Origin of the sequence: Microbacterium sp. Mcb102, from assembly GCF_024519805.1 — a bacterium.
Taxonomy (GTDB): Bacteria; Actinomycetota; Actinomycetes; order Actinomycetales; family Microbacteriaceae; genus Microbacterium.
Window position 1 is genome coordinate 988471 of sequence record NZ_JALJRG010000001.1, and the last position, 56151, is coordinate 1044621.

Below are 56151 nucleotides of genomic sequence, written 5' to 3' on the forward strand. Positions count from 1 at the left end.
TACAAGGCGATCCCCCGCGCGATCATGTGGAGCGCGCTCGGCGTCGGAGTCCTGTACGTGTTCGCGGCGTATACGCAGATCACGGTGTTGGGCGACGACCTCGCCACCTCGGCCAGCCCGCTGGAGAGCATGTCGGCTCTCATCGGCATGCCGGCCTGGTTCGCCGCCGCCCTCACGATCGGTGTCTCGGCCTCGTTCTTCGCGGTCGTCGTCGCTCCGCTCAACGTGATCGGGCGCATCGTGTACGTCATGGGCAAGGAGGGCGTGGTCGCCGAGCGGTTCGGTCGCACCCACGAGCAGCACCTGACCCCGCACCGCGTGCTGATCATCGCCGGCGCGGCCGCGATCACGGTCGACATCGTGCTGCTGCTCTCGGGAGCGGCGACCGGCGACATCCTCGTCTGGGTGAACACCTGGGGCACCTACGGCTACATGGTCGCCTATGCCCTCGTCGCGATCGCCTGCGTCGTCTACACGCAGCGGGCGAAGATGCGCAACGGCCTCGTGAAGGTGTGCGCGACCATCGCGGTCGTCACCATGGCGTACGTGTTCTTCGCGAACGTCTGGCCGGTGCCGGCGTTCCCGTACAACGTGATCCCGTACATCTTCCTGGCCACCGTCGCTCTCGCGCTGACCCGGTACCTCTACCTGTCGCGTCGTCGACCCGACGTGATCGCCCGCATCGGCAACACCGAGACGAGCGCCATGGAGGGCGTCGGCTGACGCCGTCCTCCCCCACTGATGAGAAGAGTCCCTTCTACCGAAGGGGCTCTTCTCTCCATTTCAACCGCTCGATCCCGCGTCTGAACGAGAAAAGCCCCCTCCGTGGAGGGGGCTTTTCTCGTTGGCTCCCCGGCTTGGACTCGAACCAAGAACCTGCCGGTTAACAGCCGGCTGCTCTGCCAATTGAGCTACCGAGGAATGTGCCCGCTCAGCGGGCAACTAGACAAGCTTAGCAAACTCCGGAGCGACTTCAGGACACCGGGGCGCCCTTCGCGGATGCCGGGCGTGTCGTGCTCAGCGGCGAGAATCCGACTCCGCATTCGGGACCCAGAGCAGGTCACGTCCGACGCCCCGGGCGACCACGTGACCGGCGCGCAGCATGAGCGTTTCGGCGTTGAGCTCGCGGATGAAGTCCGCATCGTTGGTGACGAGCAGCGCGGCCATCCCCTGCTCCTTGCGGCGTCGGGTGATGGCGTCGAACACCACCGGTCGCACCTCGAGATCGAGGTTCGCGAGGATCTCGTCGGCGATCAGCACCTTCGGCTCCAGGACGAACGATCGTGCGATCGCGACACGCTGGCGCATCCCGGCGCTGAGCTCGTACGGGAACTTGGCCGCCGTGCCGAGCGGAAGGTGCAACTCGTCCAGGAGCGTCGCCACGCGGATCGAGAGCGCCTTGGTGTTGACCTTGCGCTCGCGGACGAGGATCGGCTCGGCGATGACCTCGTTGACGGTCAGCCGCGGCGGCAGGTCGGCACCCGCCCCCTGCGGCACGAAGCCGGTGCGGTAGGTGAGGATTCTGTGCTTGCGTCCCGGCCGGCGCACGTCGACGCCGCACACCTGCGCGCTCCCCCCGACGACCTTCACCGAAGGGTCGGTGGAACCCGCGAGAGCGGCGACCAGAGTGGATTTTCCGGAACCCGTGGGGCCGGCGACGCAGATCAGTCCCCCGGGAGCGAGAGAGAAGGTGACGCCGTCAACGGCGCGGGTCGGCATCCCGTGGCCGATCCGGTCGATCACGAGATCCGAGCAATCGATCGCGTTCGTGGATTCTGGCCTGCGGGACATGTGTCCATCCTGCCTTCTTCGCGGTGCAGGGCGGGGTTACGACTCGGCAAAGCGCTGACGCTCGGCATCGATGTCGCGCAGGCGCATCCGCAACGCACGGCCCCCATCGGAATCCGCCGGCACCCGCTGCACGGCGCCGAGAAGCTCCTGCTTGTCGCGCTCGAGCTGGCGCAGGACGAGTCGTCGGGCGAGGTCGGCCACGGTGGCGACGGCGCGCTCCTCATCCCGCGCGGGGAAAGGCGTCATCAGCAGCTCACCCGCCAGCGAGCGATAGGGCTCGCGGACGCTGTTGACGGCCTCCGTCACCCAGCCGGCCCTGGTGCGGTCGGGCGCCGCCGCCACGGCTTCGCGCACGGCGTCGAGACCCGGGGTGCGGAACGGCATGCCCAGCGCCCGATTCAGGAGGGCCTGATCGACCTGATGCCCGTACTGCAGGGCACCCATCAGCGCGTCCCGTTCGACCGCGACATCGGGGCTGCGCGGAAGACTGGCGAGTGTGACCGGCGCCACGACCGATGCCCCGGTCGCGGGATCGACCTGCGGAGCCTCGCGACGCGAGTGCTGCGGCGTGGAACCGCCACGCGCCGCGCGCTCGACCTCGCTACGCACCTCGGTGGGATCCATCCCGAGTCGCCGTGCCAGGACACGCTCGTAACCCGGGCGAAGGAGCTGGTCGCGGATCTCGGCCACGATCGGCGCCGCAGCCCTCAGAGCGCCCACGCGCCCCTCGACGGTGGAGAGATCGAAACCGCCCAGCTTGCGGTCGATCGCGAACTCGAACATCGGCTGCTTGGTGTCCATCAGCCCGCGAACGGCCGCATCGCCACGCTGGAGGCGCAGATCGCACGGATCGAGCCCGTCCGGGGCGACCGCCACGAAGGTCTGCGCGTTGAAACGATCGTCCTCCGTGAAGGCTCGCAGCGCCGCCTTCTGGCCGGCCTCGTCGCCGTCGAATGTGAAGACGACCTCGCCGGAGGCGTTGTCATCACCCATCACACGCCGCAGCACCTTGATGTGGTCGGTGCCGAATGCCGTGCCACACGTCGCGATGGCCGTGGTGAGACCGGCGAGGTGACAGGCCATCACATCGGTGTACCCCTCGACCACGACGACACGGCGGGGGTCTCCACGTGCGATGTCGCGCTTGGCGAGGTCCAGGCCGTAGAGGACCTGCGCCTTCTTGTAGATCGGGGTCTCCGGGGTGTTCAGGTACTTCGGGCCGTTGTCGTCGTCGAAGAGCTTGCGCGCGCCGAAGCCGATCGTCTGACCCGAGACGTCGCGGATCGGCCACACCAGGCGCCCGCGGAACCGGTCGTAGACGCCGCGCTGCCCGGTGGAGACCAGTCCGGCGTTGCTGAGCTCTTCGCGCGTGAAGCCCTGTGCGGTGAGTGCCTTGAGCATGCCGTCCCAGCCGCGCGGCGCGAAGCCGACGCCGAAATGCGCCGCGGCTCCGGCGTCGAAGCCGCGCTCCCCGAGGAAGCGGCGGCCGGCCTCGGCATCCGGCGTGAGCAACTGTGCGCGGAAGAACTCCGCGGCCGCGGTGTTCGCCGCGTAGAGACGGCTGCGGCCGCTCGTCTCCGGTGCCGCTCCCCCGTCCTCATAGTGCAGCGTGTACCCGATGCGGCCGGCGAGACGCTCGACCGCCTCGGTGAAGCTGACGTGGTCCATCTCGCGCAGGAACGAGTAGACGTCGCCCGACTCGCCGCAGCCGAAGCAGTGGTAGTAGCCCACCTGCTGGCGCACATGGAAGCTCGGGCTCTTCTCGTCGTGGAAGGGGCACAGTCCCTTGAGCGAACCCACGCCCGCCGACTTCAGCGCGACACGCTCACCGACGATGTCGGCGATGTTCGTGCGCGCCTTGACCTCGTCGACGTCGGCCTGCCGGATCCGCGGCATCAGCGCGCCCCTTCGGCGATGGGCCGCCTCTCGGCGTGCGCCCGAGCCCCGGGTCGGGCGTGACGAGGAGTCCAGATGCCCACCTCGGCCGGATCGATCTCTCCCACGAGCCGGTTGTGCCAGTCGATCGCGCTCTGGTCGGTGAGGCTCGCGATCTGATCCACGACGACCCTGGCGCGCTCGGCATCGTTCTCCGCCGCGATGAAGTCGGCAGCGAACGCGGGCTCGAGCACGTCGGATCCGGCGGACCACAGGGCGTCTGTCGACCAGAGCGCCTCGGCGAGCCGCGTCAGAACGCGCCGCTGTTCCTTGTACACGCCCTTGCGAGCCTCGATCGTGACGATGGCCTGACCCATGATGCCCTTGAGCACCGCGATCTCGACCTCGATCACCCGCGGGACGACGACATGGGCGTTGTAGCGAACCAGAGCCGTGCTTCCGTACGCCTCTTTGGTGGCGGCGACCGCGGCTTTGGCGAAGCGGCCGATCAGGTCGCTCGTCAGGTTCTTGAGCCGGGCGAGCGCCTGCCGTGAGCGGTCGAACGACGCGAGCCACATCGGCTGGGACGAGAGGCGGTACAGCGCATCCGCCAGCTCGTCGCGAGTGAAGTCGTATCCCACCCACTGCTGGATGCGTCCGAGCAGCGCATCGTGCGCACGCGGATCGGCCAGCTGCGCGACGTCGACGTATCCGTTGACGATCGCGTCCTCGAAGTCGTGCACCGAGTATGCGATGTCGTCGGAGAGATCCATGATCTCGGCCTCGATGCACCGCAGGCGTCCGGGGGCTCCCTCGCGCATCCACCGGAACACAGCCTCGTCCTCGGGGTACACGCCGAACTTGAGCCGCCCACCGGGATCCGGCACCGGACTGTCGACCGTCCACGGGTACTTGCACGTCGCGTCGAGGCTGGCGCGCGTCAGGTTCAGTCCGACCGAGCGGTCATCGTCGTCGAGCACCTTGGCCTCGAGCCGCGAGAGGATGCGCAGCGACTGGGCGTTGCCCTCGAAGCCGCCGATCGGCTCCGCCCATTCGTTGAGCGCCCGCTCGCCGTTGTGTCCGAACGGCGGGTGGCCCAGGTCGTGGCTCAGGCAGGCGGTGTCGACCACATCGGCTGAGACGCCGAGGGCGACCGCGAGCTCCCGCCCGACCTGCGCCACCTCGAGCGAGTGTGTCAGGCGGTTGCGGGCGAAGTCGGCCGTGCTGGCCGGGCTCAGCACCTGTGTCTTCGCGGCGAGCCGACGCAGAGCTGCGGAATGCAGCACGCGTGCGCGATCGCGCGCGAAGTCGTTGCGCTCGGATCGATGGGTCTCCGCGAAGAAGCGCTCGGCGTCGCGCGCGTCGTAACCGTCGGCGCGCAGGCCGACCTGAGGATCAACCGCCACTGTTCTCGATCTCCGCTCCACGCATCATCTCCGATGCCGACGAGGCGAGCTCCCGCGACTCCAGCCACTTGTCCGGCAGTGCCGTCCGCTTCGGGTGCCCGGAGCGTCCGCGCTGCCCCTCGGCATCCGCACCGGGATACGGAGCGGTGTGATCGAGTCGCCCGAGGAAGTCGTCGATCTCCGCGAGGCTGGATGCGGTGGCGAGACCGGTGCGGATGTCACCGCCGACCGGGTATCCCTTGAAATACCAGGAGACGTGCTTGCGGATGTCACGGCACCCGCGATCTTCGTCTTCGAAGAACTCGACCAGCAGCTCGGCATGCCGACGGAAGGCGTTCGCGACGAACCCGAGCGTGGCGTCGACCGTCTTGCCTTCGCCACCGAAGGCGGTGGCGAGCTCACCGAACAGCCACGGGCGTCCGAGGCAGCCGCGTCCGACCACGACACCGTCGCAGTCGGTCTGCGCCATCATGCGCACGGCATCATCGGCGGACCAGATGTCGCCGTTGCCCAGCACGGGGATGCTCGTGACGGCCTGCTTCAGCTCGCCGATCGCATTCCAGTCGGCGTGCCCGGAGTAGAACTCGCCCGCGGTGCGCGCGTGCAGGGCCACGGCGGCTGCACCGGCATCCTCCGCCGCGCGCCCGGCGTCGAGGAACGTCAGGTGATCCTTGTCGATTCCCTTGCGCATCTTCACCGTGAGCGGCACGTCACCCGCCGCCTTGACCGCCTGGTCGACGATGTCGGCGAACAGCTTCGACTTCCACGGCAGCGCTGCTCCCCCGCCGCGGCGGGTGACCTTCGGCACCGGGCATCCGAAGTTGAGATCGATGTGGTCGGCATGGTCTTCCGCGACGATGATGCGCACGGCCTCGGCGATCGTCTTCGGGTCGACACCGTAGAGCTGAATGGACCGCGGCGTCTCGGACTCGTGATGCCGGATCAGCCGCATGGTCGTCTCGTTGCGCTCGACCAGCGCGCGCGAGGTGATCATCTCGCTCACGTAGAGCCCGGCGCCGTACTCGCGGCACAGGCGCCGGAAGGCGGTGTTGGTGATACCCGCCATGGGTGCGAGGACGACCGGCACGTCGAGGTCGATCGGGCCGATGCGAAGGGGGCGGGCGGGGGCGGTGGCGAGAGTCATGTCCTGTCCATTCTCCCAGACGCGGAGCCCGGGGGGATGCGGCGACCTAAGCTGTGAATATGACCGATTCCGCGCTCCGTTCGATCCCGTTCACCGATGCCAAGGGCGAGGAGAAGACGCTCGACGATCTCGGCGCCGACGTGGTGCTGGTGGTCAACGTGGCGTCCAAGTGCGGACTCACCCCCCAGTACGAGCAGCTCGAGGAACTGCAGCGCCTGTACGGGGACCGCGGCTTCACGGTCGTCGGCTTCCCGTGCAACCAGTTCTTCGGCCAGGAGCCGGGCTCCGTCGACGACATCCTCGAGTTCTGCTCTACGACCTACGGCGTCACCTTCCCCGTCAACGACAAGGTCAAGGTGAACGGCAAGAACGCGTCGGAGCTCTACAAGGCTCTCAAGGAGACCCCGGACGAGGGCGGCAAGGCCGGCCGCGTCGAGTGGAACTTCGAGAAGTTCCTCGTGCTACCCGACGGCGACGTCCTGCGCTTCCGTCCGAAGCAGAAGCCGGACGCCCCCGAGATCGTCAGCGCGATCGAAGCAGCACTGACCCGCTAAGTCACGTCGGATCGAGCGCGGGGTCGGTGCGGTTCACCTCCGCGTAAGCCGCGCGCTTCCCTGATCTGCGGGCGAACACGGGGCTCGTTCATCTCCTCGTCAGCCCGACGCCATCTGGCCTCCCTAGTCTCACCGCGGCGAACATCGCCCGAAGACGAAGGAGACCACGCATGCCCGACCGTCTGCCGATCAGCCGGCGCACCGTCCTCACCGCCGGAGCGCTCGGCGCTCTCGGAACCGCCCTGCCGCTCGGTACCGCCTCCGCAGCCGCGGCCTCGGACATCGCCCCGGCGGGCGCCGGAGCCGGCCGCGGTCTGCGTTTCCGCGCCGACGGGACCTTCAAGGTGGTGCAGTTCAACGACACGCAAGACGATGAACTCACCGACCGCCGCACGGTCGAACTGATGGAGAAGGTGCTCGATCAGGAGAAGCCCGACTTCGTCGTCATCAACGGCGATGTGATCACCGGCGGCTGCGAGACCCGGCTCGCCGTGAAGCAGGCGATCAACAACGTCGTCACGCCCATGGAGGCCCGGCGGATTCCGTGGGCGGTCACCTACGGCAACCATGACGAGGACTCGCTGCCGCAGTCGGGCGTGGACGAGGCGGGAATGCTGAAGATCTACCGCTCGTACGAGTACAACGTGAACGCCGAGAGCACACGGGGCGTGACCGGTACCAGCAACACGATCGTGTCGATCGGCTCGGCCGCCCGGAAGAACCGCGAGGCGTTCGCCCTGTGGTTGATGGACTCGGGGCGCTACGCCCCCGGCACGATCGACGGCCAGGACTTCGCCGGGTACCCGACCTGGGACTGGCTGCGGATGGACCAGGTGGCCTGGTACCGCGAGCAGTCGCAGCGTCTCGAACAGCGGCGGGGGCGCAAGGTACCGGGGCTGATGTTCCTGCACATCGCGCTGTGGGAGCACCGCTTCATGTGGTGGGGCGGCGTGGACACCCGCACGGAGGCCGATGCCGCGCGCGGCAAGGCCCGGCACGCCATCGTCGGTGAGCGCAACGAAGACGAGTGCCCCGGTCCGTTCAACTCCGGGATGTTCAATGCCATCCTCGAGCGCGGCGATGTGAAGGGCGTGTTCGTCGGCCATGACCACATCAACGACTACGTGGGCGACTACTACGGCGTCATGCTGGGCTACGCCCCCGGCACCGGGTTCGGCGCCTACGGTCTCGACGGCGCTGAGCGCAACCGTATGCGCGGTGGTCGGGTCTTCGAGCTCAAGGAAGCCGGTGACGAGGTGACGATCGCGACGCGTGTCGTCTATGCGCGCGAGCTCGGCATCGATCTGACGGCGAACGACCAGCCCATGGAGCCGCTGCCGCTCGGCCCGCGCCAGCAGCGGATCTGACGCATACACAGGGCGACGCCGGGGACCCGTTCGGGTCCCCGGCGTCGTGTTGTCCGGCGGGTCTCAGGCCTCGACGGGTTCGTCCCGCTTGGCCCACAGGTCGCGGATCACGTTCTCGAACGCGGCCGGCGGCTGTGCGCCACTGATGCCGTACTGGCCGTCGACGACGAAGAACGGAACGCCCTGGATGCCGTAGGCCCGTGCCTGCGCCTGATCCTGACGCACGGCCGGGAGGTACTGCTCGCTCTCGAGCGCTGTGCGGGCGCGGTCGGCGTCGAGCCCCACCTCGGCCGCGAGGGCGACGAGGTCGTCGATACGCCCGACGTGCTTGCCCTCGGTGAAGTAGGCGGACATGAGCCGCTCCTCCATCTCGTGCTGCAGCCCTTCGGCCTTCGCGAAGTGCAGCAGCTCGTGCGCCTTCACGGTGTTGGTGTGCTGCAGGATGTCGAAACGGTACTCGAGCCCCGCGTTCGCGGCAACACCGGTCACGTTCGACAGCATCTGCTCGACCTGCTCCCGCGGCATGCCCTTGTGCCCGGCGAGGAAGTCGATCTCGTCGCCGTCGAAGTCGACCGGGGTGTCGGGCGACAGCTCGAACGAGTGGAAGGTGATGTTGACCTGCGGCGCGTCCTCGTCGGCAGCGACCGCTTCGAGACCCTTCTCGAGGTTGCGCTTGCCGATGTAGCACCAGGGGCAGGCGATGTCGGACCAGATGTCGATGGAGATGGGTTCAGTCACACTTTCATCCAACCGCATGCGCCTCCGAGCTATTCCGAGGCGGCGGGCGCGAGATCGATAGGATTCTCGGATGCTCACCGCCGCCGATCCGCTTCCCTTCCGGCCCGAGCGGGTCCTGATCGCCGGTGTCACGGGCTCCGGCAAGACGACTCTCGCGCGCCGCGTCGCCGGAGTGTGGGGGCTGCGCCACGTCGAGATCGACGGCCTGTTCCACGGGCCGGACTGGACTCCGCGGCCCGAGTTCCTCGACGACGTCCGCTCCTTCGCGTCCGAGGACCGCTGGGTCACCGAGTGGCAGCACACGAGCAAGGGCACCGACGAGATCATCACGCCGCGTGCCGACCTCGCGATCTGGCTGGACTACCCGTACCGCGTGGTGCGCTCCCGCCTGCTGCGTCGAACGCTTCGCCGCAGCATCCTGCGCACGCGGATGTGGAACGGCAACGTCGAGAAACCGATCTGGCAGATGTTCCGCAGCGATCCCGACGAGAACATCCTCGCCTGGCAGACCAAGACCCTGGGGCATTGGACCGAGCGGATGCCGGACTACACCCTGCGCTTCCCGCAGCTCACGATCGTCCGGCTCCGGACTCCGCACGAGACCGAGCAGTGGCTCCGGGCTCAGGCGGGTGAGTCAGGGGTGTCGATCGCGCCGCCGAAGCGACGGTCCCGCGACAGGTAGATGCCGATCGCCCGCCAGAGCTCTTCCCGCGAGAAGTCCGGCCAGAGCGTGTCGAGGAACACCATCTCGGCGTAGGCCGACTCCCACAGCAGGAAGTTCGAGGTGCGCTGCTCCCCCGAGCTCCGGAGGAAGAGATCGACGTCGGGCATGTCCGGCACGTACAGGTTCCGGCGGATCATCTTCTCGGTGATGGCCTTGGGCTTCACGCGGCCGGCAGCGACGTCTTCCGCGATCGCCCGCATCGCGTCGACGAGCTCGACCCGTCCGCCGTAATTGACGCACATCGTGAGGGTGAGCACGTCGTTGCCGCGGGTGAGCTGTTCGGCGTGCTGCAACTCCTTGATGACGCTGCCCCAGAGCCTCGGCTTGCGGCCGGCCCAGCGGATGCGGACGCCCCACTCGTTGAGCTGGTCGCGGCGGCGGTGCAGCACATCGCGGTTGTAGCCCATGAGGAAGCGCACCTCCTCGGGGGAACGCGCCCAGTTCTCGGTCGAGAACGCGTACACGGACAGATGCTTCACCCCGGCCTGGATTGCGCCGGCGACGACGTCGAGCAGCACCTCCTCGCCCGCCTTGTGGCCTTCGATGCGGTTGAGCCCTCGGCGGTTGGCCCAGCGGCCGTTGCCGTCCATGACGATCGCGACGTGCTCGGGCACGGCCCGGAACACCGGCGGGTGCACTCCGGTCCAGTCCAGCGGACGATAGGGCACCGCGTCTTTGTGCGTGTAGGGCTTGGGGCTCATCGTGGTCCTTCCGACGAGATGTCCGACACATGGGCGAGCGAGCGGATCCCGCGCTCCAGGTGCCACTGGGCGTAAGCGGAGACGAGTCCGGACGCGGCCGCGGTGTCGGCGGGCGGTGACGCATCGATGACGTCCCACTCCCCCGAGATCAAGGCACGGAGAAGGGCCAGTGTCTTCTCGGCGACGCGGGGGCTGCCGGCCGGCGCGCAGTTGGTGCACACCAGTCCACCCAGCTGCGCGACGAACCGCGCGTGCGGCCCCGGTGTCCCGCAGCGCGCGCACTCGTCGAGCGAGGGCGCCCACCCGGAAAGCGACATGACCCGCAGGAGGTACGAATCGAGGATGCTGCGCGCGACGTGCTCTCCGCGCGACAGTGCCCGCAGCCCGCCCACGAGGAGCAGGTACTGATCGGGGGTCGCCTCGGCATCGCTCAGACGGTCGGCCGTCTCCACCATCGCGTTCGCCGCGGTGAACCGGTCGTAGTGCGCCGCGATGTCCGTGCCGTAGGAGCCGAGCGATTCCGCCTGCTGCACGATGTCGAGCGAGCGCCCCTGATAGAGCTGCACGTCGGCGACCATGAACGGCTCGAGCCTGGCGCCGAACTTCGACGAGGTGCGGCGCACGCCCTTAGCGACCGCGCGCACCTTGCCGTGGCGGCGCGAGAGCATGGTGACGATGCGATCCGCCTCACCGAGCTTGTGAGTGCGCAGGATCACCGCTTCGTCTCGGTAGGTGGGCACCCCTCGATTATCCTCCGTACGGGAGAATGGACGGGTGACCGAACCGCTCTTCACCATTCCGCTGTGGGCGGACCTGCTCGGCGTCGGCCTCGGCGGGGTCCAGGGAGCGATGTTCGCTTCGGGGTTCCAGGGTCAGCGGCGCCTCGACTGGCTCGGCGTCGCGATCATCGGCATCATGATCGGGATGGGCGGCGGTCTGATCCGCGACATCCTGCTCGGGCAGACGCCGGCGACGCTGCAGAACCAGTGGTATCTCGTCACGGCGGCCGGGGCGGCACTCCTGGGCATGCTGCTCGCCGGTCTGTTCACCCGCCTGAACACCGCGATCGTGGTGCTCGACGCGGTGGTCATCGGGATGTTCGGTGCGTTCGGGACGAGCAAAGCTCTCGCCTTCGGCATCCCCGAGGTGCCGGCCGTGTTCATCGGCGTGTGCGCGGCCGTGGGCGGCAGCGTGCTCCGCGACATGCTCATGGGGCTGCCGACCGCGATCATGCACGTCGGGTCGCTCTACGCCGTCGCGGCCGGCGCCGGGTGCACGTTCATCGTCATCGCCGTCGCGCTCGGGATGCCCATCACGATCGCCGCCGTCGCCGGCATCGCCGTGACGACCGTCATCCGCATCCTCGCCGTCACGTTCGACGTCTCCTTGCCCGAGCAGCGCCGGATCTACCGCCGCAAGGTGGCCGCCGAGACGGGCGCCATCGCGATCGTCAAGCCCAGCGCCGACATCTGAGCCTCGATCTCAGGATCCCGGGTGCTCGCCGATGATCGCACGGAGGCCGTCGATCACCCTCGCCAGACCGAATTCCCACGCGACTGCGGCATCGTAGGGCGTCCCCAGGGACTCGCCCGCGGCCTGACCGACCGATTGCGCGAGCGGGTAGTCCTCCCCCAGGTAGGTAGCGAGACGCGGGCCCGCCTCCGCCCAAAATGCGCCGAACTGCTCCTTCTCGGCGCTCTCCCGCATCCTCATCGCCGCGGCGTGGACGAAGTCCAGGAGGAAGGACAGTGCCGCGTCGCGTTCGATGTCGCCCAGCCCCGTGTCATCGAACGCATGCAGCTCGCGGTCGTACTTGGCGATCGTGCCGGGCCCGAGCGCGGCACGCTGGTCCGCGATGTCGAGCACCCAGGGATGCCCTCGCAGCAGGGCGAGGTTGTCCTCGGCAACCGCGCGCACTCGCGCGGGCCAGCCGACTTCCTCGACCGAGCGAACCCGCATCCGAGAGTGCATCACGTCGACCATCAGGACGAGCAGGTCCGCACGGCTGTTCACGTGCGTGTAGATCGACATCGGCGGCAGCTGGAGTGACTGCGCGAGGGCGCGGATCGTCACGGCGTCCAGATCGGCGTGATCGGCGAGCTCGATCGCCCGCGAGATAACCTCCGCCGTCGAATGTCGGGCCCGAGGTCCACGACGACCGCCCGCGGCCGCCGACGATTCGTCCCGCCAGAGGAGATCCACCAGATTCTTGGCCATGTCGGAATAATCCTCTCACGGGATCTCTTAACCATGTACGTTGTACGTAGTTTAGACAGGAGACACCGTGAACATCGCTCAGACCGCCATCTCTCTCAACGTCGACGACGTCGCCGCGTCAGCCGCGTTCGCGAAAACCCACTTCGGATTCGAGGAGGCGATGTCCGCCGAGGGATTCGTCTCGCTGCAGCACCCGGACGCACCCAACCTCATCTTCCTGGAGACCGGCCTGGGAAGCTTCCGACCCCAGGAGATCGCCGGCTCCGCGGGTCAGGGCACCCTGCTCGTGTTCGTCGTGGAGGACATCGATGCGGAGTTCGCCCGCATCGACGCGGCGGGTGCGCGCGTCATCACTCCCCCGGAGACCGAGCCGTGGGGCGAGCGCTATTGCCAGTTCGCCGATCCGAACGGGATCATCTGGCAGCTCGTCCAGTGGGTCTGAACAGGGAATGACGAACGCCCCCTCGGTCGTCACCGAGGGGGCGTTCCTGCGCGGACTGTCAGACCGCCGCGAGCTCCTGCTGCCGCGTGCGGATCGAGCGGTTGACACCCGAGACGATCGCCTTGAGAGATGCCGTCGAGATGTCGCCGTCGATGCCGACGCCCCACAGGCGCTGGTCGCCGACCTGCAGCTCGACGTAGGCCGCGGCCTGGGCGTCACCGCCGGCGCTGAGAGCGTGCTCGACGTAGTCGTACACCGTGATGTCGAAGCCCTGACCACGCAGCACCTCGACGAATGCCGCCACCGGGCCGTTGCCGTTGCCCGACACCGAGACCTGCTCGTCGTCGTCGCGCAGCACCACGTCGAGCACCACGTCACCGGACATGTCGCTGCGAGTCTGCGTCGCGAGCAGCTCGAACCGTCCCCACTTGGCCGCGGAGTCGTCGGCGGGCAGGTACTCGTCGTTGAAGATCGACCAGATCTGGTCGGACGTGACCTCGCCGCCCTCGGCATCCGTCTTGGCCTGCACGACGCCGGAGAATTCGATCTGGAGCTTGCGCGGCAGATCGATCGCGTGATCCGACTTCAGCAGGTACGCGACGCCGCCCTTGCCGGACTGCGAGTTCACCCGGATGACCGCCTCGTATGAGCGGCCCAGGTCCTTCGGGTCGACCGGCAGGTACGGCACCGCCCACTCGATCTCGTCGACCGTGACGCCCTCGGCGCTCGCCCGGGCCTCCATCGCTTCGAAGCCCTTCTTGATCGCATCCTGGTGCGACCCGCTGAACGCAGTGAAGACCAGGTCGCCCGCCCACGGGCTGCGCTCCGGCACGGGCAGCTGGTTGCAGTACTCGACCGTGCGCTTGACCTGGTCGATGTCGCTGAAGTCGATCTGCGGGTCGATGCCCTGCGTGAACAGGTTGATGCCCAGGGCCACGATGTCGACGTTGCCCGTGCGCTCGCCGTTGCCGAACAGGCAGCCCTCGATGCGGTCGGCTCCGGCCATGTAGCCGAGCTCGGCGGCGGCGATCGCGGTACCGCGGTCGTTGTGCGGATGCAACGACAGGATGATGTTCTCTCGGTGGTTGAGGTTCCGGCTCATCCACTCGATCGAGTCGGCGTAGACGTTGGGAGAGGCCATCTCGACGGTGGCCGGCAGGTTGATGATCACCTTGCGGTCAGGAGTCGGCTCGAAGACCTCGATCACCTGGTTGCAGATGTCGACCGCGAACTCGAGCTCTGTGCCCGTGTAGCTCTCGGGCGAGTACTCGTAGTAGACCTTCGTGTCCGGGATCGTCTTCTCGAACTTGCGGCACAGGCGCGCACCCTCGAGCGCGATGTCGATGATGCCCTGCTTGTCGGTGCGGAACACGACCTCGCTCTGCAGCACGCTCGTGGAGTTGTACAGGTGCACGATGGCCTGCTTGGCGCCCGCGATCGACTCATACGTGCGCTCGATCAGGTGCTCGCGCGCCTGGGTCAGCACCTGGATGGTGACGTCGTCGGGGATCAGGTTCTCTTCGATGAGCTGGCGGACGAAGTCGAAGTCCGTCTGGCTCGCCGACGGGAAGCCGACCTCGATCTCCTTGTAGCCCATGCTGACGAGCAGTTCGAACATCACGCGCTTGCGCTCGGGGGACATCGGGTCGATGAGTGCCTGGTTGCCGTCGCGAAGGTCGACGGCGCACCACCGCGGCGCCTCGGTGATCCGAGCATCCGGCCAGGTACGGTCAGGCAGGTGGACGTTGATCTGCTCGTGGAACGGCCGGTACTTGTGGATCGGCATCGCGGACGGGCGCTGAGTGTTCTGCATGATGGGGCTTCTTCTCTTCGTCAAGATGAACGGGCCAACACAAGCGCCGCGACGAGGAAGGCCCTAGCTTTAGGACTCGTCGCGGCAGCTAAGAAGAAGCAGACCGCCGAAAGGCATGTGGTCATGCTAGCAGGGATGGCCCGGCGGTTTCGACGCGTGTGAGACGATCACGCGGCCGGTGACACTCCCCGATATGAGCACATCGCAGCGTCGCCTGATCCTCGCCGTGGCATCGGCCGTCGGACTCCTCGCTTTGACCGCCTGCACCGCGGGACCGGGCGGTTCCGCGGCGCCGACGAGCACGACCGTCCCGTCGGACCAGCGCCTCGAGAACGCACATCCTGAGCCTCCGGAGGGGCGGGTCATCGGGGTGGGCACCGTGCTGGACGACGCAGGCGACGTGGCGTTGTGCATGGGGGCGATCATGGAGTCCTACCCGCCCCAGTGCAGCGGGGTGGCGCTGGACGACTGGACCTGGGACGGCGTCGACGGCAGCGAGACCAGCGGCGACGCGACCTGGGGCGCGTACGCCGTGTATGCCACGTACGACGGCGAGCGGCTCACCCGGACCGACCCGCCGATCATGCTCGCGCTGTACGACACGGTCGCTCCGGAGGATCCGACCGGCGGCGTCGAGGGCTCGACGGCCGAAGACGAGTTGACGCGGGTGCAGGACGACATTTCCGCGCGTCTCGGGACCGATGCCCTCATGGTCGGGACGGATCGAGGCTACGTCTGGCTGCACGTCGTGTGGGATGACGGCACTCTCCAGGATGCGGTGGATGCCGAATACGGCGACGACGTGGTGGTCGTGACCTCCGCCCTGCGCGAGATCGACTGACCTACGGGATCAGGGCGAGTTTCCCGCCAGGGTGGCCGGTCGCCAACACACGATGGGCCTGACGCGCCTCGTCGAGCGGAAAGGTCCGGGCGACGGGCACCACGAGGTCGCCGTTCTGCGCGAGGGCGATCAGCTCGCTGCGCACCTCATCGCGGAACCGGGCACTGGCGGGCATCGAGCCGGCGATCGCCTGGATCCCCTCGGCCTCGGCGCGCCCCAGGGCGGCGATGGTGACGATGCGACGGCGATCCGCGACCAGCTCGAGTGACACGTCGACGGCCTCGTCGGTGCCGACGGCATCGAGCGCTGCGGCCACCGGTCCGGCCGAGACCTCACGGACCCGGTCGGCGAGCCCCAGGCCGTATCGGACGGGCTCTCCCCCGAATCGCCGGACCTCGTCGAACCGGTCGGTGCTCGCGGTGCCGATGACACGGATGCCGCGGAGCCGAGCCTGCTGCAGGACGCTCACGCCGACCGCGCCCGAGGCACCGTGGAGGAGGACGGTCTCCCCCGGCGCCGCCCCGGTGACCGCGAGCATCTCCGCGGCCGTGGTGCCGACGAGAAGCAGGTTCGCCGCCTCCGGATGCGTGAGCGTGGACGGCTTCGCGAAGACCTTCTCCGCGGGGACCGTGACCGCTGTCGCGTAACCGCCGCGCACCCGGAAAGCGATCACCTCGTCGCCGATCGCCGCTGCACCGGAGCCGATCCGAGTGTCCGGACCGACCGCGCTGAGCACACCGGACACCTCGTACCCGATCGGAACGGGGAACTCCAGGCCCGACCCGCCGGACGCGACATGCTTCGCGTCGGCGGGGTTCACGCCGGACGCGTGCACTCGGATGGTGACCTCACCGTGCCCGGGTGCCGCCAGTCGCTCCTCGACGAACTCCCACGAATCCGGTCCACCGGGCGCGGTCGCCACCCAGTGCTGCGCCAGCGGCCGTTCCTCGGATGACATCGACTGCGACACGGTTCAGAGGAGGCAGCGGAGGTTGGTGACCGTGCCGGAGACGTTGCTCCAGCTCCCGGCGGCCACGGTCTTCAGGACGGTCGACCCGTTGCGCACCTGGACGGAGCCGGAGCCGCGGGCGTTGGCGACGGACTTGACCGCGAAGCTCGACGGGATCGTATGCACCGCGCACGTGCCGAACGTCAGGGATGCTCCGCCGAGCGAAGTGTTGCTGTAGGCGCAGATCCTGCCGGTGGTGCAGCTCCCGACCGACCACGATGACAAGCCCGAGGCTGCGGGCACGGTGAGCTCCATGTCGAGCTTGGGCCACACCGCGTGCCGCCCGTCGATGACGACACCGCCCGGCACCTCATCGAGCACCGCCGCCACCAGGGGGTCGACCTCACGGTCGTCGTCGACGGCGGCCATGGCGGGGGCCGCCCCCAGCGTCATGACGAGCCCGAGCAGAGCAGCGGCCAGAACCGTGGTGCGTTTCATCGAACGGTCTCCTCATCGAGATCCCACATCTGATACGAGATGATCGCGCCGGCGGGGAACACGTCATCGGCTTTCAGGACCGTGCGTTCGACGCCCACGATCCGCCCCGTGTCGCGCGACACCAGTACCAGGTCGCTCACGGCGCCGTCCGGGGACTGGACACGTACACCGGTCACGGCGCGCCCCAGGCGATCGGTCGTGTTGCCCAGTGCTTCGCCACCACCGGCCTCCTCGAGCAGGAGCAGGAGTTGCGCGTGCTGCGCGTCGGTCAGCGTCCACTGGTCCAGAACAGAGGTGAGCGCCAGCTCGACGTCGTACGCGGTGGGATCTGCCGGCATGCCGAACGCCTTGAGCATCGCCACCATGTCGTCCCGCGTCTCACCGGGCACCGTCGTCCAGGGGGTCTCGAAATCCCCCGGCTCCATCACCAGATCGGTGACGACCTTCCCGCTGCTCGAAACCTCGGCGGCGTTGCTGGCCACCGCGTCAGAGGGATCGTACGGCACTCCGGCGATGATGGTCATCCGCCCGGAGCCGTCCGGTTCCCACACGAGTGTGGAGAGCTGTGGCACGACAGTCGTGGTCTTCGCGTCGACATCGACTTGGAAGCCCCAGGAGGCCGTCCTGACGGTTCGCATCGGCACCGTCGGCCCCGGTGTCTCGGCAAGAGCCGTCTCCGCGTCGTCGACGATCTGAGCGACAGTGCTCGACCCACTGAACTCGAGCGGTGCGGGAGTGCCTGCCACGGCGGCGCCCTGCGGAGAGAGCACCCCGATCACCAGGGCGGTGGAAGCGGCGACGGCCGTGATCCCACCCGCCCAGCCGAGCGTCCGCACCCGACGGCGCTTCGGTGCGACATCGCGTCGGAGGATGCGGTCCCGGGTCGCGAGAGCACGGGCGTCGGGCGGTGCGTCACGTGGCGTCGGTGCAGGGTCGGCGTCGATCAGCATCCGCTCGAGCACGGCGTTGTCAGTCATCACCCGTCATCAGCCCCTCCAGGCCCAGCTCATCACGCAGACGACCCTGCGCGACGCCCAGCGTCTTCCGCACTCGGGACTCAGAAGCGCGCAGCAATTCCGCGATCTCCCCCACCGCGAGTCCATCCCAGTACGTGAGCATGATGATACGCCGTTGTACCGGAGTGAGGACACCCAAAGCTCGGATGACTACCAGGCGGGCCGTCAGCCCCGGCTGTTCGTCGGCGCCGGACACTCCGCTGTGCACGGCGTCGACGGCGCCGTTCGGCATCGACGACGGACGGGAACGAGAGCGCAGACGCCGATCGGCGGCACGGAGCAACCAGACCCGACCGGGCGGTCGAGCCGGCCTCAACCGGGACCAGGCATGCAGGAACACCTCGGAGACGATCTCTGTGACTTCCGCCTCGTCGCCGACCACTCCCTCGATGTGGTGTCGTACCGCCGCCCAGTGAGCGTCGAAAACTTGCGTGAAGACCTCGTTCCGCAGCGGATTCGGGTCATCGCTGCGGAAGTTCATGTCTCCGGGGTCGGCGGCCTTCCCGCCGCCATCGACGTGTGACCGGGCCTCATGTCAGAAGCCGAGCCTGCCGAGCTGCTTCGGATCGCGCTGCCATTCCTTCGCCACCTTGACATGCAGGCCCAGGAACACCCGGGTGCCGATCAGCGCCTCGATGCCGACGCGGGCTCGCGCCCCGACCTCGCTGAGCCGCTTGCCCTTGTGCCCGATGATGATCGCCTTCTGGCTGTCGCGCTCGACGACGATCGAGGCGTGCACGTCGGTGAGATCGGTGCCTTCACGCGGCGCGATGTCGTCGATCACGACCGCGATCGAGTGCGGAAGCTCGTCGCGGACGCCCTCGAGAGCCGCCTCGCGGATCATCTCGGCGATGCGGTCCTCCTGCGACTCGTCGGTCGTGATGCCTTCCGGATACAGGGCGGGTCCCTTCGGCATCAGCAGGAGGATCTCGTCGGACAGGACCTCGAGCTGGTCCCTCGTCAACGCCGAGAGCGGGATGACCGCGGACCAGTCCTCGCGCAATGCATCGACCTCCAGCAGACGCTCGGTGATCTCGTCGCGCGCCGCGACATCGGTCTTCGTCACGATCGCGATCTTCTTGGCACGCGGATAGCCGTCGAGCGACGCGGCGATGCGGCGATCACCCGGGCCGACCTTCTCATTCGCCGGCACGCAGAACCCGATGACGTCGACGTCGCCGAGCACCTGCTCCACCAGGTCGTTCAGCCGTTCACCGAGCAGTGTCCGCGGCTTGTGGATTCCGGGGGTGTCGACGATGACGAGCTGCCCCTCCGGACGATTCACGATGCCGCGGATCGCTCGACGTGTGGTCTGCGGCTTCTCGCTGGTGATGGCGATCTTCTCGCCGACGAGTGCGTTCGTCAGCGTCGACTTGCCGACGTTGGGGCGGCCGACGAAGGTCACGAACCCGCTTCGGGTGTCGTCAGTCATCGTGTCGATCTCCTTCATCCTGCGAAGCGTCAGGGTCCCCTGCCGCACGTTCCACGAACACCGTCGCGATCCCGCGACCTCGGCCACGAGAGGCTCCTCCGGTGAGGACCAGGCCCTCCACCGTCGCCGTCGCCCCGGGTTGCGGGACCTGTCCCAGCGCCTTGCCGAGCAGACCGCCGATCGAGTCGACGTCCTCGTCCTCGAGTTCGAGACCGAAGAGGTCGCCCACGTCCTCCAGGGAGAGACGGGCACTCACGCGGTAGCGTCCGTGACCGAGATCGACGAACTCTGCGGATACCTGATCGTACTCGTCGGAGATCTCGCCGACGAGTTCCTCGATCAGGTCCTCGAGGGTCACGAGGCCGGAGATGCCGCCGTGCTCGTCGATCACGAGGCACACGTGCACGGCGTCGCGCTTCATCTGCTGCAGGAGCGTCTCGGCGCGCATCGACTCGGGCACGAAGGTCGCCGGTCGCGCGATCGGCCGGATGGATGCGGCGCGCCAGGCGCTGTCGTCGCGATACGCGAACTGCACGAGGTCCTTGAGGTACAGCACACCCACCACGTCGTCCGCGTCGTCGTCCACGACGGGCATCCGGGAGACGCCGCGGTTCAGGAACAGTGACATCGCCTCGTCCGTCGTGGCGGTGGCATCGACGGTCACCATCTCCGTGCGCGGCACCATGACGGCACGGACGAACTGGTCCGTGAAGTCGAACACGGAGTGGATGAGGTCGCGGTCGTCCTCCTCGATCAGATCGTTCGAGGCGGCCTCATCGACCATGCTGAGCAGCTGGTCCTCGCTGGCGAAGGAGCTGCGGCCCGTGCCGGGTGTGACCTTGTTGCCCAGCACGACGAGCCCCTGCGCGAGCGGTCCGAGAAAGATGCGGAGCCCTCGGACGATCGAGGCCGTACCGCGGATCATTCCCTCGGCGTGCTGGCGACCGAACGACCGCGGGCTCGCGCCGACGAGCACGAAGGTGATCGCCGTCATCAGCAGAGCGGCGGCGAGCATCGCCCACCAGTTGTTGTCGATGAGCATGGTGAAGGCGACCGTCACCAGCACCGCAGCGGTCACCTCGGCGAGCACGCGGATGAACGCGACCGCGTTCACGTGCGCGTCGAGATCGGCGGCGATCCGTCCCAGCGCCTTGGCCCGGCGTCCCTCGGTCGCCATGTCGGCGAGATTGGCGCGGGAAGCGACACCGTAGGCGGCGTCGATCGCCGCCATGAGACCGCCGAACGCCACCAGCAGGACGGCGGCGATGAGAAGGAGGGCGGCCGTCATCGGCGGCGTTCAGCCGCGGCGAAGCCCTGGATCAGTTCCTTCTGCAGTCCGAACATCTCACGCTCCTCGTCGGGCTCGGCGTGATCGAATCCGAGAAGGTGCAGAAGGCCGTGGGTGGTGAGCAGGATCAGCTCGTCCATCAGGGTGTGACGCGCGGCCTGAGCCTGTGCCTCGGCCACCTGCGGGCACAGCACGATGTCGCCGAGGAGACCGGGAGCGGTGGGGCGGTCCTCCGTGCCCGGACGCAGTTCGTCCATCGGGAAGCTGAGCACGTCGGTGGGGCCGGGCTCGTCCATCCACTGCACGTGGAGTGCCTCCATGGCGCCCTCGTCGACGAGGACGATCGCCACCTCGGCGTCCGGGCTGACGTGCAGCTGCGCCAGGTTGTAGTCCGTGAGTCGCTGCAGCACGGTCTCGTCGACGTCGATGGCCGACTCGTTGTTGATCTCGATCATGAGAGTCCTCGTTTCGGCATGCGGTCACGTGGTCCGGGACGCTGCGCTCCCCTGCGGTCGGCGCGATTGGCGAACTCCGCCGCCTGCTCGCGCTCGAAGCGCTGCGCCGTGCGCTTCTCGTCGTACTCGCTGTACGCGTCGACGATGCGTCCGACCAGCGAGTGACGGACGACGTCGTCGCTGGTGAGCCGCGAGAAGTGGATGTCGTCGATGCCGTCGAGCACGCGCGTGACCAGACGCAGTCCGGAGGAGCCCTGCGGGAGGTCGACCTGGGTGATGTCGCCCGTCACGACCATGCGCGTGCCGAAGCCGAGGCGCGTGAGGAACATCTTCATCTGCTCGGGTGTGGTGTTCTGCGCCTCGTCGAGCACGACGAACGAATCGTTCAGGGTACGCCCGCGCATGTACGCCAGAGGGGCGACCTCGATGGTTCCGGTGGCCATCAGGCGCGGCACGATCTCGGGGTCCATCATCTCGTTGAGCGCGTCGTACAGGGGGCGGAGGTACGGATCGATCTTGTCGGTCAGCGTGCCGGGAAGGAACCCGAGTCGCTCCCCCGCCTCGACGGCGGGACGGGTGAGGATGATGCGCGTGACTTCCTTGCGCTGCAACGCCTGGACGGCCTTCGCCATCGCCAGGTAGGTCTTGCCCGTGCCGGCAGGGCCGATGCCGAAGACGATCGTGTTCTCCTCGATCGCGTCGACGTACTCCTTCTGCCCGAGAGTCTTGGGACGGATCACCTTGCCGCGAGTGGTCAGGATCGCCTCGCCCAGCACCTCACTCGGACGGGGACCCCCCTCTTGGCGCAGCATGCGGGCCGAGCTGGAGACGTCGCTCGGAGCCAGGTCATGGCCGGCTCTGGTCATGGCGAGCAGCTCTTCGACCAGCGCCTTGGCTTTCGCGACCGCATCCACGTCGCCGCCGAGAGTGATCTCGTTGCCGCGCACGAGCACCTGGACGTCAGGGTGCTCCTTCTCGAGCATCCGCAGCAGGCGGTCCTGCGGGCCGAGGAGCTGCACCATGGCGACGCCATCGGCATAGATCTTCTCGACGGCCTCGGGCGGTCGACCGCCCAGGCTGCGTTCCTGCGGTTCGTTGTTGTCAGGCACCGACGCTCTTCTCGGTCAATCCCCCGGCCAGCACATGGGCATGGACGTGGAAAACGGTCTGTCCGGCGTTCGTGCCGGTGTTGAAGACGAGGCGGAAGTCGCCGTCGTCGGTGTGCTCGGCGGCCAGCTTCCCGGCGAACGCCACCATCTCCGCCAGCAGGGACGGATCCCCTGCGGCGAGCTCGGTGACATCGCGGTACTCCGCGGTCTTCGGCACCACGAGAAGATGCACCGGTGCCTGCGGGGCGATGTCACGCAGTGCGAACAGGCGGTCGGTCTCGCCGAGGATCTCGGCAGGGATCTCCCCGTTCAGAATGCGCGTGAAGATCGAGGGTTCCGTCATGCGATCAAGTCTACTGATCGCCGCGTCCCCAGCGGCCTGACGCCGTGGGCGGCCGGAACGCAGCTCACCAGCGGCCGAGCGCGACCGACAGCACGGCGATCGCCGCCGGGCCCGCCGTCGACGTCCGCAGCACCGTGTCACCCAGGAGCACTCTTTCGGCGCCCGCAGCTGTCAGCCGGTCGAGTTCTTCCTCGGCGATCCCGCCTTCCGGCCCCACGACCAGCACCAGATCGCGACCGTCGGCCGTGATCTCGGAGAGACGCACGGAAGCCGTGGGGTCGAGGAGCAGCACGCGCTGCGAGGTCGACCGCTCGGCGAGCTGCGTCGTCGAGACCGGTGCGGTGACCTCGGGCAGCCAGGCCCGATGGGCCTGCTTCGCGGCCTCGCGCACGATGGTCGCCCATCGCTCGCGCCCCTTGACGGCCTTCGGCCCCTCCCAGCGGGAGACGCTACGGCTCGCCTGCCACGGCACGATCTCGTCGACGCCGAGCTCGCACGCCGCCTGCACGGCCAACTCGTCGCGGTCGCCCTTCGCGAGAGCTTGGACCAGGACGATCCGTGGGCTCGGAGCCGGATGCTCGACGCGGTCGGAGATCCGGACCTCGACCCGGGTCGGGGACACCTCTTCGGCCGCACCCGTCAGCCACACGCCCGCGCCGTCGCCGACCGTGACCGGCTCGCCGACGCGCAGCCGCCGCACGACAGCGGCATGCTTCGCCTCCGCGCCCGTCAGCGACACGAGGTCGCCGACGCCCGCATCCGTCGACGACTCGACCACGAAGTGCAGTGCCATGATCAGTGGCTGCGGAAACGGTCGCGGAGCTTCGAGAAGAGGCCGGGCTGGAACTGCGCGAGCTGCGGATCCGGAGCCTTGGTCTTCTTCGCGAAGTCCTCGATAAGTGCGCGCTGCGCGGAGTCCAGCCGGGTAGGCGTCAGCACCTGCACGCCGACGCGCAGGTCTCCGCGCTGGGTGCCCCGGAGCGGGGTGATGCCCCGCCCCTTGATGGTGAGCACGTCGCCGGACTGCACGCCCGCGCGGATCTCGAGGTCGACCTCGCCGTCGAGCCCCTGGATCGTGGTCTCGGTGCCGAGGATGGCGTCGGTCATCGACACCTCGAGCGTGGCGAGCAGGTCATCGCCCTCACGACTGAAAGCGGGGTGGGCGTTGACCGTGACCTCGACGTACAGGTCGCCGTTCGGGCCGCCCGCCTTGCCGACCTCGCCCGAGCCGGGCAGCTGAAGGCGAAGGCCGGTCTCGACGCCGGCGGGGATGTCGAGCGAGACCGTGCGACGCGAGCGCACGCGGCCCTGGCCTCCGCAGGTGCCGCACGGGAACGGGATGGTGGTGCCGTAGCCCTCGCACGTGCCGCAGGGCTGAGAGGTGACGACGTTGCCGAGCAGGCTGCGCACCTGACGCTGCACGTGTCCGGAGCCGCCGCAGATGTCGCAGGTGACGGGGGACGTACCCTCCTGGCAGCAGGAGCCCTGACACGTCTCGCACAGCACGGCGGTGTCGACGTCGATGTCGCGGTGCGCGCCGAAGACGACGTCACCGAGGTCGAGCGTGACACGCACGAGAGCATCCTGTCCGCGCTCCCGGCGCGATCGGGGTCGTGCCCCGCGTCCGCCGCCCTGGGAGGCGCCGAAGAAGGTCTCGAAGATGTCGCCGAACCCGCCGAATCCGCCGAAGTTGCCGGCAGCGCCGTCTCCTCCGCCCATGTCGTAGCGGCGCCGCGACTCGTCGTCGCTCAGCACGTCGTACGCATGCGTGACGAGCTTGAACTTCTCCGCCGCATCCTCACCGGGATTCACATCCGGGTGCAGCTGTCGCGCGAGACGTCGATACGCCTTCTTGATCTCGTCGGTGGAAGCGTCTCGGGACACCCCGAGAACCTCATAGTGGTCCGCCACAATCGCCTTTCTGCGTGTGTCTTCCGGCGGCCGCCTCAGCGGCCGGCCTCGTCTTCGTCGAGCATCCGCGACAGGTAGCGGGCCACGGCCCGTGCTGCTGCGAGGTTGCTCGGATAATCCATCCGCGTCGGGCCCATCACGCCGACCCGCGCCGTGCCGCTGGGCGCGGCGTAGTTGCTGGCGACGATCGATGCCTCACCGAGGCCGAACGGTGCGTTCTCGGTGCCGATGCTGGCCGCGAGCCCGTGCTCGTCGGTCACCATCTCACTCATCAGCCGCAGCAGGGTCACCTGCTCCTCGATCGCCTCGAGGAGCGGATGGATGCTGCCGCGGAAGTCCTGTTCGCGACGGGCCAGGGTGGCTGCTCCCGCCATCACCAGACGCTCTTGGCGGAAACCGCTGAGCTCGTCCATGACGACGCTCGCGATCGCGCGCAGCACGTGATCCTTCGGCGCGTCCTGAACGGCGAGCAGTGCCTGCAGACGGTCGGAGGCCTCGCCGATGCCGTGACCGGTGATCAAGGCGGCCATGCGCGCGCGCAGCACCGCCATCTCGGCCTCGTCGATGGCCTCCGGCAGCTGGGCCACGCGTTGCGACACGCCGCCGGCGTCCGTCACGAGGACGATCAGGAGACGATTGGGGGCCAACGCCACCAGCTCGACGTGCGTGACGTGAGCACGTGCGAACGAGGGGTACTGCGCGAGCGCCACCTGACCGGTGAGCTGCGTCAGCACCCGCACGGTGCGCACCATCAGGTCGTCGAGGTCGGCGGGCTCGCCGAGGAACGACTCGATCGCCGAGCGCTGCGCGGACGAGAGCGGCCGCAGCTGCGCCAGGTGATTCACGAAGACGCGGTAGCCCTTGTCGGTCGGCACCCGACCGGACGAGGTGTGCGGCGCCGTGATGAGCTCTTCGTCCTCGAGCAGCGCCATGTCGTTGCGGATCGTCGCCGCCGAGACGCCGAAGGAGTGCCGGTCGACGATGGATCGGCTGCCGACGGGTTCGTGGGTCTCGACGTAGTCCTGCACGATCGCGCGGAGAACCTGGAGTCCTCGCTCTGTGACCATCGCCCTTCCCTTCCGCTGGCACTCGGACGTTCAGAGTGCCAATCCTACCCCGTGCAGCTCGGGATTCTCCGTAGCGCGGATGCGCGACCCTAGGATGACGCTCATGACCTCCTCACCTCAGACCACGTTGTCGAGCGGCATCGTCCGCGGCTCCGCGGAGGAGGGGGTGGACCGCTACCTCGCCATCCCCTATGCCGCACCACCGTTCGGCGAGAACAGGTTCCGCACCCCACGGCCGGTACCGGCGTGGGCGGGCATCCGTGAGGCGACGCAGTTCGGCCCCACGGCACCCCAGCTTCCCTACGCCGGCGCGATCGGCGAGCTCCTCGGCTCCGTGCGCATCGACGGTGAGGACATCCTCACGGCCAATGTCTGGGCACCGTCCGGGGCCTCCGCGGCGCCGGTGCTCCTGTGGATCCACGGCGGGGCGCTGGAACGGGGCACCGCTGCTCTGCCCCTCTACGACGGCACGGTCTTCGCGAAAGCGGGGATCGTGTTCGTCTCCATCAATTACCGCCTGGGCTCGGAGGGTTTCTCGGTACTCGAAGGTGCACCGAGAAACCTCGGACTGCGCGACGCCGCTGCGGCGCTGGAGTGGGTGCACCGCGAGATCTCCGCGTTCGGCGGTGATCCCGCGCAGATCACCGCGATGGGAGAATCCGCCGGCGGGGCGATCGTCGCCGGGCTCCTCGCGCGCGACGAATCCCGCGAGCTGATCCATCGGGCGATCATCGAATCCGGACCGTTGGCTGCACAGCCGGCGAAGAAGGCGGGACGGGTGACCGCACGGCTCGCGAAGCACCTCGGAGTCCGGGCGGACCGTGACTCGTTCGCCGCGCTCTCACCCGGTCAGCTGCTCGAGGCGCGGAAAGCCCAGTCCGCAGGCTCGTCCCCGTTGGGCGGAGCTCCCGGCTTCCAGTTCGCGATCGACCCGGAGAGCCTGCCGCGCTCACCGCACGAGGTGCTCGGCGACATCGACACGCCCCTCCTGATCGGCAGCAACACCGACGAGTACCGGTTGTGGTTCCCGCCCGCGGCTCTGGCCGGCATCAGCGAGCTGAAGCTGCAGGCGGCGCGGATCCTCTCCCGCATCCCGCAGCGCGCGGTGCGCGAGTATCGCTCGGCCTTCCCCGGGGCGAGCACCGGCGAGGTGTTCGGGCAGCTCGTCACGGACATGATGCTGCGGGCGCCACTGAGTCGCCTGGCGGCTGCGCGGCCGGAGCGCACGCACGTGTACGAGTTCGCGTGGCAGAGTCCGGTTCGCGATCTGCGGGCCGCGCATGCACTCGAGCTCGGCTTCGTCTTCGATCGGCTCGCGGACGACGAGACGGTGCGCTTGGCGGGCCACGACGCGCCGCAGACGCTTGCGGACGAGATGAACGCGGCCTGGGTGGGATTCGTCACGAACGGCGACCCCGGCTGGCCGGCGTACGGGCCCGGCCGACAGACGCGCATCTTCGACACCACGAGCGCGACGCTTCCGCAGCGCCGGACCGCGGGGATGGACCTGCTCCCGGGCTGAGCCCGCCCGCATCGGCCGATCAGTCGGTGAGCTCGCGCACGACGGCATCGGCGAGGAGCCGACCACGAAGCGTCAGCTGGACACGGCCGCGGATGGCGGCGGCCGGGTCCACGAGCCCGTCGGCGATCAGCCCGGCGACGCTGCGTCGGTTCGCGGCGGGCACCTCGTCGATAGCGATGCCCTCGCGGATGCGGCTCAGCAACAGGATCCGCTCCAGCGTCCGCGACTCGGCGTCCGGCCGTTCCGTGCCTGCGGCGGGCGACTCGGATGCCGCGAGCCGCTGCGCGTACGCCGCCGGATGTTTCACATTCCACCAGCGCAGCCCGGCGACGTGACTGTGCGCTCCGGGGCCGAAGCCCCACCAGTCTCTCCCGCGCCAGTACGCGAGATTGTGCCGCGACCGCTGCTCGGGCGTGCGTGCCCAGTTGCTGACCTCGTACCAGTCGAAGCCCCCCGCCGCGAGACGGGCGTCGGCGAGCTCGTACATGTCGGCCTGCACGTCGTCGTCGGGGGTCGGAACCTCTCCACGGCGGATCTGGCGAGCGAGCTTCGTGCCGTCCTCGATGATCAGCGCGTACGCGGAGATGTGGTCGGACTCCAGCGCGAGCGCCGCGTCGAGCGAGACTTCCCAGTCGGCGAGCGACTCCCCCGGCGCCCCGTAGATCAGATCGACACTGACCGCGAGACCCGCGTCCTTCGCCGCGGCGACCGCGGTGGTCACGTTCTCGGGCCGGTGCGTGCGGTCGAGGGAGGCGAGCACGTGCGGCACGGCCGACTGCATGCCGACCGACATCCGCGTGACGCCGGCAGCGGCCAGCGTGCGCGCGACCGCGGGCGTCACGGTGTCAGGATTCGCCTCCACCGTGACCTCTGCGCCCTCCGCCAGTCCGAAGGCCGAGGTCGCGGCCTCCAGCATCCGGGCGAGATCGCCGGCCGGCAGCAGCGTGGGCGTGCCCCCGCCGAAGAAGACGGTGTCCATCGGCCGCAGCGCCCCCGCGTCGGCCAGCACTCGACGGGCGAGGCCGATCTCGGAGATCAGCGTCGATGCGTAGTCCTCCTGCTTGGCGCCGCGGAGCTCGGTCGACGTGTACGTGTTGAAGTCGCAGTAACCGCAGCGCACCGTGCAGAACGGGATGTGCAGGTAGGCCGAGAACGGCACACTCGCGTCGAAGGGAAGGTCGTCGGGCAGATGTCCGTCTGCCGGCGCAGGGTCTCCCAGAGGAAGCGGTCCCGCCATCACAGGGGGGTCGCGTAGAGCGGGGAGATCGCGCGGAGGTAGCGCGCGAAGAGCTCACGACGACGGCGCTTCACGAGCGCCGGCACGGTGCGGTACAGCAGCGCGTGCGGAGCGTCGAAGGCGCGGACGGTGAACCAGACCTCGTCGTTGTCTTCACGCCAGTCCACGTCGAAGGACTCCTCGCCACGGACGACGGATCCGCCGACGGTGCCGAGGACGAAGCCGATGCGCCGGGTCTCCTCGGTCACCGAGATCACGCGCAGCTCCGCGTCCGCACGCATGCTGCCGACGCGACCGCGCAGATGAAGAGTCATCCCCGCGCCGACGAAGGGCATGCCCTCCGCGTCGTAGCGGGGCTCGACGTCACGCTTGCTCGGCGCGATCGGGTTGCCCTCCGCGTCGAAGCTCACCCCCGCGTAGGCGGGGCCGGGCGCCGGACGCACGTCTTCGACGGAGAGTCCGGCCGCGCGCTGCGCCGTCCACGAGAGCAGCGCTTCACCGGCGGTCTGGAAGCGCTCGCTGCCGCTACCGATCCGCCAGGATTCCTCCGCCGGGATGCTGCGCTCCGGCGGGTACTGCATCAGATCGGGCGCGTGGGTCGCACCCACGGCCGCATAGTCCACCGTGTCGTCTCGGAAAGTCCCGCGCCGCATGAGTTCCAGCCTACTTCCCGTTGCCTGAGCGAACACCCCCACGCGCCGCACGGCGACACATCTTCGGTCAGTGAACCCGCTCAGTCGAGCGTCACTGCGTGCGGGAAGCCGCTGCTTCGGCCTGCACGATCTTCACGTAGCGCGCATGGGTCGCGCGCTGCACCATCCGCAGGGCAGGACCGAGAACACGCCAGAGCGCGGTGGAAGGACAGGAGATGGACCGCGCCGTGAACACACCGCGCTCGTCGATCCGGAACGACTCCTCGCCGTAGATCGGGTGCCCGGGTCGCGTCTCGTAGCCGAAGCCGCTCTCATCGGCCCAGACGATACGCACCGGCTCGACGAAGCGGATGCCGAGCAGGCGCTTCGCGAGCACCCCTTCGAGTCCCGGTTTCGGCTCGTCGGACGGCACCTCGAATCCGGCGCGTCGTTTGAACTCCCACGAGCACACCAACGCCGCGACGGCATCGCGCGCCGCCGGATCGACCACGGTCGAATGCTCGGCGATCCGCATGCCCTCCGGCGCTGTCGCGACAGGATGACGCGTGATTCCCCGCTCGTAGGCCGGTAGCGGCACGTGCTACTTCTTGTCCTTGCCCTCGACGTCGCCCGACAGCGCGGCGATGAACGCCTCCTGGGGGACCTCGACGCGACCGACCATCTTCATGCGCTTCTTGCCCTCCTTCTGCTTCTCGAGGAGCTTGCGCTTGCGGGTGATGTCACCGCCGTAGCACTTGGCGAGCACGTCCTTGCGGATCGCGCGGATCGTCTCTCGGGCGATGATGCGCGCGCCGATCGCGGCCTGGATCGGAACCTCGAACTGCTGGCGAGGGATGAGCTTGCGCAGGCGTTCGGCCATCATCGTGCCGTAGGCGTAGGCCTTGTCTCGGTGGACGATCGAGCTGAACGCGTCGACCTTCTCGCCCTGGAGGAGGATGTCGACCTTGACGAGGTCGGCCTCCTGCTGCCCGGACGGTTCGTAGTCGAGCGACGCGTAGCCCTGCGTCTTGGACTTGAGCTGATCGAAGAAGTCGAACACGATCTCACCGAGCGGCATGTTGTAGCGCAGTTCGACGCGTTCCTCCGAGAAGTACTCCATGCCGAGCAGCGTTCCACGGCGGGACTGGCACAGCTCCATGACGGTGCCGACGTAGTCCTTGGGCAGCAGGATCGCCGCCTTCACCATCGGCTCCGAGACCGAGCCGATGCGCCCATCCGGGTACTCGCTCGGGTTGGTCACGGTGACGGTCTCGCCGGTGTCGCTCGTGAGCACCTCGTAGATCACGCTGGGCGCGGTGGTGATGAGGTCGAGGTCGAACTCTCGCGCGAGACGCTCGGTGATGATCTCCAGGTGCAGGAGACCGAGGAATCCGCAGCGGAAGCCGAAGCCGAGGGCCACCGAGGTCTCCGGTTCGTACACGAGCGAGGCGTCGGAGAGTTTCAGCTTGTCGAGCGCCTCACGCAGCTCCGCGTAGTCGCTGCCGTCGATCGGGTACAGACCCGAGAACACCATGGGCTTGGGGTCCGTGTACCCCGGAAGCGCCTCGGACGCGGGCTTGCGCGACGTCGTGATCGTGTCGCCGACCTTCGACTGACGCACGTCCTTCACACCCGTGATCAGGTAGCCGACCTCGCCCACCCCGAGTCCCTTGGTCGGGGTCGGCTCCGGGCTCGACACACCGACCTCGAGCGCTTCGTGATTCGCTCCGGTCGACATCATCTGGATGCGCTCGCGGGGCGAGAGGCTGCCGTCCACCATGCGCACATAGGTGACCACACCGCGGTAGGCGTCGTAGACCGAGTCGAAGATCATCGCGCGCGCCGGCGCGTCCGCGTCGCCCTTCGGGGCGGGGATCTCCTTGACGAGCCGGTCGAGCAGCTCCTCGACGCCGACGCCGGTCTTGCCCGAGACGCGGAGCACGTCCTCGGGCTTGCCGCCGATGAGGGATGCGAGCTCCTTCGCGTACTTCTCGGGGTCGGCCGCCGGCAGGTCGATCTTGTTGAGCACCGGGATGATGTGGAGGTCGTTCTCCAGCGCAAGGTAGAGGTTCGCCAGCGTCTGGGCCTCGATGCCCTGCGCCGCGTCCACGAGCAGGATCGCACCCTCGCAGGCCGCGAGCGAGCGCGATACCTCGTAGGTGAAGTCGACGTGGCCGGGGGTGTCGATCATGTTCAGGGCGACGGTCTGGCCGTCGAGTTCCCAGGGCATGCGCACGGCCTGGCTCTTGATCGTGATGCCGCGCTCGCGCTCGATGTCCATCCGGTCGAGGTACTGGGCCCGCATGTCGCGATCCGAGACGACACCGGTGATCTGGAGCATCCGGTCGGCGAGGGTGGACTTGCCGTGGTCGATGTGGGCGATGATGCAGAAATTGCGGATCTGCGCAGCCGGCGTCGAGGCAGGCTGAAGAGGTGTGAGAGCGCGTGGGGACATGTCCCCTCGATTCTACGGTCAGGCGGTGTGAATCCCCGATTCGCGCGCTGCTGTGCCGGGGAAAGCACACTGGGCGGCCCCGAAGGGACCGCCCAGTGTGTGGTGCGAACGGGGCTTACTTGGCCCAGCCCACGTTCTCCCAGAACTTCGCGCCGGTGACCGACTCGAACTGCGAGGGACCGTAGTTCACGAGGCCGTCGGCGATCGCGTACTGGTTCGGTCGTGCCGCGAGCGGGATCGTCACAGCTTCGCCCATGATGATCTTGTCGATCTCCTTCGCGATCTCGAGGCGCGCCTCGGGGTCGAGCTCGGCGTTGGCCTTCGCCCACAGATCGTCCAGACGCTCATCCGCGACACCGGGGAAGTTCTGCCCCGAGTCGGCCGGGTTGAAGATCGATTCCGTCGAGGAGATCGGGTACGGCGTACCCTGCCACGCGAAGATCGTCGCCTCGAAGTCACGCGTCTCGGTCGTGATGTACTTCGTGAAGAAGTCGGCCGACGGGACGGTGTCGATCTTGACGTCGAAGCCCGCCTTGGCTGCCATCGGCTGGATCTGCTGCGAGAGGATCGCCGAGTTCGGGGTCTCCGAGGGGATCACGAGGCGAACGGTCAGCTTGGTGCCGTCCTTCTCGCGGATGCCCTTGTCGCCCTCGACCCAGCCGGCGTCTTCCAGCTGCTTCTTCGCGGCGTCGACATCGAACGCGATGTCCGCACCGTCGTCTTCGTAGCCGTTCTGGCCGTTGAGGAAGATGAGGTTGTTCAGGACCTCGGGCTCGACACCCAGCGGCTCGATGACGGCCTGAGCCATGATCTGACGGTCGAGCGACTTCGCGAAGGCCTGACGGACCTCGACGTCCTCGAACACGCCGGCGGTGCCGTTGAGCGTGACGTGGCTGTACGTCACACCCTTCGAGTTCAGGATCTCGGAGTCGGAGCGCGCCTTCGCGGACTCGAGCGTGTCGACGCTGGAGTTGATCGGAACGGCGTCGAACTCCTTGTTGGCGAACGCCTGGCCGACGGTCGACCGGTCGGTCGCCTTGTAGTTGATCGTGTCGAGCTTCGGCTTGTCGCCCCACCACGTCGGGTTCGGCTCGAACGTGATGGTCTTGCCGGTCGCGTCGAACTTGCTGACGATGAACGGACCGCCGGAGACGTAGGTCGAACCGTCAGCAGCGAACGGACCGTTCGCCCACGCGGTGTTGAAGCTCTCCGGCGTCTCCGTGAGCCAACGAGGGTAGATCGTGCCGGTGCCGAGGATGGAGGGCCAGTCGGCGTTCTTGTTCGCGAACGTGATCAGCACATCCTGGTCGTTCTCACCGGCCTCGACGGAGGCGATGTCGGACCAGACGTTGGTGGACGTCGGGGCGTACGCCTCGTTCTTGCCGTTCAGGGCGTTGAACTGGCCCTGGAAGTCCTGGACACCGATGGGAGTGCCATCGGACCAGACGGCGTCGGGGTTGATCTTGACCTCGACGACCTGAGGGTCCTCGCTCTTGAGCTCGACCGACGTGGCGAAGTTCGGGTCGGCTTCCCAGCTGCCGTCCTCGTTCACGACGACGAAACCGGGGGTGAACAGGCTCGCGATCGTGTTGTCGTCGACGGTGCCGGAATCGAGGTTGTAGAGGTTCCAGTTGGCCGGCGTCTCGTCGAGCGGCAGGTTGAGCGTGCCGCCGTCCTTGACGGCGTCGCGGTCTGCGGCGACCCAGCCGGTCCCGGGAAGCGCTTCGGGCGAGGAACCGCCGTCCCCCTCGTTTCCGCCGTTCGTGGCGGGCGCGCACGCAGAGAGCGCCAGCGCGACCGCGGCGATCCCGGCGAGGCCCGCCCATTTCTTGGAGTTCGACTTCATCGATCTCCCCCTTCTATCGTTTCGTGCAGACTGCACAGGACTCGTCCGAACCGGAGACCGAAACACAGCGACCGGCTATGGAGCAACATCATCGATAATCGCCCCGTACACCGGCATGTCAGGCACGTGTTGTCCGGATCGTTACCTAGTTGTCGTTCAAGCCGCATGATCGTGTGGCTGAAACGGGGTCGCGTCGTGGCTGACACCGCGTCGCGCCAGCCTGACCACCGTGAACATGGCAACATGGGGAGCCTGCCGGCGATCGAAGAGGATATGCCGGAGTTTTGGAAAGCGGGACTCGGGTGCCTAGAGTAGCGAGGCCGCAACAGATGTCGGGTGCGCGGCGATCCCGCGCCGAAGGAGCTCCATGATCGGATTCATCGCCAAGCGATTGGTGAACTATCTCATCCTCACCGTCATCGCCACGTTGGCCGGTTACGCCCTCGTCTCCACCACACTTCAGCCGGCGGCGCGGTTCCTCGGCAAGAATCCCCCCGTCCCGCAGTCCAGCATCGACGCCGCGCTCGACAAGATGGGCGTCAATCCTGACGTCTCGCTGCTGCAGCGCATGTGGGACTGGCTCGTCCAGTTCGTCACGACCGGCTCCCTCGGAATCTCCACTCGCAGCACCGAGGTGACGGCTGACATCATCGAACGGGCCGGCACGAGCCTCCGACTGCTGATCATCGGCTCCATCCTCGGCGCGATCTTCGGCATCCTGCTCGGTGTATGGGGAGCCATCCGCCAGTACCGCGCGAGTGATCAGATCATCACCTACGCGTCGTTCACCGTTCTCGCGACGCCGATCTTCGTGATCGCGGTACTCCTCATGATCGGCGCGACCTGGGTCAACAACGCGTCCGGTCAGCAGCTCATCAACTTCACCGGCGAGTACAGCGTCGGGGTCACCGGGTTCTGGCCCGTCATAGGCGATCGAATAGCGCATCTGCTGCTGCCCACGATCGCGCTCACCGTGACCGCGGCAGCCTCCTACTCCCGGTACCAGCGCAGCGCGATGCTCGACGTGCTGTCCTCGGACTTCATCCGCACGGCACGCGCGAAGGGCCGCACCCGCGGATCCGCCATCATGCGTCACGGCGTGCGCGTCGCACTGATCCCCATGTCGACCTTCTTCGCCTACTCGTTCGGCACCATCCTGGCGGGCGCGGCCGTGACGGAGAAGATCTTCAGCTGGCACGGCATGGGCGAATACCTCATCGACTCCGTGTCGAACAACGACATCAACGCCGCAACCGGATCCATCCTGTTCGCCGCGATCCTGGTGCTCATCGCGGGCACGCTGGCCGACGTCCTCTACGCGGCCCTCGACCCCCGAGTGAGGATGTGACATGACGCTCGATCCCACACAGCTCGACGCTCCACCGCTCGAGCCGGAGAACGAGGAATCTCCCTCGATCCCCCGGTGGCGGCTTATCCTGGTCCGCACGTTCTCGACCAAGCGGGCCTGGATCGGCGCCGGCGTGCTCGTGCTGATGTTCCTGCTCGCGTACGTCGGACCGCTGCTCTACCCGTGGTCGTCCACCGACCAGGACTATCTCGCGTTCAACAAGGGGCCGAGCCTCGACCACTGGTTCGGCACCGACACGATCGGGCAGGACATCTTCGCCCAGTCGATGGCGGGTCTGCAGAAGTCCCTGCTCATCGGCCTCATCGTCGGACCGGTCACGGCACTCATCGCCGGGCTCGTCGGCGCGATCGCCGGGTACGTCGGCGGTGTCTGGGACCGGGTGATCGTCTGGATCATCGACCTGCTCCTCGTGCTGCCGAGCTTCTACATCCTCGTGCTGCTGAGCCCACTCTTCAAGGACCTGGCCTGGGTCGCACTCGTCGTGTTCCTCCCCCTCTTCGGATGGATGGTGCTCGCGAGAGTCATCCGCGGTCAGACCATGTCGCTGCGCGAGCGCGACTACGTCAAGGCGGCTCGCTTCATGGGCGTCGGCGGTTTCACCATCATCCGCCGCCACATCATCCCCAACGTGGCATCGCTGCTGATCATCGACGCGACGCTGGGTGTCGGCGCCGCGATCCTCGCCGAGACCACACTCAGCTACTTCGGCTTCGGCATCCAGCCGCCCGACGTGTCACTCGGAACGCTGCTCGCTGCGGGAAGCGCCGCGGCGACCACCCGTCCCTGGCTCTTCATCCCGCCGGCGATCATCCTCGTCGCCACCGTGCTCGCGTCGAGTCTGCTCGGAGATGCCCTGCGTGACGCCGTCGACCCGACCTCGGAGAACAACCGTGCCTGAACCCCTGCTTCGCGTCCGCGACCTCAACGTCACCTTCGAGACGAAGGCCCGCACCGTCCACGCCGTCCGCGGTGTGAACTACGAGGTCAATCGCGGCGAGTTCCTCGCCATTGTGGGTGAGTCCGGTTCGGGCAAGTCCGTGTCGTCGATGGCGGTCATGGGCCTCCTCCCGAGCACCGCCAACGTCTCGGGCTCCATCACGTACGACGGCACCGAGCTCCTCGGCTCCACCGACCGGCAGCTGTCGAAGATGCGCGGTTCCGACATCGCGATGATCTTCCAGGACCCGCTCTCGGCACTGACGCCGGTCTACACGATCGGTCAGCAGATCATCGAGGGCCTCAAGCTGCACCAGCCCGGGCTCAGCAACCAGGCTCTGGAGGCCCGCGCGGTCGAGCTGCTCGACATCGTCGGTATCCCGGAGCCGCGCCGACGGGTGAAGTCGTTCCCGCACGAGTTCTCGGGCGGCATGCGCCAGCGCGCGATGATCGCGATCGCCATCGCGAACGATCCGAAGCTGATCATCGCGGACGAGCCGACGACGGCACTGGATGTCACCATCCAGGCCCAGATCCTGGATGTGCTCCAGAAGGCGAAGGAAATCACCGGCGCTGCCGTGGTGCTCATCACGCATGATCTCGGCGTCGTCGCCGGCAACGCGGATCGCGTGGCCGTGATGTATGCGGGCCGCATCGTGGAGACCGCACCGGTCGACGAACTGTTCGCACGTCCGGCGATGCCGTACACGATCGGACTCCTGCGCTCGATGCCGAGCATCGCCAACGGGGCCTCCGAACGTCTCGTCCCGCTCGAGGGACGTCCGCCGCTGCTGACTGAGGTGCCCACCGGCTGCCCGTTCGCCGATCGCTGCCCCGCCGTGATCTCGGCGTGCCACGACATCGAACCCGATCTCGTCCCCGTCGCACCGCTGCAGTCCGCGGCGTGCATCCGTGCGGAGGAGATCGTCGACGGCCGGCTCCCCCGCGACGAGGTCTTCTCCCCGCCTGCCCCGGTCGAAGAGGTCGTCCGCGAGGTCGAGACCCGCGGCACCGTGCTCAAGGTCGAAGACCTGAAGCGGCACTACCCGCTCACCAAGGGCACCGTTTTCCGCCGCCGCATCGGCACCGTCCGCGCGGTCGACGGCGTCAGCTTCGAGCTGGACGGCGGCAAGACCCTCGGCCTGGTCGGAGAATCGGGCTGCGGAAAGTCGACCACCGTCATGGAGGTGATGGAACTCGCCCAGCCGCAGTCGGGGCGCGTCTCCGTCAACGGCATCGACACGGCCACGCTCTCCGCTTCACAGCGTCGCGCGCTCCGGACCGACATCCAGATCGTGTTCCAGGACCCGGCGGCCTCGCTCGATCCGCGTATGACCGTCGAAGAACTCATCGGCGAACCGCTCACCGTGCACGACGTCCCGGCGAAGGAGATCTCGCGCCGCGTGCGCCGGATGCTCGAGCTCGTCGGTCTCGAGCCGAGCTATGCCCGTCGCTACCCGCACGAGTTCTCCGGAGGTCAGCGCCAGCGCATCGGAATCGCGCGTGCGCTCGTCGTCGAACCGAAGATCCTCGTCCTCGACGAGCCGGTTTCCGCGCTCGACGTCTCGGTGCAGGCCGGCGTGATCAACCTGCTCGAGGATCTGAAGCAGCAGCTGGGACTCTCCTACCTGTTCGTCGCACACGACCTCGCCGTGGTGCACCACATCGCCGATGACGTCGCCGTGATGTACCTCGGGCGCATCATCGAGTACGGCGATGTCGACGCGATCTTCAGCAACCCGCGCCACCCGTACACGCGCGCGCTGCTGTCGGCCGTGCCGATCCCCGACCCGCAGATCGAGCGGACGCGCGAGCGCATCCTCCTCTCCGGAGACCTGCCATCGCCGACCGAGACGATCACGGGGTGCGCGTTCCGCTCACGGTGCCCGCTCTACGCGATCCTTCCTCCCGCACAGCAGGCCGAATGCGAGACCGTTTCTCCCGAGCTGCGCCCCGTGGAAGGACGCGACGTCTCCTGCCATTGGGCGGAGCAGGACATCCTGCAGACCGCGTGATCCGTGGTGACGGCGTGAGCGGCCGCGGCACTGACCGCATCGTCATCCGCGGTGCATCGGGCTGGTGGATCAGCGGTGTTCTGGCTGCGCTCTTCGCCTACCTGCTCATCGATGCGGCCGTTCGCGCGGAGTGGGCGATAGTGCTCCTCTCCCTCCCCTGGATGGGAGTGGTACTGCTCGTGTGCTGGATGCTGCTGATCCGGCCGTGCGTGATCGTCGCGCCTGCCACGCTCACCGTGGTCAACGTCTTCCGCACACACACGATCCCGTGGCATGAGGTGGCCGAACTCCACGTGCGGTATCAGCTCGTCGTCGAGTTGACCGACGGCACCGCGATCCGCGCCTGGGGCTCACCCACCGTCCGGCCGCGTCGGGACCGGGAAGCCGACGTGTCGACGTCCCATCGTTCCCGCGCCTTCGTCGGTGTGGTGGAGGCGATCGACCACGCGCGTGATGACGTCGGGCGGGCTCCGACGGGTGAGGCGGCGCGAACCGTGAGCGTTGCGTGGCTGCCTCTTCTCGCTCTCGCCCTCGCCGTGGCTCTCGGCGTCACGGCAGCCGGCCTGTTGTTGTGACGCGGGGTCTCGGCATAGACGCCGAGATCCTAAGCTGAACGCGTGAGCGCACAGATCGTCCTCGTGCACGGCATCCGCACATCCGCCACCATGTGGCGCGCGCAGCTCGCCTATCTGGAAGCGCACGGATACGCCGCCACAGCCGTCGACCTGCCGGGACACGGCACCCGGATGAGCGAGGACTTCACGCTCCATGAGGCGCTGCACACGATCGACATCGCGGTTCGCGCTGCGGCGGAGAAGGGGCCCGTCGTGCTCGTCGGGCATTCGATGGGCGGGCTCCTCTGCCTCGCCTACGTCGGCGGTGCGGAGACGCCGCCGGTCGCCGGACTGGTCGCGGCCGCGTGCACCTCGCTCCCCTCCGGCGCGGGCCTGCGTGCCTATCGGCTCTTCGCGAGGGCCGTGGATTCGCTCCCCGACCGCGGTATGTGGCTCACCGCGCGGATGCTCGAGGCCACGATCCCCGCCGAGACGCGGTCGGACTTCGCCGCGGGCGGCTACGCACTCGACACACAGGATGCCGCGCTCCGCAGCCTCGCAGCCCTCGACGTCGCCGCCGCGGTCCCCCGCATCAAGATCCCCCTCTGGTTCGTGAACGGCCAGTACGATCAGCTGCGCCTGAACGAGACACTCTTCCGTCGTCTCGCCTCACACGCCGAGCTGATCATCGTCCCCCGCACGACCCATCTGGTCACGGCCATGAGGCCGCGGATCTTCAACGCGGTGCTGCAGCTCGCGATCGCGACGGTGGAGCAGGACGCAGAGCCGTCATGAGCGCTTCGGCTCCCGCGCGAACGCCGTGAGCAGTCCCCCGACCAGGGACAGCACCGCTGCCGCGACGAACACCAGCCAGAACCCGCCGACCAGGGCGACCAGCGCGGCCCCGAGCACCGGTCCGATCAGCTGGCCGAGGGCGGCCGTGACGTTCACGATCCCGAGGTCACGCGCATGGTCCTGTTCGTCCGGCAGCAGATCGGCGGCGAAGGCGAGTCCCACCGTCGAGAACGCGCCGTAGCCGAGCCCCATCAGGGCCGCGGCCACCATCGTCATCTCGAAAGTCGGCACCAGCGCGATCGCGACGCCCGATGCCGCCTGCACCACCGTGGCGGCGACCGCGAGCGTGCGCCGATTGCCCGTACGGTCGGAGGCGAGACCGGTCACCACGGACGCGATCACCACAAAGACCGTGTACACGACGATGAGCAGCAGGAGGTTGTCCTGCGCGACGGCACTCGGCTGGCCGAGCCCGTGCAGGAGGAAGAACAGGAACAGCGCCGTCCCGAGTGCATTGCCGATGTTCGTCACCAGGCGACCGGAGAGCATCCAGGCGAAATCCCGGTCGCGCAGAGACGCCAGCCGACGGCGCCCCACCGTCTTCGGGCGCATCGCCTCGACACTCGGCGGGTCGGGCAGGAGCAGGGCGGCTGCCGATCCGATGACCGCGATCACGCCGGCGAGCAGCAGGTAGCCGTCGCGGATGCCGAGTCCGAGGAGGACCACCAGCCCGACTCCGAGAACGATGCCCACGGCCTGACTGGAACCGACCGCCGCCGAGGCCGCACCGCGCTGCGTGGACGGCAGCTGGTCGGCGATGAGAGCGGTGAAGGCGGCAGACGAGACCGCGACGCCGATCGACACGCCCACCCATCCGGCGCCGACCGCCCAGGGACCTTCCGCGTATCCGGTCAGGACGAGGCAGACCGCGGTGAACAGAACGCCGCCGAGCGCCCACGGACGGCGACGGTGGCGCCCCGCCGCCGCACGATCGGAGAGCGCTCCGGCCGCGGGACCGGCGATGATGCCGGCGAGCCCGCCGATTCCGAGAACCAGACCGGAGGAGACGACTCCGCGGATCCAGTCGTCTTCCGGCGTGTCCAGCTGCAGGGGAAGGAGCAGCTGCACCGGCGTGAGCTGCACGGTCCAGATCGCGAGCCACGCCAGCGTGAAGAGCGACATCCATCGGGCTCCCGCTCGAACGGTGCGGGTGCCGGAGACTTCGGTCATCTCCCCACCGCCGTCGCTGCCGCTGCGCGCGCACTCGCGATGACGTCGCGATACCAGTCGTAGGAGGCCTTGGGCGTCCGCTCCCCCGTCTCGAAGTCGACGTGGACGATCCCGAACCGTTGGGTGTAGCCGTCGGCCCACTCCCAGTTGTCGAGCAGTGACCACACCGTGTACTCCTCCACAGGCACCCCGGCGACCATCGCCTCCCCGACGGCGGCGAGGTGCCCGGCCAGATACGCGATCCGGTCCGTGTCGTCGACGCGACCGGCGCGCGGCGGTTCCGGGAACGAGGCTCCGTTCTCACCGATGATGACCGGCGGAAGATCTGGATGTCGCACGTGCAGGTCGAGCAGGAAGTCGCGCAGGGCTCCGGGCACGATCGGCCATTCGGGGCCGAAGCCGGTGACGGGGGCGCCGGGAGTGGGCACGATGTCGAACGGCACGGCGCTCCCCTCCGCGGCAGCCGTCACGGTCGTGGGGTTGTAGAAGTTGATGCCGTAGAAGTCGATCGAGCCGCCGATCTCCTCGAGGTCCCCGTCGCGCACCGGCATCGGCGGAAGGCCCAGCGACTCCAGGTCCGGGTAGGTGCCGGTGAGGAGCGGCTCACTGAAGACCCGATTGTGGATCAGGTCGTAGAGCGCGGCCGCCTGGTGGTCGTCCGCTGTGTCGTGCAGCGGAAGCACCCACGTGTGGTTGTTCGCGAGCCCGACGGCGGAGGCGCCTCGCTCCCGCAGCACGGAGGCAGCGCGGGCATGGGCGAGCAGCTGGTGATGGGCGGTCGGCAGCGCGCCGAAGAGCAGCTGCCTCCCCGGCGCGAGTGCGCCGACCGCGTATCCCTGCAACGTCGTCATGGCCGGCTCGTTGAGGGTGTACCACTGCCGCACGCGATCACCGAGGCGGTCGGCCACAATCGTCACGTAGTCGGCGAAGCGCTCGGCGGTGTCGCGCTCGAGCCAGCCGCCGTCGGCCTCGACCGCGCTCGGCATCTCCCAGTGGAAAAGGGTCGGGAACGGCGCGACTCCCGCCCCCAGGAGAAGGTCGACCAGCCGCGAGTAGTGATCGAGGGCGGTCTTGTCACCGACTCCGCGGCCGTCCGGCTGCACGCGTGCCCAAGGGATCGAGAACCGATAGCGGTCGAGTCCCAACCCCGCGGCGAGGGCCACATCGGCTTCGGGATGCCGATAGCTGTCGCAGGCCGGATCCGCCGTCGATCCGTCGATGATCGCGCCGTGCTTCTCGAGGAAGTCGTCCCAGATGGAGCGGCCCACATCCCCCGTCGGGCGCGACCCCTCGATCTGGAAGGCGGAGGTCGCGGCGGACCAGCGAAGGCCTGCGGGCACGGACGGAGGAACGCGTTCGGGGGTCATATGGCTCCTTGACAGCGGTGTCGGGATAGTGATGATTCTGCACCCAGTACCATGAGATCCGCGACGGAGTTTCGCAATCCGTCGGCCGTTTCGCGTCTACGCCCCCTCTGCTGGTAGACTCGGCTCTTGGCTTGCGTGTGGGTTCTTCCCTCACGACCGCCGTGCAGCAGCCCTCTTCTGCTGCCGGCATTCCGAACACTCCTGTACAGAAAGCGTCCACACGTGGCAAACATCAAGTCGCAGATCAAGCGCAACAAGACCAACGAGAAGGCGCGCGAGCGTAACAAGGCCGTGAAGAGCGAGCTCAAGACGGTCATCCGCACGACTCGCACGGCAGTCACCGCCGGCGACAAGGCCGCAGCCGAGGCCGGCCTGAAGAAGGCCGCCGTCAAGCTCGACAAGGCCGTCAGCAAGGGTGTCCTGCACAAGAACCAGGCGTCGAACCGCAAGTCGGCTCTCGCCAAGCAGGTCGCTTCTCTCTGAGCTGAAGCTTCTGAGAAAGGCCCGTCCCGTCTTCGGGGCGGGCCTTCTTCGTTCTTCGGCAGTGATCCGCGGCGTGAGGACGCGTGACTACTCCTCGCCGAACGGTCGACGAGTGGCGATCACCGTGACCATACGCTCGAGCGCGAAGATCGGATCGCGGGCGGCACCCTTGACCTCACCGTCGGCGCGCGCTGCGGCCTGGATCGCCATTCCGAGCGAACGCTCGTTCCACCCGGCGAGGTCACGGCGGGCACGATCGACCTGCCAGTCCTTCATACCCAGGCGCTGGGCGAGTTGGCGGCTCGGTTCGCGGTTTCCGGCGACCCGCGCCATGGTGCGGAGCTTCATCGCGAAGGCCGCGACCATCGGCACCGGATCAGCACCGGATGACAGGGCGTGGCGGAGCGCGACCAGCGCCTCACCGTAGCGGCCGGCGATCGCCGTGTCGGCCACGACGAACGCCGACACTTCGACGCGCCCGCCGTAGTACTTGGTGACGACTTCTTCGGAGATGTCGCCCTCGACGTCTCCGATGAGCTGCTGGCAGGCCGCCGCCAGCTCGGTGAGGTCATCGGCGAACGCGGAGACCAGCGCACGGAGCGCCGCCGGCGCGATGCGCTTCTTGGCGGTGCGGAACTCCCCCGCTGCGAAGTCGACCCGGTCGCCGTCGCGCTTGATCGCCGGGCAGGCGATCTCGATGCCTCCACCGGTGCCGGCGCGGACCGCATCGAGCAGCTTCTTGCCGCGCACGCTCGCCCCCGTGTGCCGGAGGATGACGGTCGCCCCCTCCTGCGGGTTGTCGAGGTACGACACCGCTTCCTGGATGAAAGCATCGGAGCACTTCTCCACGCCCGAGACACGCACCAGGCGTGGTTCGCCGAAAAGGGACGGGGAGGTGAGGGACAGCAGCGTTCCCGGCGCGTAGTCGTCGGCGCGCACATCGCTGACCTCGAGAGCGGGGTCTTCGGCGCGGAGATAGTCGCGGACGCCGGCGATCGCCCGCTCGGCGCACACCTCTTCCGGCCCGGAGACGAGCACGAGCGGAGCGGGACGAGGCTCTCGCCAGGAGACCTGGGGGACCTTCGTGGGTTTCGCACCACCGCGGGAAGGGGGACGCGAAGCTGCCATGGATCCAGACTACCGGCGGTCGCCGACACCGCTGCCCGCTCGCTCATGGTGCAACCTTCTCCGTCCACACCTGCAGCTCGCTGTCGCCGGTGCCGAGGAGGATCCGTCCCTGCCGATCGGTGCGCAGCGCCTGCGCCCCGGTCGCCGACAGGAGGTCGAGCGTCTCGATGCGCGGATGGCCGTAGTCGTTGTCCGCTCCCACGCTGAACAGCGCCACGCGAGCCTGCACGGCCTCATAGAGACCCGCGTCCTGGTCCGCGCTGCCGTGATGGGCGACTTTGACGACGTCGTAGTGACCCAGCCGAGCCGTGCGGAGCAGCATCCGCTGGGGTGCCGCAGAGAGGTCACCGAGGTAGAGCGACCGGGGTACTCCTCCCCCACCGAACTCCATCACCACGCTCGCGTCGTTGCCCGCCGGAAAGGCGGCCGAACCCCGCACCGGCCACAACACCCGCCATGCGGCTTCCCCGAGATCGCCGCGCTGTCCCGCCCACGCCTCGTCGACCTGTGCACCCGAGGCGGCGAGGTCGGCGAGGAGACGGCGTTCGTCCTCCTCGAGCGCCGGCCCGTGGAGGACCGCGCCCACCCGTCCCTGCACCGCGGCGACACCGCCGACATGGTCGAGGTCGAAGTGCGTGAGGACGAGCAGGTCGATGTGTCCGATGCCGAGAGACCGCAGACACGCCGCCAGCGGCTCCGGGGCGGGCCCCGTGTCGATCAGCGCCACTCTCGCCGCCGAGCGCACGAGCAGCGCATCGCCCTGTCCGACATCGCACGCGGCGATCGTCCACCCCTCCGGCGTCGTCGCCGTGGCGAGCGGTCCGTCGAGGACCACACGGGCACCGGCGAGCGAGAGTACGACGATCAGAACCGCGGCTGCGGCTCGCTGCACGATGATTCCTCCACGCCCCGTCGCAGCTCCCCTGCTCTGCGGGCCGGACCTGATGACGACGACCGCGATACACGCGCTCACGAGAGCCACGAGCAGTGCACTGCCGATCCCGGCGGGCAACAACAACTGTGCGCCCGGCAGGCGAGCGGTCGTCGTCGCCGTCGCCGCGATCCAGGCAGCGGGCAGCCAGGCCCACGACGCCAGCAGATCAGCGAGACCCGGCAACGGAGCGGCCAGACATGCCAGCAGCCCGACCACGGTGGCGATCGGGGCCGCGGGCGCCGCGATGATGTTCGCGGCGATGCCGATGAGCGACTGCTGCTCGGCGAACAGGGCGATGATCGGGCCACAGGCCAACTGCGCGGCGAAAGGGACCGCGAGAGCCAGAGCCACCGGTCCGGGCATGATCCGGCCGAAACCCCGTGCGAGCGGAGGCGCGAGCAGGATCAACGCTCCCGAGGCCGCGACCGAGAGCGCGAATCCCGGGGTGGCGGCCAGCCAGGGGTCGACGAGAAGGATGCCCGCCGCGCACAGCGAGAGCATGCCGGCTCCCGCACTCGGGCGGCCGAGCAGCACGGTGAGCATGCCGACCGCCGCCATGACCGCCGCACGGATCACGCTCGGCTCCGGAGTGACGAGGACGACAAACCCGGCAAGCCCCACGACAGCGAGGACGACCCGCAGCATGCGCCCCGCACCGCACAGGGCGGCGATCCAGAAGATCCCGCCGACGACGATCGCACAGTTCGCCCCGCTCACCGCGGTGAGGTGACTGAGACCGCTGGTGCGCATGTCGTCGTTCAGCTCGATCGACACCGCCCGGGTATCCCCCACGGCCAGGCCGGGAAGCAGGCCGGCGCCGGGCTCGGGAAGCCGCAGGGAGCGCTCGACGAAGGCATGCTTGAGGGCGGCCGCGACGCCGAACACTCCGGAGGCGGGCTCGACGACCTCGGCATCGTTCGCGAAGACGACGAGCGCCGATCGCTCGCCCGCATCGGTGGCGGCGGCCTCCCCGATGACGCGGATGCGCGCGCCGAGGTCGAACCCGTCGCCCGGGTCCACTCCGATGCGCACGGGCGCCGACGAATCGCTCGCGCGCCCCGGCGGTCCGAGCGTGGATGTCGATGCCTCGAACCACAGCCGCCCGTCGCGACCGACCGACGCCGAGGAGGTGATCTCCCCTGTGGCCTCCACCACGCGACCGTCCCAGGACATCGCCTCCTCCCGTGCGGGGAGGGCGAACCCGACCGTCAAGGCCGCGGCCGAGGCTCCCGCGAGAAGCACGACGGCCAGACCGCCGGTCAGCCGCGAGACCCAGGTTCGCGGGCACCGGACGAGCAGCATCAGCACCAGACTCGCCACGAGACCGCAGGCGGCCGCACACCACCAGGCCGCCTCGGGTATCAGTACGCAGAGCAGGGCGGTGCCCCAGACAACCAGCGCGAGAGGGAGGAGACGGAGGTCGCGCGCCTTCACACCCTGACTCCGTCGCGCAGGCCAGCGAGCAGCTTCTCGCCGATGCCGGGAACCGCGAGCAGGTCGTCGACGGACCCGAAGCGCCCGTTCTCGTCGCGCCAGGCGATGATCCGCTCCGCCAGCGCCGGACCGATGCGCGGCAGCGTCTCCAGGGCGGCCTGATCCGCGGTGTTGAGGTCGACGCGGTCGTCACCCGGCGGCCCCGCTCCCGGTGAATCGGTCGCTGCGCCGACGGCCGGGACGACGATCTGCTCGCCGTCTTCGAGCAGCCTCGCGAGGTTGACCGCCGCCAGGTCGGCATCATCGGTGGCTCCCCCGGCCGCTGCCAGCGCATCGACGAGGCGGGCGTCCAGGTCCAGCACGTAGAGGCCGGGATGGGTGACGGAGCCCAGCACGTGCACGTACAGCTCACCGGACGGGCCGGCGGTCGTCGCGGCATCCGTCAACGGCACGGATGCGGTCGGCGCGGCCTGGCCGCGGAGGATGCCGAGGCCGACGGCGGCAGACAGCACCACGAGTGCGAGAACCACCCCGGCGCCGATGCTCAGACGCAGTCGACGCCGCGGCGGAGGTGGTGCCTGCGGGGATGCCATCCGGCCAAGCTAGGTGGGTGAATCGGGCTTCCCGGGCGCCGGACACCTGAGCCGTGGACAACCTCCGCCCTCTGGCAACGGTGCAGAGAAGCACTGTCCCGCTCATCTCCACCGCACGGTGGACCCGGCTACATCCTCCGACCGATGCTCACCCGAGCCCACTGTCCGTAGCGTCGAAGGCATGTCCTCCACTCGTCTGTCCGTGCGCTCCGTGCTGCCCTTGGGCATCGCCGCAGCGCTCGCCGCCGTCCTGCTGCTGCTCCCGTTGCCGGGGAGCCTCAGCGTGGTCGGCACCCGATGGCTCAGCTCTGCAGGCTCGGCCGTCCCCGCGGTCGAGCTGATCTCCGAAGCGGGGCTCCTCCTGCTCGCCGTCGCCACGGCCGTGGTCATGGCCCGCGCCTGGTGGAGCCGGCCGGAACGACGCGTGCACATCGCAGCCTCCGCCGTCGGCGTGGTCCTGGCCTACCTCTTGAGCGAGGGCGGAAAGCTGCTCTTCGCCCAGGCGCGTCCGTGCTCGGTCTGGCAGATCGCCGGTGAGTGCCCGCCGCCCGGAGACTGGTCGCTGCCCTCGAACCACGCGACCCTCGCATTCGGCGCCGCCGCAGTGATCGCCATCGCCCTCGGACGGTCGTGGCTCACATGGTCGGCGATCGCGCTCGCCTCCGTCGTCGCCGTCGGGCGCGTCGCGCAGGGCGTCCACTACGTCCATGACGTCACCCTCGGAGCGATCCTCGGCGTGGCCGTCCCGCTTCTCGTCGTCATCGGCATCGAGGCGATGATGCGCGTCGCTCGTGCGCGCGCCGCAGCACAACAGGGGTGACGGCGTCGGCCCCTGGCGTCACCGAAGTGAGCACCAGGGGCCGGATGCAGTCCGTGCGGTGAGAGCCGATCAGCCCTTCACGACGATGCTGACGATCTTGGGCGCGCGCACGACGACCTTGACGATCTCGCGGTCGCCGATCGAACGGATCACGCGCTCGTCGGCACGAGCCAGCGCTTCGAGCTCGGACTCGCCGATGCGCGCCGAGACCTCGAGCTGTGCGCGGACCTTGCCGCCCACCTGCACGACGGCGGTGATCGTGTCCTCGACCAGCAACGCCGGATCGGCGGACCGCCACGGCACCAGGCCGACGGAGGGCTCGTGACCCAGGATCTCCCACACCTCTTCGGCGGTGTGCGGGGCGAACAGGTCGAGCATCACGGCGATCGTCTCGGCGGCCTCACGCACGGCGGGATCGGCGGCACCGGCAGCACCGTCGATCGTCTTGCGGGTGAGGTTCACCAGCTCCATGAGGCGGGCGACCAGCACGTTGAACTTGGTCTGCTCCACGAGAGCCGGGGCCTCGGCGAGCAGCTTGTGCGTCGCGCGGCGCAGTGCGGGGTTCCCACCGTCGAACACGACGTCGACCGGACTCGCGACGTCGCCGGCGATCCGCAGCACGCGGGCCAGGAACTTCTGCGCCCCGGCTGTGGAGACGTCCTCCCAGTTGATGTCATCCTCCACCGGGCCTGCGAAGGCCAGAGCGACACGGACGACATCGGCACCGGGGTCGATCATGCTCGACGAGAACTCGACCAGATTGCCCTTGCTCTTCGACATCTTCGATCCGTCGAGAAGAACCATGCCCTGGTTGATCAGCGTCGTGAAGGGCTCGGTGAAATCGATCAGCCCCATGTCGAACAGGACCTTCGTGATGAAGCGCGCGTACAGCAGGTGCAGGATCGCGTGCTCGACACCACCGATGTACGAGTCGACAGGCGCCCACCGGTCGGCCTGAGCGGGATCGAACGCCACGGTGTCGCTGTTCGGCGACAGGAAGCGCAGGAAATACCAGGAGCTGTCGACGAAGGTGTCCATGGTGTCGGTGTCGCGCAGCACCGGGTCACCGGTCCCGGGGGCCGTGGTGCGCACCCAGCGCTCCGCCGCCCCGAGCGGCGAGGTGCCCTTGGGCGAGAGGTCGAGACCTTCCACACTGGGCAGCTTCACCGGCAGCTGGTCTTCGGGAACCGGGATGATGTCCCCGTCCTCGGTGTGCAGCATCGGGATGGGAGTGCCCCAGAAGCGCTGGCGCGAGATCAGCCAGTCGCGCAGGCGGTAGTTCTTCGCCGCGCGTCCGGTGCCGGATGCCTCCAGCTGCTCGATCGCGCGGGCGATCGCGTTGCGCTTGGACAGTCCGTTCAGCGCACCCGAGTTGATCATGCGGCCTTCGCCGGTCAACGCGATGCCGGTGGATGCCGGGTTCTGCTCGTCGAGCGCGGCGCCGGTGTCGATCGGCACCCCTTCGTCGTCGACCTCGATCACGGGCATCGCGCCGGTGACAGGAGCTGTCGTGTCGACCACGACCTTGACGGGCAGGTCGAACGCGCGGGCGAAGTCGAGGTCGCGCTGATCGTGGGCGGGCACTGCCATGACGGCGCCGTGACCGTAATCGGCGAGCACGTAGTCGGCTGCCCACACCGGGAGCTTCTCGCCGTTGACCGGGTTGATCGCGTAGCGCTCAAGGAAGACACCGGTCTTCGGGCGGTCCGTGGACTGCCGGGCGATGTCCGTCTCCTTCTGCACCTGCTCCAGGTAGGTGCGGAAGCGCTGGCGCACCTCGTCAGGCGCATCCGCCGCCAGCTCGGACGCCAGATCGGAATCGGGGGCGACGACGAAGAAGGTGGCTCCGTGCAGCGTGTCGGGGCGCGTCGAAAAGACGGTGACCGGCTCCTCGCGACCCTCGATCACGAAGTCGACGTCCGCACCGATCGAGCGTCCGATCCAGTTGCGCTGCATCTGCAGCACCTTGTGCGGCCAGAAGCCCTCGAGCTGGTTCAAGTCGTCGAGCAGCCGGTCGGCGTAGTCGGTGATGCGGAAGTACCACTGCGTGAGCTTCTTCTTGATGACCTCGGCACCGCAGCGCTCGCAGCGACCGTCGACCACCTGCTCGTTCGCCAGCACGGTCTGGTCGTTGGGGCACCAGTTGACCGGGCTCTTCTTGCGATAGGCCAGCCCGCGCTCGTACAGCTTCAGGAACAGCCACTGGTTCCAGCGGTAGTACTCGGGGTCGGACGTGTGCAGGACGCGCGTCCAGTCGTAGGAGGTGCCGAACTCCTTCAGGCTCTGCTTCTGCTGATCGATGTTCGCGTAGGTCCACTCCCGAGGGTCGGCGCCGCGCTTGATCGCCGCGTTCTCCGCGGGCAGGCCGAAGGAGTCCCAGCCGATCGGGTTGAGCACGTTGTGCCCGCGGTGACGCCAGAACCGCGCCACCATGTCGACGTACGCGTAGTTCTCGGCGTGCCCCATGTGCATGTCACCGGACGGGTAGGGGAACATCCCGAGCACGTACTTGCGCGGGCGGGTGTCTTCCTCCCCGCCGGTGAGGAACGTGCCGTTCTCCGCCCAGTACTTCTGCCACTTCGTCTGGATGGCGTGCGCCGACGGAGTCTCGTCATCGGCGGGAGCGGTGGACAGGTTCTCAGACAACGAACGCACGACCAATCTGAAGGAAAAAGCGGGATCAGTTCAGGATATCGGAACGCCAGACCCCCGGCATTTCCGCACCGAGCGCGGCGAGGGGAGCTCGCGCCTTGGTCGCGACCTCGGCGACTTCGGATGCGGCGACCGATCCCCAGGTGATGCCTCCGCCCGCGCCGACGACCGCCTGGTCGCCGTCGATCAGGATGCTGCGGATGACCATGGCGAGGTCGAGCACGCCGTCCGCCCCGATGTACCCGAAGCAGCCGGCGTAGACGCCGCGCGGCCCGCCTTCCAACTCGTGCAGTCTCGTCATCGCGGAGAGCTTGGGGGCGCCCGTCATGCTGCCGGCGGGGAAGGCCGCGTCGAGCAGCGAACCGACGCTCGTCCCGGCCGTGGCGACACCGCTCACGGTGCTCACGAGCTGGTGCACGGCCGGGTAGCTCTCGACCACCCACAGTCCGTCGACGCGGATGCTCCCCGGCTCGCACACGCGGGAGAGGTCGTTGCGCATCAGATCGACGATCATGACGTTCTCCGCGCGCTCCTTGCGATCCGCCGCGAGTTCTGCGGCCAGCGCGGCATCCTCCTCCGGGTCCGCACCGCGGGGCCGGGTGCCCTTGATGGGGCGGGTGCGGATGACACCCCCCTCGGCGTGGAGGAACTGCTCGGGGCTGGCGCTCAGCAGGGTACGGCCGCCGATGCGGACGAAGCCGCCGTGGTGCGCGGGCGTCGCAGCGCGCAGGCGACGGTACACCTCGACGTCATCATGTGCCCCGGCCACCGTGAACCGCGTCGTCAGGCACAGCTGGTACGCGATGCCGGCGCGGATCAGGTCGCGGCAGCGTTCGATGAGCACGGCGTACTCGTGCGGATCGTGGCGCGCTTCGGCGACGCGACGCGCACCGTCGGGGACCTTCAGGGGGACCGTGTCGTCCGCCGGCTGCGGGACGGCGGAGACTTCCGCTGTCCACGAGGGGAGCTCGTCGTCCGCGCTGAGCACCCAGGTGCGCCGCGCGGCATGGTCGAACGCGACGACATGTGTGGCGCGCAGCCAGGAGCCGCCGGGCTCGTCGACGGGCCCACTCACCGGGGCGCCGGCGGCCGCGGCACCGGACTCATAGTCGAGCCAGCCGACCCACCCACCGGAGAAGGGCGGACGGGTGCGATCGGTCGGAGCCGCATCCAGTGCCACATCCCGCGGCAGCGACGACGGCTCCCCCGTGCCGACGAAGCTCCACACCTGCGCGGCATCCGCGCCGGCGTCGAGCCAGAAGACATCGGCGACGCGCGCTTCGAGCATCCGGAACACGGCCCACGGCTCCACCCAGGAGGAAAGGGGGCGAGCGGTCAGCTGTTCGGGCACCTTTCCAGCCTAGGACCGGGTCGCTCCCGTATTCTCATGACGTGGACGACCTCCTGCTCTGGCTCCTCGACACCGTGCAGTCGATCGATCCGATCACGCGCACACTGGTCGCGGGGCTCGCCGTCATGCTGGAGACCAGCATCCTGATCGGCCTCATCGTCCCCGGAGACACCATCGTCATCATCGCCTCGATGGGCGTCGCCACCGTGTGGGAGGGCATCGCGATGGGCGTCGCCGTCGTGATCGGAGCGCTGATCGGCGAGAGCGTCGGATTCTGGCTCGGACGCTGGCTCGGCCCGCACATCCGCGTGTCGTGGCTCGGCCGCAGGATCGGCGAGCACAACTGGGTCCGTGCCGAGAACTATCTCGAACGCCGCGGCGGCATCGCGATCTTCCTGTCCCGGTTCCTCCCGGTGCTGCACTCCCTCGTGCCCCTCACCGTCGGCATGAGCGAGTACCCGTATCGCAAGTTCCTGGCCTGGACCGCTCCGGCGTGCGTGCTCTGGGCGACCGCGTACGTGAGCGTGACCTCCCTCGCGGCCGGCAGCTTCCGCGAACTCGTCGATCGCGTGCACTTCGCCGGCTACATCTTCGTCGGCGTCATCGCGCTGTTCCTGCTCCTCGCATTCCTCGGCAAGAAGCTGCTGCAGCGGCTCGAAGCCCGCCATCAGGAGGCCCCGGAGTCGGCAGCCGACTCCGACGTGAAAGACTGAGTCAATGGCATCGGCTCCCCCAGCCCCCCGGATCCACTGGTTCGCCCGACTCGAGCATCGCCTCCATGTCTGGCGTGAAGGTCGTGCGCGCCGTCGTGGCCGTGTCGCCACGATCCTCCCGTTCCCCGGCTACGGCGGTCCGGGCTGGGTGCGGGTCGTGGGTCGAGTGCTGATCGTGCCCCCGCAGCGTCGCACCCGCGACGGCGAGCCGGCGAGCGTGCGCGGCTGGCGCAGCTTCGTCGGGATCCCGGTCGGGTACGCGACCGTGACCGTGCATGTCGGCGAGACGACGCATCAGCTGGTCGCCGATCGCGGTGGCGTGGTCGATGCGAAGATCCCCGTCGACCTGGAGCCCGGCTGGCAGAACTTCATGATCTCGGTCGAGGGGCAGGAGCCCGTCGAAGCCGGCGCCTTCATCGTCGCCAAGGACACCACGTTCGGCGTCGTGTCCGATGTCGACGACACCGTGATGGTCACGGCCCTGCCGCGTCCGTTCATCGCCTTCTGGAACTCCTTCGTGCTCGATGAGCATGCCCGCCTCCCCGTGCCCGGAATGGCCGTGCTGCTCGACCAGCTGCTGCGACAGCACCCCGGAGCACCGATGGTGTATCTGTCGACCGGTGCGTGGAACGTCGCTCCGACCCTCTGGCGCTTCCTCGGTCGCCACCTCTTCCCGGCGGGGTCGATGCTGTTGACCGACTGGGGCCCGACGCATGAGCGCTGGTTCCGCAGCGGGCGTGAGCACAAGCTCACCAACCTGCGCCGGCTCGCGGCGGAATTCCCCGACGTGAAGTGGTTGCTGATCGGCGATGACGGCCAGCACGACGAATCCATCTACTCGCAGTTCATGGACGAGCATCCCGATTCGGTCGCCGGGGTCGCCATCCGGCGCCTGCTGCCCGCAGAAGCCGTGCTCGCCGGCGGTCGTGCCGGCCGAGAGCCGCATTCCGAAGACGTGGCACCGTGGGTGAGTGCCGAAGACGGCGCCGGGCTTCGCGACCTGCTCGGTGAAGCCGGCATCCTGCACTGACGAGACCACAGCACACATGCACACGCTGATCGAGAGGGCGCTCCCCCGCGAAGAATGGCTCACCCGTGAGCAGTCGCATCACGAGCGCGCCGACGCGCTGACCGCCGCGCATCGCGAGCGCTCCTCCCGCTCCGAGAAGCACCCCGTGTGGGACTTCCTGTTCACGTACTACTCCTACAAGCCGGCACAGCTTCGGCGCTGGCACCCGGGAGCCGATGTCGAGCTGCAGGATGCGCCCGAACGTCTCTCGTGGCGCTGGTATTCGCCGGGCGAGAGCGAAGGCGGCGTCGTGCCCGACCCCCGATCCTTCGCGCAGGAGAAGGCGGAGCTCGCCGCGCTCGTGGAGCGGATGCTGCGCCGCACGGCGTCGCGCCCCGGCCAGTTCGGCTGCTTCGGCCTGCACGAGTGGGCGATGGTGTACCAGGCGGACGAGCACCGTCACGCGGTGCCGCTGCGTCTGGGACGGGCGGGCACGGATGCGGTCGTCGAGAGTCATGATCTGCGCTGCACGCACTTCGACGCGTTCCGGTTCTTCACCCCGGAGGCGGTCCCCCGCAATCGCACGCCCCTGAGCCGCGAGGACCAGCCGCTGTTCGAGCAACCGGGGTGTCTGCACGCGGGGATGGACCTCTACAAGTGGGCGACGAAGCTCGGGCCCCTCATCCCCGGCGAACTCCTCCTCGACTCGTTCGAGCTGGCGCGTGACATCCGGCTGCTGGACATGGAGGCCGCGCCGTACGATCTCTCGGCGTGGGATGTCACCCCCGTCCGCATCGAGACGCCGGAGGGCAAGGCGGAGTATGTGCGCCGGCAGCGCGTCTTCGCCGAACGCGGCACCGCACTGCGCAGGGCTCTGCTGGACGCGTGGCTCGGCGACGGCACACGAGAAGCGGCCTGAGCGTCACCCCGCCGGTTCGCAGTCGGCGCAGAGCGTCCATCGCGCCGACGCCGCGGACAACTGGGTTCGTAACGTGAGCACCCGCGTCGCCGCTTCTTCGAGCCGCTCCTTCGGCAGAGTGCCGGCTTCGACCGCCGCCGCGATCCCGGCCGCCATCTTGCCCGCGGTCTGCGCATCGGAGCCCGCGATCATCAGCACCAGGTCGTTGCCGGCGGCGATCGCGGCGACACCGTTGGCGACGGGATCCGCGTAGGCGGGATTCCCCGACGACAGCAGCATCCCGAGGTCGTCGGTCACCGCCACCCCCTCGAAGCCGAGTTCCTCCCTGGCGATCTCGTGCCACTTCGCCGAGAGGGAGGCTGGCAGGGTGTCCACTGCCGTGTAGGCGAGATGCCCGTACATGAGGAGAGATGCTCCGGCATCGATGCCAGCCGCGAACGGGACAGCCTCCGTACTGCGCCATTCGTCGAGCCCCATGCTCGTGCTCGGGATCGCGGAATGCGAGTCTCCGGGGGCTGCGCCGTGTCCGGGGAAGTGCTTGAGCGTCGAAGCGACGAACTGCTCCTGCGCGGTGGTGGCGGCCGACACGCGATCCGCGGCGCTCGCGGGATCGGTGCCGAGCGCGCGACCGTAGATGAAGGTTCCCGAGTCGGCCGTGAAGTCGGCCACGGTGCCGAAGTTCACCGTGATCCCCGCGCGGGCCACCAGCGACCCTCGAGCCGTGAACGCCGCCGAGGTGGCGTCGACCGGCTGCCGCTTCAGCGTGGTGGAGGCCGCGTACTCATCGCCGTGCAGACGCGAGACGATCCCGCCCTCCTGGTCGACAGCGATCAGCGGCGGCAACGCGGGATCGATGGTCATCGCGGCGGTGAGAGCCTGCAGCTGGGACTCCGAGTCGGGGATGTTCGCTCCCATGAGGATGAACCCGCCGAGACCGGAACTCATGTATGCCCGGAGCGCGGCGGGATCCGTTCCCGACACGTGCCCCATGACCACGGCGGAGGCCTGCTCGGCCACCGACATCTCCTTGACGAGAGCGGTCGCATGCGCGGCCGGGCCGGTTGGCTCCGCGACCGGGGAGACCGCGGCGGAGGTGCGGGAGGCAGCCGTCGACGGGACGGTCGAAGCGCCGGCGGCCGGTGAGGCGCACAGTGCCGCCGTCGCGACGACCGCCAGCGCTCCTGCGGCCCAGCGACGGTGTCGAGACATGACGGGTCCGGTGCGGTGTGGACGCGTCAGCAGCCGAGCGCCTCGGTGATCGGCACCGCCGTGGCGGCGTCGCCGTTGCCGAAACGGATCGTGCGGCCGATGGTGCACGGTCCGTGGAGCGATGCGGCGATGACCCCGGCGACGTCTGCCCGCGACACGGCTCCGCTGCCCGCTGGGTCGATCTGGATCCGCGCGGTCGGCTCGTCGAACGTGAGCGTGCCGGGAGCGAGGATCGTGCCTTCCAACCCGCTGCCGCGCAGGTGCTCGTCGGCCGCCCACTTCGCATCCGCGTAGGGGAAGAAGGAGTCGCCCTCCGGGACACCGTGATCGGCCGTGGATCCGAGCCACGACACCATCACGTAGCGGCGGACGCCCGCCCGCTCGGCCGCATCCATCGATCGCTGAGCGGCGTCACGATCCACCGCGTACGTGCGCTCCGGTGATCCGCCACCGGCACCGGCCGACCACACGACCGCGTCGTGCCCGCGGATGATCTCGGCGAGCTCGTCCACGTCGAGATTCTCGATATCCGCGACGAGGGCCTCGGCCCCCGTCGCTTCGACATCGGAGGCGTGCTCCGGGTTGCGGATCACGCCGGTGACCTCATCACCGCGAGCGACGAGCAGTGGCGCGAGCAGAAGGGCGATGCGGCCGTGGCCGCCGAAGACGATGATGCGCGACATACCCTCACCCTACGCGCCCCCTCCGACCTCAGCGCGGGGTCTGGTCGCTGTCGATCACGAACGCCTGCGGATGGCTCGGCAGGTAGCGGACGACCACCGGCTCGCCGCTCGTCAGGTAGACGTCGCGGTCCGGGTACACGGCGGGCGTGAAGAAGTTGCTCTCCAGCGTGTACTCGACGCCCTCGGCGGTCGTGAAGGTCACCCAGTCCCCCTCCAGTGTGCCGGTGGTCGGGCGGCCGTTGTCGTAGATGTAGGCCCGGGTCACGGGTACTCCGGTGAGACTGAGGATCCCGATCACGAGCGATCCGACCATGACCAGCGCCAGCACGCGGGCACCGATACGGACGACGCCGGCCCAGACCCGACCTCGCGGGTGCTCCGTGGGGTGCAGGAGGCCCTCCCGCTCCCGGATGCTCCGCAGCGCCTCACCCGGAACCGCACCCCGCGCCGACAGCGCGAACAGCCCGAGGGTCGAGAACCCCGCGATGAAGACCATGGCGTATCCGTGAGAGGCCGGGAAGTTCACCAGCCAGACGAGGGCATCCATCGGGTTCATCGTGCCGTCTCCTTCTCGATGGTCACCG

The 56151-nt window shown here is 68.5% G+C and carries 55 protein-coding genes and 1 tRNA gene (2 of these 56 cut by a window edge); 18 read left to right on the plus strand and 38 right to left on the minus strand.

What is annotated here, in order from left to right:
- Positions 1 to 723 carry the 3' portion of an APC family permease gene (locus OC372_RS04780; RefSeq protein ID WP_105710090.1) on the plus strand. It extends 714 nt beyond the left edge of the window, so the window shows 723 of its 1437 coding nt (coding positions 715-1437); its start codon lies beyond the left edge, outside the window; its stop codon occupies positions 721 to 723.
- Between the two features lie 122 nt (positions 724 to 845).
- Here the strand turns inward: OC372_RS04780 and OC372_RS04785 are convergent.
- The 5 genes from OC372_RS04785 to dusB all read right to left on the minus strand — a co-directional run bounded on the left by OC372_RS04785 (position 846) and on the right by dusB (position 6216).
- A tRNA-Asn gene (locus OC372_RS04785) sits at positions 846 to 921 on the minus strand.
- A 96-nt stretch (positions 922 to 1017) separates the two neighbouring features.
- Positions 1018 to 1791 carry an ATP-binding cassette domain-containing protein gene (locus tag OC372_RS04790; RefSeq protein ID WP_029261738.1) on the minus strand — a complete coding sequence of 258 codons (774 nt, stop codon included), beginning with the start codon at positions 1789 to 1791 and terminating at the stop codon, positions 1018 to 1020.
- A gap of 36 nt (positions 1792 to 1827) precedes the next feature.
- Entirely contained in the window at positions 1828 to 3687 is a 1860-nt protein-coding gene (dnaG, locus tag OC372_RS04795; protein ID WP_105710091.1) for a DNA primase, read from the minus strand.
- On the minus strand, positions 3687 to 5072 hold the full coding sequence (locus tag OC372_RS04800) for a deoxyguanosinetriphosphate triphosphohydrolase (protein WP_029261736.1): 1386 nt from the start codon (positions 5070 to 5072) through the stop codon (positions 3687 to 3689). Before OC372_RS04800 ends, dnaG begins: the two co-directional genes overlap by 1 nt.
- Positions 5062 to 6216 (minus strand): tRNA dihydrouridine synthase DusB, encoded by a 1155-nt coding sequence (gene dusB, locus OC372_RS04805; RefSeq protein WP_029261735.1) that lies wholly within the window; start codon positions 6214 to 6216, stop codon positions 5062 to 5064. Before dusB ends, OC372_RS04800 begins: the two co-directional genes overlap by 11 nt.
- 59 nt (positions 6217 to 6275) lie before the next feature.
- Between dusB and OC372_RS04810 the strand changes: the two genes are divergently transcribed.
- Together OC372_RS04810 and OC372_RS04815 are read left to right on the plus strand one after the other, a co-directional pair.
- Positions 6276 to 6770 (plus strand): glutathione peroxidase, encoded by a 495-nt coding sequence (locus OC372_RS04810; protein WP_029261734.1) that lies wholly within the window; start codon positions 6276 to 6278, stop codon positions 6768 to 6770.
- A gap of 170 nt (positions 6771 to 6940) precedes the next feature.
- On the plus strand, positions 6941 to 8137 hold the full coding sequence (locus tag OC372_RS04815; protein WP_181156207.1) for a metallophosphoesterase family protein: 1197 nt from the start codon (positions 6941 to 6943) through the stop codon (positions 8135 to 8137).
- A gap of 63 nt (positions 8138 to 8200) precedes the next feature.
- Here the strand turns inward: OC372_RS04815 and OC372_RS04820 are convergent, their stop codons facing one another.
- On the minus strand, positions 8201 to 8875 hold the full coding sequence (locus OC372_RS04820) for a DsbA family protein (protein ID WP_029261732.1): 675 nt from the start codon (positions 8873 to 8875) through the stop codon (positions 8201 to 8203).
- A 70-nt stretch (positions 8876 to 8945) separates the two neighbouring features.
- On the opposite strand from OC372_RS04820, the gene OC372_RS04825 reads away from it, so the two are divergent.
- Positions 8946 to 9557 carry an AAA family ATPase gene (locus tag OC372_RS04825; protein ID WP_262001064.1) on the plus strand — a complete coding sequence of 204 codons (612 nt, stop codon included), beginning with the start codon at positions 8946 to 8948 and terminating at the stop codon, positions 9555 to 9557.
- Here the strand turns inward: OC372_RS04825 and OC372_RS04830 are convergent.
- Positions 9497 to 10300 (minus strand): isoprenyl transferase, encoded by an 804-nt coding sequence (locus OC372_RS04830; RefSeq protein WP_262001065.1) that lies wholly within the window; start codon positions 10298 to 10300, stop codon positions 9497 to 9499. The two genes, OC372_RS04825 and OC372_RS04830, sit on opposite strands and share 61 nt — an antisense overlap.
- Positions 10297 to 11040 carry a DNA repair protein RecO gene (recO, locus tag OC372_RS04835; protein WP_262001066.1) on the minus strand — a complete coding sequence of 248 codons (744 nt, stop codon included), beginning with the start codon at positions 11038 to 11040 and terminating at the stop codon, positions 10297 to 10299. Before recO ends, OC372_RS04830 begins: the two co-directional genes overlap by 4 nt.
- A gap of 34 nt (positions 11041 to 11074) precedes the next feature.
- On the opposite strand from recO, the gene OC372_RS04840 reads away from it, so the two are divergent.
- The gene (locus OC372_RS04840) at positions 11075 to 11773 is read left to right on the plus strand and encodes a trimeric intracellular cation channel family protein (RefSeq protein WP_105710095.1); all 699 of its coding nucleotides are present in this window, start codon (positions 11075 to 11077) and stop codon (positions 11771 to 11773) included.
- Between the two features lie 9 nt (positions 11774 to 11782).
- Here the strand turns inward: OC372_RS04840 and OC372_RS04845 are convergent, their stop codons facing one another.
- Entirely contained in the window at positions 11783 to 12517 is a 735-nt protein-coding gene (locus OC372_RS04845; protein WP_262001067.1) for a TetR/AcrR family transcriptional regulator C-terminal domain-containing protein, read from the minus strand.
- Positions 12518 to 12584: 67 nt separating this feature from the next.
- Here OC372_RS04845 and OC372_RS04850 point away from each other — a divergent pair, with 67 nt between their 5' ends.
- On the plus strand, positions 12585 to 12959 hold the full coding sequence (locus OC372_RS04850; protein ID WP_029261726.1) for a VOC family protein: 375 nt from the start codon (positions 12585 to 12587) through the stop codon (positions 12957 to 12959).
- 58 nt (positions 12960 to 13017) lie between these two features.
- Here OC372_RS04850 and leuA read toward each other — a convergent pair whose 3' ends face one another.
- Entirely contained in the window at positions 13018 to 14772 is a 1755-nt protein-coding gene (gene leuA / locus OC372_RS04855; protein WP_262001068.1) for a 2-isopropylmalate synthase, read from the minus strand.
- 193 nt (positions 14773 to 14965) lie between these two features.
- On the opposite strand from leuA, the gene OC372_RS04860 reads away from it, so the two are divergent.
- Positions 14966 to 15613 carry a hypothetical protein gene (locus OC372_RS04860; protein WP_262001069.1) on the plus strand — a complete coding sequence of 216 codons (648 nt, stop codon included), beginning with the start codon at positions 14966 to 14968 and terminating at the stop codon, positions 15611 to 15613.
- A gap of 1 nt (position 15614) precedes the next feature.
- On the opposite strand, the gene OC372_RS04865 is transcribed toward OC372_RS04860, so the two are convergent.
- From OC372_RS04865 to hrcA, 12 genes are all read right to left on the minus strand, one after another.
- On the minus strand, positions 15615 to 16571 hold the full coding sequence (locus OC372_RS04865) for a zinc-binding alcohol dehydrogenase family protein (RefSeq protein ID WP_262001070.1): 957 nt from the start codon (positions 16569 to 16571) through the stop codon (positions 15615 to 15617).
- 15 nt (positions 16572 to 16586) lie between these two features.
- Positions 16587 to 17060 (minus strand): hypothetical protein, encoded by a 474-nt coding sequence (locus OC372_RS04870; RefSeq protein WP_105710098.1) that lies wholly within the window; start codon positions 17058 to 17060, stop codon positions 16587 to 16589.
- On the minus strand, positions 17057 to 18037 hold the full coding sequence (locus OC372_RS04875) for a hypothetical protein (RefSeq protein WP_262001071.1): 981 nt from the start codon (positions 18035 to 18037) through the stop codon (positions 17057 to 17059). Before OC372_RS04875 ends, OC372_RS04870 begins: the two co-directional genes overlap by 4 nt.
- Positions 18030 to 18557, minus strand: a complete 528-nt coding sequence (locus OC372_RS04880) for an RNA polymerase sigma factor (RefSeq protein ID WP_262001072.1) — start codon at positions 18555 to 18557, stop codon at positions 18030 to 18032. The genes OC372_RS04875 and OC372_RS04880 overlap by 8 nt, the downstream gene beginning before the upstream one ends.
- A gap of 54 nt (positions 18558 to 18611) precedes the next feature.
- Positions 18612 to 19508, minus strand: a complete 897-nt coding sequence (era, locus tag OC372_RS04885) for a GTPase Era (RefSeq protein WP_262001073.1) — start codon at positions 19506 to 19508, stop codon at positions 18612 to 18614.
- Positions 19501 to 20796 (minus strand): hemolysin family protein, encoded by a 1296-nt coding sequence (locus tag OC372_RS04890; protein ID WP_029261718.1) that lies wholly within the window; start codon positions 20794 to 20796, stop codon positions 19501 to 19503. Before OC372_RS04890 ends, era begins: the two co-directional genes overlap by 8 nt.
- Positions 20793 to 21251 (minus strand): rRNA maturation RNase YbeY, encoded by a 459-nt coding sequence (ybeY, locus tag OC372_RS04895; protein ID WP_029261717.1) that lies wholly within the window; start codon positions 21249 to 21251, stop codon positions 20793 to 20795. Before ybeY ends, OC372_RS04890 begins: the two co-directional genes overlap by 4 nt.
- On the minus strand, positions 21248 to 22273 hold the full coding sequence (locus OC372_RS04900; protein ID WP_258134104.1) for a PhoH family protein: 1026 nt from the start codon (positions 22271 to 22273) through the stop codon (positions 21248 to 21250). Before OC372_RS04900 ends, ybeY begins: the two co-directional genes overlap by 4 nt.
- Before the next feature lie 79 nt (positions 22274 to 22352).
- Positions 22353 to 22703 carry an HIT domain-containing protein gene (locus OC372_RS04905; protein WP_029261715.1) on the minus strand — a complete coding sequence of 117 codons (351 nt, stop codon included), beginning with the start codon at positions 22701 to 22703 and terminating at the stop codon, positions 22353 to 22355.
- 64 nt (positions 22704 to 22767) lie between these two features.
- A complete protein-coding gene (locus OC372_RS04910) occupies positions 22768 to 23496 on the minus strand; it encodes a 16S rRNA (uracil(1498)-N(3))-methyltransferase (protein WP_262001074.1) in 729 nt (242 codons plus the stop codon).
- Positions 23497 to 23498: 2 nt separating this feature from the next.
- Positions 23499 to 24614, minus strand: coding sequence for a molecular chaperone DnaJ (dnaJ, locus tag OC372_RS04915; RefSeq protein WP_105710102.1), 1116 nt, complete (start codon positions 24612 to 24614; stop codon positions 23499 to 23501).
- Positions 24615 to 24649: 35 nt separating this feature from the next.
- Positions 24650 to 25681, minus strand: coding sequence for a heat-inducible transcriptional repressor HrcA (gene hrcA, locus OC372_RS04920; RefSeq protein ID WP_091036953.1), 1032 nt, complete (start codon positions 25679 to 25681; stop codon positions 24650 to 24652).
- Between the two features lie 103 nt (positions 25682 to 25784).
- Here hrcA and OC372_RS04925 point away from each other — a divergent pair, with 103 nt between their 5' ends.
- Entirely contained in the window at positions 25785 to 27203 is a 1419-nt protein-coding gene (locus tag OC372_RS04925; protein WP_262001075.1) for a carboxylesterase/lipase family protein, read from the plus strand.
- A gap of 19 nt (positions 27204 to 27222) precedes the next feature.
- On the opposite strand, the gene hemW is transcribed toward OC372_RS04925, so the two are convergent.
- The 5 genes from hemW to OC372_RS04950 all read right to left on the minus strand — a co-directional run bounded on the left by hemW (position 27223) and on the right by OC372_RS04950 (position 33373).
- Positions 27223 to 28440 carry a radical SAM family heme chaperone HemW gene (gene hemW, locus OC372_RS04930; protein WP_262001076.1) on the minus strand — a complete coding sequence of 406 codons (1218 nt, stop codon included), beginning with the start codon at positions 28438 to 28440 and terminating at the stop codon, positions 27223 to 27225.
- Positions 28440 to 29093 carry a DUF1990 family protein gene (locus OC372_RS04935; RefSeq protein WP_029261708.1) on the minus strand — a complete coding sequence of 218 codons (654 nt, stop codon included), beginning with the start codon at positions 29091 to 29093 and terminating at the stop codon, positions 28440 to 28442. The genes hemW and OC372_RS04935 overlap by 1 nt, the downstream gene beginning before the upstream one ends.
- A gap of 91 nt (positions 29094 to 29184) precedes the next feature.
- A complete protein-coding gene (locus OC372_RS04940; RefSeq protein WP_262001077.1) occupies positions 29185 to 29670 on the minus strand; it encodes a DUF1990 domain-containing protein in 486 nt (161 codons plus the stop codon).
- A gap of 3 nt (positions 29671 to 29673) precedes the next feature.
- Positions 29674 to 31527: a translation elongation factor 4 gene (gene lepA, locus OC372_RS04945; protein WP_029261706.1), complete on the minus strand. Its 1854-nt coding sequence runs from the start codon at positions 31525 to 31527 to the stop codon at positions 29674 to 29676.
- A gap of 115 nt (positions 31528 to 31642) precedes the next feature.
- Positions 31643 to 33373, minus strand: coding sequence for an ABC transporter family substrate-binding protein (locus OC372_RS04950; RefSeq protein ID WP_051662504.1), 1731 nt, complete (start codon positions 33371 to 33373; stop codon positions 31643 to 31645).
- A gap of 367 nt (positions 33374 to 33740) precedes the next feature.
- Between OC372_RS04950 and OC372_RS04955 the strand changes: the two genes are divergently transcribed.
- The 5 genes from OC372_RS04955 to OC372_RS04975 are packed head-to-tail and all read left to right on the plus strand — an operon-like array spanning position 33741 to position 39042.
- Entirely contained in the window at positions 33741 to 34721 is a 981-nt protein-coding gene (locus tag OC372_RS04955) for an ABC transporter permease (RefSeq protein ID WP_029261704.1), read from the plus strand.
- 1 nt (position 34722) lies between these two features.
- On the plus strand, positions 34723 to 35640 hold the full coding sequence (locus OC372_RS04960) for an ABC transporter permease (RefSeq protein WP_051662503.1): 918 nt from the start codon (positions 34723 to 34725) through the stop codon (positions 35638 to 35640).
- The gene (locus tag OC372_RS04965) at positions 35591 to 37693 is read left to right on the plus strand and encodes an ABC transporter ATP-binding protein (RefSeq protein ID WP_105710107.1); all 2103 of its coding nucleotides are present in this window, start codon (positions 35591 to 35593) and stop codon (positions 37691 to 37693) included. The genes OC372_RS04960 and OC372_RS04965 overlap by 50 nt, the downstream gene beginning before the upstream one ends.
- Positions 37690 to 38268, plus strand: a complete 579-nt coding sequence (locus tag OC372_RS04970; RefSeq protein ID WP_262001078.1) for a PH domain-containing protein — start codon at positions 37690 to 37692, stop codon at positions 38266 to 38268. The genes OC372_RS04965 and OC372_RS04970 overlap by 4 nt, the downstream gene beginning before the upstream one ends.
- A gap of 42 nt (positions 38269 to 38310) precedes the next feature.
- A complete protein-coding gene (locus tag OC372_RS04975; RefSeq protein ID WP_262001079.1) occupies positions 38311 to 39042 on the plus strand; it encodes an alpha/beta fold hydrolase in 732 nt (243 codons plus the stop codon).
- Here the strand turns inward: OC372_RS04975 and OC372_RS04980 are convergent.
- Complete coding sequence (locus tag OC372_RS04980) at positions 39037 to 40272, minus strand: MFS transporter (RefSeq protein WP_262001080.1); 1236 nt, start codon at positions 40270 to 40272, stop codon at positions 39037 to 39039. The genes OC372_RS04975 and OC372_RS04980 overlap by 6 nt on opposite strands.
- On the minus strand, positions 40269 to 41639 hold the full coding sequence (locus OC372_RS04985; RefSeq protein ID WP_262001081.1) for a glycoside hydrolase family 1 protein: 1371 nt from the start codon (positions 41637 to 41639) through the stop codon (positions 40269 to 40271). The genes OC372_RS04980 and OC372_RS04985 overlap by 4 nt, the downstream gene beginning before the upstream one ends.
- Before the next feature lie 222 nt (positions 41640 to 41861).
- Here OC372_RS04985 and rpsT point away from each other — a divergent pair, with 222 nt between their 5' ends.
- The gene (gene rpsT / locus OC372_RS04990; RefSeq protein ID WP_029261697.1) at positions 41862 to 42122 is read left to right on the plus strand and encodes a 30S ribosomal protein S20; all 261 of its coding nucleotides are present in this window, start codon (positions 41862 to 41864) and stop codon (positions 42120 to 42122) included.
- An 87-nt stretch (positions 42123 to 42209) separates the two neighbouring features.
- Here the strand turns inward: rpsT and holA are convergent, their stop codons facing one another.
- Genes holA through OC372_RS05005 form a run of 3 tightly spaced genes read right to left on the minus strand, consistent with a single transcriptional unit; the run spans position 42210 to position 46211 of the window.
- Positions 42210 to 43250 carry a DNA polymerase III subunit delta gene (gene holA, locus OC372_RS04995; protein WP_262001082.1) on the minus strand — a complete coding sequence of 347 codons (1041 nt, stop codon included), beginning with the start codon at positions 43248 to 43250 and terminating at the stop codon, positions 42210 to 42212.
- A gap of 43 nt (positions 43251 to 43293) precedes the next feature.
- Positions 43294 to 45618, minus strand: coding sequence for a ComEC/Rec2 family competence protein (locus OC372_RS05000; protein WP_262001083.1), 2325 nt, complete (start codon positions 45616 to 45618; stop codon positions 43294 to 43296).
- Positions 45615 to 46211, minus strand: a complete 597-nt coding sequence (locus OC372_RS05005; RefSeq protein ID WP_262001084.1) for a ComEA family DNA-binding protein — start codon at positions 46209 to 46211, stop codon at positions 45615 to 45617. Before OC372_RS05005 ends, OC372_RS05000 begins: the two co-directional genes overlap by 4 nt.
- A gap of 181 nt (positions 46212 to 46392) precedes the next feature.
- On the opposite strand from OC372_RS05005, the gene OC372_RS05010 reads away from it, so the two are divergent.
- A complete protein-coding gene (locus OC372_RS05010) occupies positions 46393 to 47031 on the plus strand; it encodes a phosphatase PAP2 family protein (RefSeq protein ID WP_262001085.1) in 639 nt (212 codons plus the stop codon).
- Positions 47032 to 47100: 69 nt separating this feature from the next.
- On the opposite strand, the gene leuS is transcribed toward OC372_RS05010, so the two are convergent.
- Complete coding sequence (leuS, locus tag OC372_RS05015; RefSeq protein ID WP_036303338.1) at positions 47101 to 49677, minus strand: leucine--tRNA ligase; 2577 nt, start codon at positions 49675 to 49677, stop codon at positions 47101 to 47103.
- 34 nt (positions 49678 to 49711) lie between these two features.
- The gene (locus tag OC372_RS05020; protein WP_262001086.1) at positions 49712 to 51034 is read right to left on the minus strand and encodes an anthranilate synthase component I family protein; all 1323 of its coding nucleotides are present in this window, start codon (positions 51032 to 51034) and stop codon (positions 49712 to 49714) included.
- A gap of 41 nt (positions 51035 to 51075) precedes the next feature.
- Here OC372_RS05020 and OC372_RS05025 point away from each other — a divergent pair, with 41 nt between their 5' ends.
- Genes OC372_RS05025 through OC372_RS05035 form a run of 3 tightly spaced genes read left to right on the plus strand, consistent with a single transcriptional unit; the run spans position 51076 to position 53675 of the window.
- Complete coding sequence (locus OC372_RS05025) at positions 51076 to 51747, plus strand: DedA family protein (protein WP_262001087.1); 672 nt, start codon at positions 51076 to 51078, stop codon at positions 51745 to 51747.
- Between the two features lie 4 nt (positions 51748 to 51751).
- Positions 51752 to 52777 carry an App1 family protein gene (locus OC372_RS05030; RefSeq protein WP_029261689.1) on the plus strand — a complete coding sequence of 342 codons (1026 nt, stop codon included), beginning with the start codon at positions 51752 to 51754 and terminating at the stop codon, positions 52775 to 52777.
- Positions 52778 to 52793: 16 nt separating this feature from the next.
- Positions 52794 to 53675: a 3-methyladenine DNA glycosylase gene (locus OC372_RS05035; protein ID WP_262001088.1), complete on the plus strand. Its 882-nt coding sequence runs from the start codon at positions 52794 to 52796 to the stop codon at positions 53673 to 53675.
- Positions 53676 to 53678: 3 nt separating this feature from the next.
- On the opposite strand, the gene OC372_RS05040 is transcribed toward OC372_RS05035, so the two are convergent.
- The 4 genes in view from OC372_RS05040 to OC372_RS05055 are tightly spaced (at most 28 nt apart) and all read right to left on the minus strand, a layout consistent with a single transcriptional unit that may run on beyond the window.
- Entirely contained in the window at positions 53679 to 54884 is a 1206-nt protein-coding gene (locus OC372_RS05040) for a glycoside hydrolase family 3 N-terminal domain-containing protein (RefSeq protein WP_262001089.1), read from the minus strand.
- A gap of 26 nt (positions 54885 to 54910) precedes the next feature.
- The gene (locus OC372_RS05045) at positions 54911 to 55567 is read right to left on the minus strand and encodes an SDR family oxidoreductase (RefSeq protein ID WP_029261686.1); all 657 of its coding nucleotides are present in this window, start codon (positions 55565 to 55567) and stop codon (positions 54911 to 54913) included.
- 28 nt (positions 55568 to 55595) lie between these two features.
- Complete coding sequence (locus OC372_RS05050) at positions 55596 to 56123, minus strand: hypothetical protein (protein WP_262001090.1); 528 nt, start codon at positions 56121 to 56123, stop codon at positions 55596 to 55598.
- Positions 56120 to 56151 carry the 3' end of a hypothetical protein gene (locus OC372_RS05055; RefSeq protein WP_262001091.1) on the minus strand. The gene runs 760 nt beyond the window's last position, so only the last 32 of its 792 coding nucleotides appear in the window; its start codon lies off the right edge, out of view; it ends in the stop codon at positions 56120 to 56122. Before OC372_RS05055 ends, OC372_RS05050 begins: the two co-directional genes overlap by 4 nt.

What these genes read in the sequence shown, in the direction of transcription:
- OC372_RS04980 (WP_262001080.1), bottom strand. Translation starts at nt 40,272, where the DNA reads ATGACCGAAGTCTCCGGCACCCGCACCGTTCGAGCGGGAGCCCGATGG.
- OC372_RS04875 (WP_262001071.1), bottom strand. Translation starts at nt 18,037, where the DNA reads ATGACTGACAACGCCGTGCTCGAGCGGATGCTGATCGACGCCGACCCT.
- OC372_RS04985 (WP_262001081.1), bottom strand. Translation starts at nt 41,639, where the DNA reads ATGACCCCCGAACGCGTTCCTCCGTCCGTGCCCGCAGGCCTTCGCTGG.
- leuA (WP_262001068.1), bottom strand. Translation starts at nt 14,772, where the DNA reads ATGCAGAACACTCAGCGCCCGTCCGCGATGCCGATCCACAAGTACCGG.
- OC372_RS04870 (WP_105710098.1), bottom strand. Translation starts at nt 17,060, where the DNA reads ATGAAACGCACCACGGTTCTGGCCGCTGCTCTGCTCGGGCTCGTCATG.
- holA (WP_262001082.1), bottom strand. Translation starts at nt 43,250, where the DNA reads ATGGCAGCTTCGCGTCCCCCTTCCCGCGGTGGTGCGAAACCCACGAAG.
- OC372_RS05050 (WP_262001090.1), bottom strand. Translation starts at nt 56,123, where the DNA reads ATGAACCCGATGGATGCCCTCGTCTGGCTGGTGAACTTCCCGGCCTCT.
- OC372_RS04880 (WP_262001072.1), bottom strand. Translation starts at nt 18,557, where the DNA reads ATGAACTTCCGCAGCGATGACCCGAATCCGCTGCGGAACGAGGTCTTC.
- OC372_RS04845 (WP_262001067.1), bottom strand. Translation starts at nt 12,517, where the DNA reads ATGGCCAAGAATCTGGTGGATCTCCTCTGGCGGGACGAATCGTCGGCG.
- OC372_RS04925 (WP_262001075.1), top strand. Translation starts at nt 25,785, where the DNA reads ATGACCTCCTCACCTCAGACCACGTTGTCGAGCGGCATCGTCCGCGGC.
- OC372_RS04910 (WP_262001074.1), bottom strand. Translation starts at nt 23,496, where the DNA reads ATGGCACTGCACTTCGTGGTCGAGTCGTCGACGGATGCGGGCGTCGGC.
- OC372_RS04830 (WP_262001065.1), bottom strand. Translation starts at nt 10,300, where the DNA reads ATGAGCCCCAAGCCCTACACGCACAAAGACGCGGTGCCCTATCGTCCG.
- OC372_RS05040 (WP_262001089.1), bottom strand. Translation starts at nt 54,884, where the DNA reads ATGTCTCGACACCGTCGCTGGGCCGCAGGAGCGCTGGCGGTCGTCGCG.
- OC372_RS04860 (WP_262001069.1), top strand. Translation starts at nt 14,966, where the DNA reads ATGAGCACATCGCAGCGTCGCCTGATCCTCGCCGTGGCATCGGCCGTC.
- OC372_RS04905 (WP_029261715.1), bottom strand. Translation starts at nt 22,703, where the DNA reads ATGACGGAACCCTCGATCTTCACGCGCATTCTGAACGGGGAGATCCCT.
- OC372_RS05010 (WP_262001085.1), top strand. Translation starts at nt 46,393, where the DNA reads ATGTCCTCCACTCGTCTGTCCGTGCGCTCCGTGCTGCCCTTGGGCATC.
- dnaG (WP_105710091.1), bottom strand. Translation starts at nt 3,687, where the DNA reads ATGCCGCGGATCCGGCAGGCCGACGTCGACGAGGTCAAGGCGCGCACG.
- OC372_RS04950 (WP_051662504.1), bottom strand. Translation starts at nt 33,373, where the DNA reads ATGAAGTCGAACTCCAAGAAATGGGCGGGCCTCGCCGGGATCGCCGCG.
- dusB (WP_029261735.1), bottom strand. Translation starts at nt 6,216, where the DNA reads ATGACTCTCGCCACCGCCCCCGCCCGCCCCCTTCGCATCGGCCCGATC.
- hrcA (WP_091036953.1), bottom strand. Translation starts at nt 25,681, where the DNA reads ATGGTCACAGAGCGAGGACTCCAGGTTCTCCGCGCGATCGTGCAGGAC.
- OC372_RS04890 (WP_029261718.1), bottom strand. Translation starts at nt 20,796, where the DNA reads ATGACGGCCGCCCTCCTTCTCATCGCCGCCGTCCTGCTGGTGGCGTTC.
- OC372_RS05045 (WP_029261686.1), bottom strand. Translation starts at nt 55,567, where the DNA reads ATGTCGCGCATCATCGTCTTCGGCGGCCACGGCCGCATCGCCCTTCTG.
- OC372_RS04790 (WP_029261738.1), bottom strand. Translation starts at nt 1,791, where the DNA reads ATGTCCCGCAGGCCAGAATCCACGAACGCGATCGATTGCTCGGATCTC.
- OC372_RS04965 (WP_105710107.1), top strand. Translation starts at nt 35,591, where the DNA reads ATGCCCTGCGTGACGCCGTCGACCCGACCTCGGAGAACAACCGTGCCT.
- OC372_RS04810 (WP_029261734.1), top strand. Translation starts at nt 6,276, where the DNA reads ATGACCGATTCCGCGCTCCGTTCGATCCCGTTCACCGATGCCAAGGGC.
- OC372_RS04935 (WP_029261708.1), bottom strand. Translation starts at nt 29,093, where the DNA reads ATGCGGCGCGGGACTTTCCGAGACGACACGGTGGACTATGCGGCCGTG.
- OC372_RS04825 (WP_262001064.1), top strand. Translation starts at nt 8,946, where the DNA reads ATGCTCACCGCCGCCGATCCGCTTCCCTTCCGGCCCGAGCGGGTCCTG.
- OC372_RS04960 (WP_051662503.1), top strand. Translation starts at nt 34,723, where the DNA reads ATGACGCTCGATCCCACACAGCTCGACGCTCCACCGCTCGAGCCGGAG.
- OC372_RS05005 (WP_262001084.1), bottom strand. Translation starts at nt 46,211, where the DNA reads ATGGCATCCCCGCAGGCACCACCTCCGCCGCGGCGTCGACTGCGTCTG.
- lepA (WP_029261706.1), bottom strand. Translation starts at nt 31,527, where the DNA reads ATGTCCCCACGCGCTCTCACACCTCTTCAGCCTGCCTCGACGCCGGCT.
- OC372_RS04955 (WP_029261704.1), top strand. Translation starts at nt 33,741, where the DNA reads ATGATCGGATTCATCGCCAAGCGATTGGTGAACTATCTCATCCTCACC.
- OC372_RS05035 (WP_262001088.1), top strand. Translation starts at nt 52,794, where the DNA reads ATGCACACGCTGATCGAGAGGGCGCTCCCCCGCGAAGAATGGCTCACC.
- era (WP_262001073.1), bottom strand. Translation starts at nt 19,508, where the DNA reads ATGACTGACGACACCCGAAGCGGGTTCGTGACCTTCGTCGGCCGCCCC.
- OC372_RS04900 (WP_258134104.1), bottom strand. Translation starts at nt 22,273, where the DNA reads ATGGTGCAGCTCCTCGGCCCGCAGGACCGCCTGCTGCGGATGCTCGAG.
- OC372_RS04865 (WP_262001070.1), bottom strand. Translation starts at nt 16,571, where the DNA reads ATGTCATCCGAGGAACGGCCGCTGGCGCAGCACTGGGTGGCGACCGCG.
- ybeY (WP_029261717.1), bottom strand. Translation starts at nt 21,251, where the DNA reads ATGATCGAGATCAACAACGAGTCGGCCATCGACGTCGACGAGACCGTG.
- OC372_RS04815 (WP_181156207.1), top strand. Translation starts at nt 6,941, where the DNA reads ATGCCCGACCGTCTGCCGATCAGCCGGCGCACCGTCCTCACCGCCGGA.
- hemW (WP_262001076.1), bottom strand. Translation starts at nt 28,440, where the DNA reads ATGGCGGGACCGCTTCCTCTGGGAGACCCTGCGCCGGCAGACGGACAT.
- OC372_RS05030 (WP_029261689.1), top strand. Translation starts at nt 51,752, where the DNA reads ATGGCATCGGCTCCCCCAGCCCCCCGGATCCACTGGTTCGCCCGACTC.